Source organism: Myxococcus sp. CA005 (genome assembly GCF_006518205.1).
Lineage (GTDB): Bacteria > Myxococcota > Myxococcia > Myxococcales > Myxococcaceae > Myxococcus > Myxococcus xanthus.
In genome coordinates this window covers 1-53,927 of the sequence record NZ_SRLV01000056.1, presented here as the reverse complement: position 1 = coordinate 53,927, position 53,927 = coordinate 1, and the positions used below count along the sequence as shown (strand labels likewise).

The 53,927-nt window shown below is 69.4% G+C and carries 46 protein-coding genes and 1 pseudogene; 30 read left to right on the top strand and 17 right to left on the bottom strand.

Annotated features, from left to right (window positions below):
* A partial coding sequence (locus tag FMQ63_RS23680) for a hypothetical protein (protein ID WP_228556480.1) occupies positions 1-584 on the top strand: 584 nt, incomplete at its 5' end.
* A gap of 26 nt (positions 585-610) precedes the next feature.
* Here the strand turns inward: FMQ63_RS23680 and FMQ63_RS23675 are convergent.
* Positions 611-964 (bottom strand): hypothetical protein, encoded by a 354-nt coding sequence (locus FMQ63_RS23675; RefSeq protein ID WP_020478641.1) that lies wholly within the window; start codon positions 962-964, stop codon positions 611-613.
* A 198-nt stretch (positions 965-1,162) separates the two neighbouring features.
* Here FMQ63_RS23675 and FMQ63_RS23670 point away from each other — a divergent pair, with 198 nt between their 5' ends.
* The 4 genes from FMQ63_RS23670 (at position 1,163) to FMQ63_RS23655 (ending at position 4,752) form a co-directional block, all read left to right on the top strand.
* Positions 1,163-2,062: an ABC transporter ATP-binding protein gene (locus tag FMQ63_RS23670; RefSeq protein ID WP_026113906.1), complete on the top strand. Its 900-nt coding sequence runs from the start codon at positions 1,163-1,165 to the stop codon at positions 2,060-2,062.
* A 9-nt stretch (positions 2,063-2,071) separates the two neighbouring features.
* Positions 2,072-2,833, top strand: coding sequence for an ABC transporter permease (locus FMQ63_RS23665; RefSeq protein WP_011550185.1), 762 nt, complete (start codon positions 2,072-2,074; stop codon positions 2,831-2,833).
* A 79-nt stretch (positions 2,834-2,912) separates the two neighbouring features.
* Entirely contained in the window at positions 2,913-3,923 is a 1,011-nt protein-coding gene (locus FMQ63_RS23660; RefSeq protein WP_011550184.1) for an ABC transporter substrate-binding protein, read from the top strand.
* A gap of 58 nt (positions 3,924-3,981) precedes the next feature.
* Positions 3,982-4,752 (top strand): HAD family phosphatase, encoded by a 771-nt coding sequence (locus FMQ63_RS23655; RefSeq protein ID WP_011550183.1) that lies wholly within the window; start codon positions 3,982-3,984, stop codon positions 4,750-4,752.
* Positions 4,753-4,758: 6 nt separating this feature from the next.
* Here FMQ63_RS23655 and FMQ63_RS23650 read toward each other — a convergent pair whose 3' ends face one another.
* The 3 genes from FMQ63_RS23650 to FMQ63_RS23640 all read right to left on the bottom strand — a co-directional run bounded on the left by FMQ63_RS23650 (position 4,759) and on the right by FMQ63_RS23640 (position 6,604).
* The gene (locus tag FMQ63_RS23650) at positions 4,759-5,250 is read right to left on the bottom strand and encodes a hypothetical protein (RefSeq protein WP_011550182.1); all 492 of its coding nucleotides are present in this window, start codon (positions 5,248-5,250) and stop codon (positions 4,759-4,761) included.
* Between the two features lie 197 nt (positions 5,251-5,447).
* Entirely contained in the window at positions 5,448-6,020 is a 573-nt protein-coding gene (locus FMQ63_RS23645) for a M48 family metallopeptidase (protein ID WP_225909668.1), read from the bottom strand.
* A 14-nt stretch (positions 6,021-6,034) separates the two neighbouring features.
* Positions 6,035-6,604 carry a hypothetical protein gene (locus FMQ63_RS23640; RefSeq protein ID WP_011550180.1) on the bottom strand — a complete coding sequence of 190 codons (570 nt, stop codon included), beginning with the start codon at positions 6,602-6,604 and terminating at the stop codon, positions 6,035-6,037.
* A 318-nt stretch (positions 6,605-6,922) separates the two neighbouring features.
* Between FMQ63_RS23640 and FMQ63_RS23635 the strand changes: the two genes are divergently transcribed.
* Complete coding sequence (locus tag FMQ63_RS23635) at positions 6,923-7,885, top strand: NYN domain-containing protein (RefSeq protein ID WP_011550179.1); 963 nt, start codon at positions 6,923-6,925, stop codon at positions 7,883-7,885.
* Between the two features lie 16 nt (positions 7,886-7,901).
* On the opposite strand, the gene FMQ63_RS23630 is transcribed toward FMQ63_RS23635, so the two are convergent.
* Positions 7,902-9,941, bottom strand: a complete 2,040-nt coding sequence (locus FMQ63_RS23630; RefSeq protein ID WP_171452271.1) for a PilZ domain-containing protein — start codon at positions 9,939-9,941, stop codon at positions 7,902-7,904.
* Between the two features lie 317 nt (positions 9,942-10,258).
* Here FMQ63_RS23630 and FMQ63_RS23625 point away from each other — a divergent pair, with 317 nt between their 5' ends.
* Positions 10,259-10,753: a YkgJ family cysteine cluster protein gene (locus tag FMQ63_RS23625; protein ID WP_020478639.1), complete on the top strand. Its 495-nt coding sequence runs from the start codon at positions 10,259-10,261 to the stop codon at positions 10,751-10,753.
* A gap of 109 nt (positions 10,754-10,862) precedes the next feature.
* Complete coding sequence (locus FMQ63_RS23620) at positions 10,863-11,591, top strand: hypothetical protein (protein WP_225909667.1); 729 nt, start codon at positions 10,863-10,865, stop codon at positions 11,589-11,591.
* A 10-nt stretch (positions 11,592-11,601) separates the two neighbouring features.
* Here FMQ63_RS23620 and FMQ63_RS23615 read toward each other — a convergent pair whose 3' ends face one another.
* From FMQ63_RS23615 to FMQ63_RS23605, 3 genes are all read right to left on the bottom strand, one after another.
* Positions 11,602-12,021 (bottom strand): hypothetical protein, encoded by a 420-nt coding sequence (locus tag FMQ63_RS23615; protein WP_011550175.1) that lies wholly within the window; start codon positions 12,019-12,021, stop codon positions 11,602-11,604.
* A 9-nt stretch (positions 12,022-12,030) separates the two neighbouring features.
* Complete coding sequence (locus FMQ63_RS23610; protein WP_228556478.1) at positions 12,031-12,507, bottom strand: hypothetical protein; 477 nt, start codon at positions 12,505-12,507, stop codon at positions 12,031-12,033.
* 178 nt (positions 12,508-12,685) lie between these two features.
* Entirely contained in the window at positions 12,686-14,581 is a 1,896-nt protein-coding gene (locus FMQ63_RS23605) for a ribonuclease R family protein (protein WP_011550173.1), read from the bottom strand.
* Positions 14,582-14,900: 319 nt separating this feature from the next.
* Between FMQ63_RS23605 and FMQ63_RS23600 the strand changes: the two genes are divergently transcribed.
* The 4 genes from FMQ63_RS23600 to FMQ63_RS23585 all read left to right on the top strand — a co-directional run bounded on the left by FMQ63_RS23600 (position 14,901) and on the right by FMQ63_RS23585 (position 21,306).
* Entirely contained in the window at positions 14,901-17,708 is a 2,808-nt protein-coding gene (locus tag FMQ63_RS23600) for a serine/threonine-protein kinase (protein ID WP_011550172.1), read from the top strand.
* Positions 17,709-17,797: 89 nt separating this feature from the next.
* The gene (locus tag FMQ63_RS23595) at positions 17,798-18,532 is read left to right on the top strand and encodes a head GIN domain-containing protein (protein ID WP_216608954.1); all 735 of its coding nucleotides are present in this window, start codon (positions 17,798-17,800) and stop codon (positions 18,530-18,532) included.
* 154 nt (positions 18,533-18,686) lie between these two features.
* Positions 18,687-20,150 (top strand): hypothetical protein, encoded by a 1,464-nt coding sequence (locus FMQ63_RS23590; protein WP_020478637.1) that lies wholly within the window; start codon positions 18,687-18,689, stop codon positions 20,148-20,150.
* A gap of 424 nt (positions 20,151-20,574) precedes the next feature.
* A complete protein-coding gene (locus FMQ63_RS23585; protein WP_011550169.1) occupies positions 20,575-21,306 on the top strand; it encodes a DUF429 domain-containing protein in 732 nt (243 codons plus the stop codon).
* On the opposite strand, the gene FMQ63_RS23580 is transcribed toward FMQ63_RS23585, so the two are convergent.
* Positions 21,300-23,501 (bottom strand): EB domain-containing protein, encoded by a 2,202-nt coding sequence (locus tag FMQ63_RS23580; protein WP_011550168.1) that lies wholly within the window; start codon positions 23,499-23,501, stop codon positions 21,300-21,302. The two genes, FMQ63_RS23585 and FMQ63_RS23580, sit on opposite strands and share 7 nt — an antisense overlap.
* A gap of 204 nt (positions 23,502-23,705) precedes the next feature.
* Here FMQ63_RS23580 and FMQ63_RS23575 point away from each other — a divergent pair, with 204 nt between their 5' ends.
* The 5 genes from FMQ63_RS23575 (at position 23,706) to FMQ63_RS23555 (ending at position 29,560) form a co-directional block, all read left to right on the top strand.
* On the top strand, positions 23,706-24,002 hold the full coding sequence (locus tag FMQ63_RS23575) for a hypothetical protein (protein ID WP_020478636.1): 297 nt from the start codon (positions 23,706-23,708) through the stop codon (positions 24,000-24,002).
* Positions 23,999-24,328 carry a hypothetical protein gene (locus FMQ63_RS23570; RefSeq protein WP_225909665.1) on the top strand — a complete coding sequence of 110 codons (330 nt, stop codon included), beginning with the start codon at positions 23,999-24,001 and terminating at the stop codon, positions 24,326-24,328. The genes FMQ63_RS23575 and FMQ63_RS23570 overlap by 4 nt, the downstream gene beginning before the upstream one ends.
* Before the next feature lie 375 nt (positions 24,329-24,703).
* Positions 24,704-26,398 carry a serine/threonine-protein kinase gene (locus tag FMQ63_RS23565; RefSeq protein ID WP_020478634.1) on the top strand — a complete coding sequence of 565 codons (1,695 nt, stop codon included), beginning with the start codon at positions 24,704-24,706 and terminating at the stop codon, positions 26,396-26,398.
* Between the two features lie 79 nt (positions 26,399-26,477).
* Positions 26,478-27,446, top strand: coding sequence for a glutathione synthase (gene gshB / locus FMQ63_RS23560; RefSeq protein ID WP_011550166.1), 969 nt, complete (start codon positions 26,478-26,480; stop codon positions 27,444-27,446).
* A gap of 218 nt (positions 27,447-27,664) precedes the next feature.
* On the top strand, positions 27,665-29,560 hold the full coding sequence (locus tag FMQ63_RS23555) for a PHB depolymerase family esterase (RefSeq protein WP_011550165.1): 1,896 nt from the start codon (positions 27,665-27,667) through the stop codon (positions 29,558-29,560).
* 21 nt (positions 29,561-29,581) lie between these two features.
* Here FMQ63_RS23555 and yjjJ read toward each other — a convergent pair whose 3' ends face one another.
* Positions 29,582-30,892, bottom strand: coding sequence for a type II toxin-antitoxin system HipA family toxin YjjJ (yjjJ, locus tag FMQ63_RS23550; protein WP_011550164.1), 1,311 nt, complete (start codon positions 30,890-30,892; stop codon positions 29,582-29,584).
* Positions 30,893-31,126: 234 nt separating this feature from the next.
* Between yjjJ and FMQ63_RS23545 the strand changes: the two genes are divergently transcribed.
* Positions 31,127-31,906 carry a tRNA1(Val) (adenine(37)-N6)-methyltransferase gene (locus tag FMQ63_RS23545; RefSeq protein ID WP_011550163.1) on the top strand — a complete coding sequence of 260 codons (780 nt, stop codon included), beginning with the start codon at positions 31,127-31,129 and terminating at the stop codon, positions 31,904-31,906.
* A gap of 16 nt (positions 31,907-31,922) precedes the next feature.
* Here the strand turns inward: FMQ63_RS23545 and FMQ63_RS23540 are convergent, their stop codons facing one another.
* A complete protein-coding gene (locus tag FMQ63_RS23540; protein WP_225909664.1) occupies positions 31,923-32,843 on the bottom strand; it encodes a hypothetical protein in 921 nt (306 codons plus the stop codon).
* 213 nt (positions 32,844-33,056) lie between these two features.
* Here FMQ63_RS23540 and FMQ63_RS23535 point away from each other — a divergent pair, with 213 nt between their 5' ends.
* The 4 genes from FMQ63_RS23535 (at position 33,057) to FMQ63_RS23520 (ending at position 37,305) form a co-directional block, all read left to right on the top strand.
* Positions 33,057-33,563, top strand: a complete 507-nt coding sequence (locus FMQ63_RS23535) for a DoxX family protein (RefSeq protein WP_026113905.1) — start codon at positions 33,057-33,059, stop codon at positions 33,561-33,563.
* A 132-nt stretch (positions 33,564-33,695) separates the two neighbouring features.
* Positions 33,696-35,312 (top strand): CapA family protein, encoded by a 1,617-nt coding sequence (locus FMQ63_RS23530; protein WP_011550160.1) that lies wholly within the window; start codon positions 33,696-33,698, stop codon positions 35,310-35,312.
* A 163-nt stretch (positions 35,313-35,475) separates the two neighbouring features.
* The gene (locus tag FMQ63_RS23525) at positions 35,476-36,711 is read left to right on the top strand and encodes an MFS transporter (protein ID WP_011550159.1); all 1,236 of its coding nucleotides are present in this window, start codon (positions 35,476-35,478) and stop codon (positions 36,709-36,711) included.
* 285 nt (positions 36,712-36,996) lie between these two features.
* Positions 36,997-37,305: a hypothetical protein gene (locus tag FMQ63_RS23520; RefSeq protein WP_011550158.1), complete on the top strand. Its 309-nt coding sequence runs from the start codon at positions 36,997-36,999 to the stop codon at positions 37,303-37,305.
* Between the two features lie 105 nt (positions 37,306-37,410).
* Here the strand turns inward: FMQ63_RS23520 and FMQ63_RS23515 are convergent, their stop codons facing one another.
* Complete coding sequence (locus FMQ63_RS23515) at positions 37,411-38,928, bottom strand: pitrilysin family protein (RefSeq protein ID WP_020478633.1); 1,518 nt, start codon at positions 38,926-38,928, stop codon at positions 37,411-37,413.
* Complete coding sequence (locus FMQ63_RS23510; RefSeq protein ID WP_020478632.1) at positions 38,928-40,340, bottom strand: pitrilysin family protein; 1,413 nt, start codon at positions 40,338-40,340, stop codon at positions 38,928-38,930. Before FMQ63_RS23510 ends, FMQ63_RS23515 begins: the two co-directional genes overlap by 1 nt.
* Positions 40,341-40,486: 146 nt before the next feature.
* Between FMQ63_RS23510 and FMQ63_RS23505 the strand changes: the two genes are divergently transcribed.
* The 3 genes from FMQ63_RS23505 (at position 40,487) to FMQ63_RS23495 (ending at position 42,419) form a co-directional block, all read left to right on the top strand.
* A complete protein-coding gene (locus FMQ63_RS23505) occupies positions 40,487-41,338 on the top strand; it encodes a hypothetical protein (RefSeq protein ID WP_011550157.1) in 852 nt (283 codons plus the stop codon).
* 142 nt (positions 41,339-41,480) lie between these two features.
* Positions 41,481-41,963, top strand: a complete 483-nt coding sequence (locus FMQ63_RS23500; protein WP_026113904.1) for a DUF2267 domain-containing protein — start codon at positions 41,481-41,483, stop codon at positions 41,961-41,963.
* Positions 41,964-41,984: 21 nt separating this feature from the next.
* A complete protein-coding gene (locus tag FMQ63_RS23495; RefSeq protein ID WP_216608955.1) occupies positions 41,985-42,419 on the top strand; it encodes a CBS domain-containing protein in 435 nt (144 codons plus the stop codon).
* Between the two features lie 132 nt (positions 42,420-42,551).
* Here FMQ63_RS23495 and FMQ63_RS23490 read toward each other — a convergent pair whose 3' ends face one another.
* The 4 genes from FMQ63_RS23490 to FMQ63_RS23475 all read right to left on the bottom strand — a co-directional run bounded on the left by FMQ63_RS23490 (position 42,552) and on the right by FMQ63_RS23475 (position 50,408).
* Positions 42,552-44,252: a HEAT repeat domain-containing protein gene (locus tag FMQ63_RS23490; RefSeq protein WP_228556477.1), complete on the bottom strand. Its 1,701-nt coding sequence runs from the start codon at positions 44,250-44,252 to the stop codon at positions 42,552-42,554.
* Between the two features lie 280 nt (positions 44,253-44,532).
* Positions 44,533-45,885, bottom strand: a complete 1,353-nt coding sequence (gene dnaA, locus FMQ63_RS23485) for a chromosomal replication initiator protein DnaA (RefSeq protein ID WP_011550153.1) — start codon at positions 45,883-45,885, stop codon at positions 44,533-44,535.
* 247 nt (positions 45,886-46,132) lie between these two features.
* The gene (locus tag FMQ63_RS23480) at positions 46,133-48,001 is read right to left on the bottom strand and encodes a HEAT repeat domain-containing protein (protein WP_011557415.1); all 1,869 of its coding nucleotides are present in this window, start codon (positions 47,999-48,001) and stop codon (positions 46,133-46,135) included.
* Between the two features lie 25 nt (positions 48,002-48,026).
* Entirely contained in the window at positions 48,027-50,408 is a 2,382-nt protein-coding gene (locus tag FMQ63_RS23475; RefSeq protein ID WP_228556476.1) for a hypothetical protein, read from the bottom strand.
* A 478-nt stretch (positions 50,409-50,886) separates the two neighbouring features.
* On the opposite strand from FMQ63_RS23475, the gene rpmH reads away from it, so the two are divergent.
* The 5 genes and pseudogenes from rpmH to FMQ63_RS23450 all read left to right on the top strand — a co-directional run.
* Entirely contained in the window at positions 50,887-51,039 is a 153-nt protein-coding gene (rpmH, locus tag FMQ63_RS23470; RefSeq protein ID WP_002637840.1) for a 50S ribosomal protein L34, read from the top strand.
* A gap of 12 nt (positions 51,040-51,051) precedes the next feature.
* The gene (gene rnpA, locus FMQ63_RS23465) at positions 51,052-51,474 is read left to right on the top strand and encodes a ribonuclease P protein component (RefSeq protein ID WP_011557413.1); all 423 of its coding nucleotides are present in this window, start codon (positions 51,052-51,054) and stop codon (positions 51,472-51,474) included.
* Entirely contained in the window at positions 51,471-51,689 is a 219-nt protein-coding gene (gene yidD / locus FMQ63_RS23460; protein WP_011557412.1) for a membrane protein insertion efficiency factor YidD, read from the top strand. Before rnpA ends, yidD begins: the two co-directional genes overlap by 4 nt.
* Positions 51,690-51,738: 49 nt before the next feature.
* Positions 51,739-53,550, top strand: a complete 1,812-nt coding sequence (yidC, locus tag FMQ63_RS23455) for a membrane protein insertase YidC (protein ID WP_011557411.1) — start codon at positions 51,739-51,741, stop codon at positions 53,548-53,550.
* Positions 53,547-53,927, top strand: a pseudogene (locus FMQ63_RS23450) (hypothetical protein); the annotation flags it as partial. The gene yidC and the pseudogene FMQ63_RS23450, both read left to right, overlap by 4 nt.

Sequence of the window (53,927 nt, the reverse complement as noted above, 5' to 3'; positions counted from 1 at the left end):
GGTCTATGAGGAGAGGTGTGAGCGAGCCCCAGTCCTCCTACTCCAATGGCGAGCCGCGCCGCAGCCGCACCACGGCCATTGCCGCGGCGGCGTGCGTGCTGCTCGCCCTGCCCTTCCTCGTGCTGGGCCCCTACCTGCTCAACGCCCAGGCCCGCGTGGAGCTGCGGTGCCAGCCCGGCGGCGTGTGCCTGCTGTTCCATTCCAGCTGGCTCACCCGCGACGAAGTGGCCAGCTTCGCGATGAAGGATGTGCAGGGCGTCAAGGTGGACCGGACCCGCGCCGCCCGCCGCAACCGCGTGCCCATCTTCCGGCCCACGCTGGTGACGGTGCACGGCGAGTACCCCCTCTTCTTCCAGTGGGCCACCGAGGAAGCGGAAGCCACGCGCGTGAAGGCGCAGTTGGAGGCGGCCTTCGCGAACCCCGGCGGAAAGACGGTGGAGTTCGTCCGGGATGACCGCAACGCCTCCCTGCGCGTGGGCGGCGCCTTCAGCGGCGTGGGCATGCTGCTGCTCGTCTTCGCTACGTGGCTGGGCTTGCGAACCCGGACGCACCTGCGCACCGAAGGGGCGAGCCGCGCCGCCTGAGCCCCCCGGGACGAAGGGCCTTCGCCTCAGCCCCCGGCGAGCAGCGGGACGCCGACGAAGCGGGCCAGCACGAAGCCCGTCGTGACGCAGAAGGCCGCGCCGAAGCGCTCCAGGTCGAACCGGAACTTCCAGTCCCACAGCTTCACCTTCTGGAAGCCGGCCACGACGGCGCCCACGACGAAGGGGGCCAGCAATCCCACGGGCCACGCCAGCCACTCGTCGTCGATGAGGGGCTCGGCGGAGAGGGCCAGGCTGCCCGCCCCCAGCAGCACGCCCAGGCCCAGCAGGAGCATCAGCCCGGCGGCGCCGAAGCGGCTCTTGTCCGAGTAGGTCGCCAGAACGCCCCGCATCAGCTTGATAATCCCGTCGTCCTCCAGCATGCCCCCATGTCTAAGACAGACGGGCAGGCGATGAAAACACGCGTCTGAAGCGTCACCAGGTTCTACTGGGTGGGACAAAGGCCGCGGGCCACGAGCCCCTCTCCGCGCGCAAAGCAGGCGAGCAGGCCATGAAGCCCTCAACGGGCCCTTTGCCTGCTCCCCCTTCCCACTTGCACCTACGTGCCTAGTTTGTGGTGGATGCTGCGCGCCCTCCTAGGCCGATGGAGAAGTTCCCTGCGCCTGCTCCAGCCGGCGCATGTCGGTGCGGAGCGCGCGAAAATCAGTGTTGCCCGGTTGGACCACGAGTACGCCAACAAGGTGGTCGCCTTGCAGAACGTGGACCTCAACGTCCGCTCGGGCGAATTCGTGTGCCTGCTGGGCCCGTCCGGCTGCGGCAAGTCCACGCTGCTCTACGCGCTGGCGGGGCACGTGGTGCCCACGGGGGGCTCGGTGTCCATCGACCGGCATCCCATCCACGGGCCCGGGCCGGACCGGCTGCTGATGTTCCAGGAGGCCGCCCTGTTCCCGTGGCTCACCGTGCGCGGCAACATCACCTTCGCGCTGGCCGCCCGGGGCGTGCCCCGCGCCGAGCGCCGCGAGCGGGCGGACACCTATATCCGGCGCGTGCAGTTGGGCGGCTTCGAGGACGCGCTGCCCCACCAACTCTCCGGCGGCATGAAGATGCGGGCCTCGCTCGCCCGGGCGCTGGCGGTGGACCCGGCCGTGCTGCTGATGGACGAGCCCTTCGGTTCGCTGGACGCGCAGACGCGCATCCACATGCAGGAGCTCCTCCAGTCCATCTGGGTGCGCACAGGCAAGACGGTGGTGTTCGTCACCCATGACGTCCATGAAGCGCTGATGCTGGGCACCCGCGTGGTGCTGATGGCGCCCCGGCCGGGACGCGTGGTGCGGGATTTGGAAGTCCACCTGCCCATGCCGCGCCAGCCGGAGGACGCGGCGCTCAATGAAATGGTGCGGCACGTCGGCGGCCTGCTGCGTGAGGTGGAGGGCCGCGCCCACACACGCTCGCTCCAGCCAGCGCCCACCCGGGCCCCCGCCCAGCCCGTGCTCCGTCCGCAGGTGATTCCCGGCCCGTAGAGGTGCGTCATGAAACACCATGCCCAGAAGCTGCTGGTGATTGCGTTGCTGATTGGCCTCTGGGAGCTGGTGGCCCGGATGGGCATCTGGTCTCCCCACCTCCTGCCCCGGCCCCTGACGGTGGCCCAGAGCCTGGTGGCCATGGTCACCGACGGGCGACTGGTGGGCGCGGCGGGGCGCTCCCTGGGGCGGCTGCTGCGCGCCTACCTGATGTCAGTGGCCCTGGGTGTCCCCCTGGGCCTGCTGATTTCCCGCATCCCCTTCTTCCGCAACGCGGTGAAGCCGGTGGTGATGGGGCTCCAGGCGCTGCCGTCCATCTGCTGGCTGCCGCTGGCGCTGCTGTGGTTCGGGCTGACGGACGGCGCCATCCTCTTCGTCGTCGTCATGGGCAGCGTGCTGGGTATCGCCATCGCCACCGAGGACAGCGTCAACGGCGTGGACCCGCAGCTCACCCGCGTGGCCAGCACCCTGGGCGTGCGAGGCCTGCGCTTCCAGTTCGGCGTGCTGCTACCCGCGGCCCTGCCCGGCATCGTCACCGGCCTGAAGCTGGGATGGAGCTTCGCCTGGCGCGCGCTGCTGGCCGGTGAGCTGCTCTTCGTCTCCGGCGGCCTGGGGCAGTTGCTCACGGTGGGCCGCGAGTTGATGGACGTGCCCCAGGTCATGGCCGTCATGGTGGCCATCGTCATCATCGGCACCGCGGTGGACCGTGTCCTCTTCCAGACGGTGGAGGTGCGGCTGCGGCGGCGGTGGGGGCTGACGGCGACGACGTGAGGCCCACGGCCGTGTGGCGCCTGACGCTTGGATTCGGCGGGCGTTGAAATCCCGCCGCCGCGTCACACCTTCAGCGGCCATGCGTGTCTTCCACTCCCTGTTGCCTGTCGTGGTCGCTGGACTGGCGGTGCTCGGCGCGGGCTGCAAGCGCGAGTCCGCCGCGCGCGGCCCGGACGCGCCGCTGCGCCTGGGCTTCTTCCCCAACATCACCCACGCCCAGGCCCTGGTGGGCAACGCGGAGGGCACGTTCGCCTCGCAGCCGGGTGTGGGCCGCCTGGAGGTGATGCAGTTCAACGCGGGCCCCGCCGCCATGGAGGCGCTGGTGGCCGGTTCACTGGACGTGTCCTACGTGGGCAGCGGTCCGGCCATCAACACGTTCCTCAAGGCCGGGCGCGAGCTGCGCGTCATCGCAGGCGCGGTGAACAACGGCGCGGTGCTGGTGGTGCGCACGGTGAAGACGCCCGCGGAGCTCAAGGGCAAGAAGCTGGCGTCGCCGCAGCTGGGCAACACGCAGGACATCGCCCTGCGCTACTGGCTCAAGCAGCAAGGGCTGACGACGCACCTGGACGGCACCGGGGACGTGCAGATCTTCCCGCTGAGCAACCCGGACATCCTGGGCCAGTTCCTGCGCGGCGGCATTGAGGGCGCCTGGGTGCCGGAGCCCTGGGGCGCGCGCCTGGTGGCCGAGGGCAAGGGCCGCATCCTGGTGAATGAGAAGGACTTGTGGCCCGGTGGGCGCTTTCCCACCACGGTGCTGGTGACGACACGACAGGTGCTGGAGACGCAGCGCCCGCGCGTGGTCGCCCTGCTGCGCGCGCACGTGCGACTCACCGAGCGCTGGCAGGAGGACCCGGCCGGCTTCACCACCGCGGCCAACGTCGCCTTCGGCCGCCTCACGAGCAAGCCCCTGCCCGCCGGCATCCTCCAGCAGGCCTTCTCCCGGCTGGAGCCCAGCCTGGACCCGGTGCCGCAGGCGCTCGCCACCGCGGCCGAGCACGCGAAGACGCTGGGCTTCATCACCGACGCCAACATCGACGGGCTGGTGGACCTGAGCCTCCTGGACGAGGCACAGGCGGGCGCCGCGAAGTGATGACGATGGAACACAGCTCGGGTGACGTGGGCTCGAGGCCGGGGGAGGATGCGCACCCATGAAGATGGAGCGTGTAGAGGAGACGCTGGAGCGCATCCGGTTGGAGGCCGAGCGTGCCCCCGGCGGGGTGCTGGCCTTCGACGGCGATGGCACGCTGTGGAGCGGAGACGTCGGAGACGACCTGTTCCTGGCCCTGCTGGAGCACGGCGACATCCGCCCGGAAGCGCACGCCGCCCTGGAGCGGCTGGCCACCGCACATGGCTTCGAGAAAAGCCTGCCCGCGCGCGAGCTGGCACACCAGCTCTTCGCCGCCTTCGAGGCGGGGCGGATTCCGGAGAAGGACATCTACGAGATGGTGGCGTGGCTCTTCGCCGGTTGGCGCGTGGACGCGGTGCGCGCCTTCGCGAAGGACGTGGTGGCCCGCCACGCAGTCAAACAGCGCATCCACCCGGAGAGCCGCCGCGTCGTCGAGTGGGCCCGCGGCCAGGGCATCCCCTGCTACGTGGTCAGCGCCTCGCCGCTCGCCGTCGTGGAGGCCGCCGTTCATGAAGTGGGGCTGGACCCCTTGAATGTGCTGGCCTGCACGCCGCGCACGGAGGATGGGACGGTGCTGGCCGGCATCATCGAGCCCATTCCCTACGCGGCCGGGAAGGTGCATTGCCTGCGCTCGCGCACGTCCCAGCCGCTCTACGCCGCCTTCGGGGACAACGTGTTCGACCTGGAGTTGCTGGCGGCCTCCCGCGTGCCGGTAGCCATCCGGCCCAAGCCGCGGCTCCGGGCGAGGGCAGCGGAACTGCCCTCGCTCGTCCAACTCCACCCGGAGGACTGAAGCGCGTCAGTCCTTCGGCTGCACCTCGCCGGCGAGCGCCAGCGCCACGTTCTCCGTGGTGTTCTCCACCTGGTAGACGGCCACCACATGCTGGCCCTTCTCCGGCTGCTTGCGGATGCGCAGCGCGCTCAGGTCCAGGGGCACCACGGCGCCGGGCTCCGTCTCCAGGTAGAGCATCTGCCCGTTGAGCTTCAGCACCTTGCCGGACAGGCGCTTCATCTCCTCCTGGTCCGGCGTCACCTCGCGGATGGGCATGCCCACGCCATTGGCCTGAGGGCCCACGCGCAGGTTGCGCTGACTGCCACTGCTGGAGCGATCAATGGACATGGTCGCGCCGAAGTTGGTGAAGTTCCGGTCCCGGCCCTCCTGTCTGGGCACATTGCCAGCGCCGGAGCCGTCATTCGGGATGTTGACGGGTTCACGGGCCAGGACAGCCACCGGTACCATCAGCGCCGCCACGGCGGCGGCCCTCCAGTTCCCAGCGTGCATTCGTTTCATGGGTCCTCCTCCTGGAGGGGCCGTGAGCCCCCCGTTGCCGACAAGCTAGGCCCTGACCCGAGGCCCCAGCCCTGTGGACTGAACGTTCCGTTGCACCAAGGGCCGTGCGCCATGCGGCGCGCCGGGCCCACGAGCGGACCTGCTGGCCAGGTCCGAAGCCGACGCGCGGGTTCCAGGCAGGCGGACGGGCCAGGCCCTCAACCGTCGGCCCGCCCCTTGAGACTCAAGGCGCGAAGGCGGGTGTTCGCCTCCCGCCGGCTCTCAAGGGAGAGCGCCGGGCGCTGCAGGATTCGCAGGTAGACCTGGTAGCGGCGCCGGGCCGCGGCCCTCGCGCCCGCCCGTTCCTCCAGCTGGCCCAACCGGAAGTTCGCATCCGCGATGAGGCCCCGTGCCCACCGGACGCCTTCACCACACTCGCGAGTGCCCATCACCTCCGGCTTCTGCCGGGCCAGGGACAGGAAGAGCTTCCGGGCGTCGTCCGCGTTCCCGCGCGCCATGAGCGCGTTCGCCAGCCCCCACCGCCCCAGCGGGCAACGCGGCACGCTTTCGAGCACTTTCAGGTAGAGGCGTGACGCCTTGGAGTACTTCCTCTGCTCGTACCAGGCATCCGCCTGACGGACGTGCAGCCAGTGGTCGTCGGAAGTGCCTTGCAGGGACTCGGAGATGAGTTGATCCAACTCACTCCACTGCTGCGCGGAGAAGAGCGCGTCGATTCGCTTGCTGATACGGCGTTTTTCAGCGTCACTGAGCGTGTCTTGTCTTTTCTTCACGAGGCCCCCCTGACTCATTTCTTCGCGGACTCTTTCTTCCGCCGGTCCTCTTCCCTCTTGATCCGCTCCTCCTCCTTCTTCAGCCGCGCTTCTTCTTTCTGTCGCTTCTCTTCCTCCTTCTTCCGCTTCGCTTCTTCCTTCTTCTCCTTGTTGCTGTCGTCCGCGCCGTGGCTGAAGCGCATGCGGTCGTCCTTCTTCTCCTTGCCGCCCGAGCGCGTCTTCGTGTGCTTGTCCCAGGTGGACGACCGCTTCCCCTTCGTGTGCTCCGCGGCCAGCATCCAACGGGCCCCCGGCAGCATCGTGGGGCTCAGGGACAGGACTGACCGGGGGACTTCGGAGCAGGCGGCAGGAGACGCCTCGCAGTAGGCACCGGCAGCCAGGGTCGTCGTCCCCACCACGGCGCTGACCGTGGCGCCCACGGGAGCTCCGACGACGGCGTCCGTCATGGCGCCCGCCGCCCACCTGCCTCCATTCCCCCAACGGACCGTGGACGTCGCGTCCCCAGAGGAGGCTTGCGTGCAGCCCCCCAGTGCACCCAGCAACACCAGACAGGTGATGCGCATCACGTTTTTCGTATCGAGCATGGTGTGTCTTTGAAGCCTGAAGTGACGTTGACGACGCGGCTTCCCCCTGGTCCATACAAGCGCCTGGTTTCAACCCTGCCCAATTCACTATCATTGCGTCAAGCTTTATCCCTGAGTAACATTCAATGACACATCGGCATCCCTTGCGCCGTCGTGGTCCGCGCGGGAGGGGCCCGGTCCTCCAGGGAGGACCGTCCAATATTCAGCCGGTCCTCACCGGGTGCATCCTCTCTCCTGGAGCGATTCAGGTTAGGGTGCGCCGTCCTGCACGGACCCCTTTCCCGCCGCCCTCATGGCGGCAACACGCAGAGGCCGCACGTGAACGGTCGCAACGCTGAGCACCGCATCGCCCTCTTCATCGATTTCGAGAACCTCGTCACCAACACGGGCATCAGCTCCGCGAGCTTCGACCTGCAGCCCTCGCTCGACCGGCTGCTGGAGAAGGGCAAGGTCGTCTTCCGCCGCGCCTACTGCGACTGGTCCCGCTTCGCCGAGGCCAAAATCCGGCTGCACGAGTTCGGCGTGGAGCTCATCGACGTGCCGCCCTCCACGCGCGCCGGCAAGAATGGCGCGGACATGCGCCTGGTCATCGACGCGCTGGAGCTGTGCTACGCGCGCGAGAGCATCGATACCTTCGTCATCGGCTCCGGGGACAGCGACTTCTGCCCGCTGGCCTACAAGCTGCGTGAGAACGGGCGCACCGTCATCGGGCTCGCAGTGAAGGAGTCCACGTCGCCGCTCTTCGTGAAGGCCTGCGACGAATTCATCTACCTGCGCCCGCGCCAGTCACGCTCCGACAAGGGCGACAAGGAGAAGGGCCGGCAGAGCGTGTCCGCCGAGGAGGCGGGACACGGCAAGCGTGGCGGCCGCCAGGGGCGCGACGAGAAGGGCCGGGGAGACAAGGAGAAGACACCGCAGGGTGGCGGCAAGTCCCAGCCGAAGACGGAGGTGCCGGACATCGCCCGCGAGGTGGTGCAGAGCATGCTGGCGCGCGCCACCGGGCCGGTGAACCCGTCGCTCATCAAGGAAGCCATCGTCCGCAAGGAGCCCGACTTCGACGAGCGCGAGCACGGCTTCTCCACCTTCGCCCGGCTGCTGGCCGCGCTGGAGCAGCAAGGGCTGCTGCGCCGCATCCAGCAGGGCCGCCAGTGGTACGTGGTGGCGGCGGACTTCGACGTCGGCGGGGGCGACACCAAGGGCAAGAAGCGCGGCCCCGCGCACGCCGCCGAGGAAGACGACGAGCTGGAGTCCTACCCGGACCCGGACGAAGACGAGGGCTGAGCCCCCGTCCCCGCGACTACGCCCCCGCCGGGGGCGTGGTGGCCTCGTGGAGGTGCTCGAGAAACTCGGGCAGCAGGCTGGCGGAGATGACCCACAGCTTGCCTTCGCCCAGGTCCGCGAGCGACGCGCGCTCCACGTACTCCACGCAGGCCGCTTCCACGTAGTGGATGAACACCTTGCGCTCGCGCGCGCGGTACCAGTCCGCCGCGTGGGCCAGCAGCGCCACCATGGCGTCCTGGGCCTCCTTCGTCGCGTCGTCCACCAGCGGCACCAGCCGCACGCCGTCCAGCACGTTGAAGAGGTTGAGGCCCGGCTGCGCCGTCTCCAGCACCGCCAGGACGACGGGGCGGCCCTCGTGCCGCGCGACCACCAGCTCGCGCTCGCGCCCCATCCCCGCCTCGCCCCAGCGCTCCTTGGCGCGCTTGAGGTCGAAGCGCTCCGGCACCAGGTCCAGCGCCTCGCGGTAGGCCAGCGGGCGCGTGCGCTCCACCTGCTGGAAGAAGGCCGCGCGCTCGGCCTCGGTGGGCGTGCCCACCTCGATGCCCGCGGGGATTTCCCAGGCCCCGTCCACCTCCGCCTCCATCAGCTGGAAGGGCACCAGGCACGTCTGGCCCGTGTGCTCGTACCAGGTGGCGAAGTCGAACTTGGTGAAGCGCACCCAGCGCACGCGCGCCTCGCAGAAGGCGAAGAACCACTTCACCTCCGGGTCCACCTGCGTGGGCTCGTAGCCGCGCAGGTAGATGTCACGCAGCGCCTCGCGCGCCGACGTGCGGCTGCCCTTCACCGGCTGACGCGCCAGTTGGTGCGCCATCCAGCTGCCTTCGTACGGCTTCACCACCGACAGCGTGGCGCCCACGGACTGCCCCTCCGGGTGCACGACCCGGTAGCCCAGCCGCGTCCGGCCCTCCAGCCGCGCCAGCGTGGCGTCGAAGCTGGGGTGCGCGTCCTCGAAGTCCTCCGGCGACTTGCCCGGCAGCCGGAAGTAACCCGAGCCGTCGAAGAGCTTCCAGGTGGCATCACCCCAGTCACCCTCCACCTGGGTGGCCGGGTGCATCTGCGCCTCCACCAGCGCGCGCCAGGCCTGCGCGCCCGCCGCATCCAGGGGACGCACGGACATGCCGCAGCGGCGGCCCGCCGCGGTGCTGGAGATGTTGCGCACCTCGGCGCGCAGCCGCACCGGCGCCATTCCTTCCGTCGCGACCTCCAGCACCGGCTGGCGCAGGCCCGGGTACAGCAGGTCCTCGCCGGGCTCCGTCAGGAAGGCGATGCCCTCATAGGACAGGTCCAACACCTGACGCCGCACGTGCACCTGCGGCCACAGCGGATGGTCGAAGGACAGCGTGCAGGCACGGCTCGGCGGCGCGCGCCGCAGCCAGCGGTGGCGGTAACGAACGAGCTCCCGGGGCACCGGCATCAGCACCAGGCCGGACTCCTCGCGCGCCTCGCTGACCTCCAGGTGCACCACGCTGCTGTAGCCGAAAGCCTCCAGGGTGAAGGGCTGCGCGGGCAGTCCACCCTCGAAGCGCCAGCCCATGCGGCCTTCGTGCGGGTCGAAGTACGCGGCCGTCACCGGCACCTTGCGCCCGTCCGCGGTCCGCGCCATGCCGCGCGCCTGCCTGCCCACCAGCGCGTCGCAGATGCGCCGCACGCGGTCGGGGTGCTCGATGCGCTCCTTCCACACCGGCCGCGTCTCCGGCGGGAGCAGCAGGCCGTTGTCACGCAGCGCCTCCAGCACGGAGACGATGCGGCGGCCCGCGTCCAGGGGCGGCGCCAGGAAGCGCATGCTCACCTCCGGCGCGCCGCGCACGTCCATGACCTCCACGTCCAGCGCCGTGGCCCATCGCTCGCCATGGCCCAACACCACGGAGGCGGTATCGCCCGGCTTCGGCGCCGCCTGCGTACCGAGGTTCAGCGTCAGGTGCTCCAACGACAGCTGCACCAGCCGACACGGCGCCTGGAGGTTTCCGAACGACGCCACCGCCGTCAGTTCCGTCCCCATCCGGTAACCGAGCATCGACGCCCGGCCGCTCAACCCTTCCAGCGTGTCCGCCTGCATGACAGCTCCGTTGTCTGAAGGACGCCGATTGTACGGCTTCACAGGTGCGAGACTTGAGAATTCTCACTGGAAGCGTGAGCACGAACGAGCCGCGCGTAACCTGTTCTCCAGGACAGGACTGGATGTCTGATTTTTCAAGTGTCACACGGACGGTCGTTTCCCTCTCAGACGGGATGTGTGCCCGCATCCCATCGGGTCCGTGTGCACCCAGGTTTTTTGGGGGTGAGGTGGTGTGGCATGGCCACCGGGGGGGTGAGCGCTCGTACGCCTGCTCGCTGAGGTGGAACCAGTTCCGTCAGCGGGTTAGGGGAAGGACCATGCCGCGCAACACCCTCTGCCTTCGTTGCGGCATGTGCTGTGACGGAACGCTTTTCACGCACGTGTCGCTCCAGCTGGAGGAAGCCCTGGCGCTCCAGCGGCGGGGATTGCCCGTGGGCTCACGCACGGATGGAAGTCTCGCCTTGATGCAACACTGCTCGGCCCTGGATGAGCGCACATGCACCATCTACGAGGACCGCCCTGCGAGCTGCAGGCGTTATCACTGTCAGCTGTCCTCCGCGCTGGCTGAGAAGGAAGTCTCGCTGGACGAAGCGCTCGAGGTGGTGGACGAGGCCCATGCGCGAGTGGCCGCCGTGGCGCGCACGCTGGCGCCTGCTTCGGAAGGGGCGCCGCGCTCGGTGCTGCAACGTGCCCGGCGCGCGAACCTGCTCGATCACGGTGGCCCGCTGTCCGCGACGGACCTGGCCACCTACGAGCATGCGGAGGCCTATCTGGATACACACTTCCGGGGGCGCTTCGGACGGCAGGATTGAGTGCGGCGACGCGGTGAATCCCAGCCGCCTCGCACACCCGTGTGGCTACGATGCGGGCGCGATAATCCGGGCCGTGCTTCCACGGCGCCGCGTGACACCGAGGACTTCGATGAAGACGAACGCGTCCGTGCTGGCGGTGATGACGTGCTCCCTGCTGACGGCGCCGCTGGCCATCGCGGATAACACGGCCCCTGTGAAGTCCGCCTCGGTGGATTTGAACGGTGATGGCACGCCGGAAGCCGTGTCCATCCAGTTCGACGAACCGAAGAACGAGTTCATCCTCAAGGCGGGCAGCGCCACCATCCGGGGCCCTGGTGATGACAATGAGCCCGCGGGCGTGTTCATCGTGGACCTGGACAGCCGGGACAAGCGCAAGGAGCTCGTGGTGCGCACCGGGCAGACGGACTACGACCAGCGCTCGTACATCTACGGCTTCGACGGCAAGGCGCTGAAGCTGCTGGGCACCGTGCCCGCGCTCACCGAGGCCAAGGGCAACGGCATCATCCTGTCCGACTCATGGCAGGGCTTCTGGAACCGGCGCGACAAGTACGTCGTGGATGCGAAGACGGGCAAGGTGTCCGAGGTGCCGCAGGACCTGTACGCCGTTGGCGTCGAGGCCACGGTGAAGCAGTCGTTCCCGCTGGCGCGCAGCCGCACGGACAAGAGCGCCGTCGCGACGTTGGCCCAGGGCTCGAAGATTCAGGTCCTCGCCGCCGCGCCCCCGGGCCGCAAGGGTGAGGGCTACCTCTACCTGGTGAAGTCCTCCACGGGGCTGCTCGGGTGGGCCACCGCGAAGGATTTGACGTGGAAGACGGACGGCCTGCCGATCGCGGGTTGAGGGCCGGTGGCTAGCGCTGGACGGCGAGAATGCGCCAGCCCCGTATGTCGATGGCGTAGGTGGCTGCTTCGGTCGCGGTGGCTCCTTCGCTGCGACATGCGCCTTCCTTCACCAGGAATCTGACGAGCACGACTTCATCGTTCAGTGGAGCCGCCTCGACATCGTAGGAGTCGCGACGATGGAGGCACACGTCATCCGGCGTGGCGTCCCGAGGCGGCTTCACATCCCGAGGAAGCATGTCGTCCATCGCGAGTTGGATGGCAGCGGACATGTTCGCCGGCACCCGCACACGTCCTTCCGATGGGAGCCACAAGGGGTAAGGCAGCTTCGCCGCCTCCTCCTTGGAGGCATGCTCCGGGCGAAAGGGCCGCTGGAAGAGAGCACAACCGGGGAGCATCACCAACGCCAGCAACAAGGCTCGACACTTCATGACCCGCTCCTAGTCGCCCACATCCGTGACGATGCCGAATGGCTTGTGCTCCGGCTTGATGATGCCAATGAGTTCCCAGGCCCTCCCCATGCGAAGATAGACCTCACCGGGCTGAGGCTCATTCGCATGGGGAACCAGCTTCATCACATGACAGTCCGTATCGAACTGGATTCGGATGAGCCATCGCTGGTTCTTCTCCCATCTGTCTTCCGGTGTCAGTGGCGACGGTGCCCAGGGATGGCTGTGGTAGTCGGCGATGCCGACCGCACGTCCACGCTCATCCCGCACATAGCGCGGTGAAGTACATGACTTGCGCTTGTTGGGACCGATTCGCTGCATCTCACCGAGGGGCGAGGGATAGCTCGCGTAGAAGACGCCGTCTCCGAGCGAGTAGAGGACGCCGCAGTATTCCTGGCCGTAGTCCTTCTCTCGCGCTCCATCCATCTCCATGATGATGGGACAGAGCTGGTCGATGACGTCATCCACGTTCCTGGAGGGTTGGATGGCAGGCCATGGGCCTCGAACCCATACCTGACCGCCATCAGGCCCGAAGTAGACGTCCCTCCCAGCGTACCGATAGCCCGCCCCGCCGCAGGCCGTCAGCAACATGGCAACCTTGGCCCAACGAAGGCTCATCCGGGCGTCCCTCCCATACCTGCGCCGGTTACTCGACCAGTGACAGCTCAATGCGTCCAAGCTGCTCGTCGGTGGAGGTCACCTTCACCGTCACCGGCATGCCCACGGTGAAGGTCCGCTCCTTGCCCACCAGGGACAGTTCGCGCGCGTCCGGCCGGAAGGGGCCTCCGGACAGGGCATCCGCGGGCACCACACCTTCCACCAACATGCCGTCCAACTGCACCACCAGGCCGAAGGGCCGCACCCGCGTCACACGCGCCTGGAACTGCTTGCCCACGTGCCCCGCCATCCACCGCGCCTCCAACTCGCGGTGCCGGTCGTTCTCCGCCCGCGTCGACGCGCGCGCCTTCGCGTTGATGTGCACCGCGAGCGCCTCCATCCCCGGGTCTTCATCCACGAAGTCCCGGCGCCCACGCAGGTACCCCTTCAACGTCCGGTGCACCGCCAGGTCCGCGTACCGGCGAATCGGTGACGTGAAGTGCAGGTACAGCGGCGCTGCCAGGCCGAAGTGCGGCCCCGGCTTCACCGTGTAGCGCGACGGGCCCAGTGAGCGCCGCAGCACCGAACGCAGCGCCGGCTCCGCCACCGCGCCCGCGATCTGCCGGTCGAACGCCGCCAGCGCGAGCGGCGTCAGCTCCCGTCCGAAGCCCGCCGCGAAACCAGACGTCTCCGCGAAGGCATTCAGGTCCGCCACCCGCAACGGGTCCGGCTGCTCGTGCACGCGGTACACCCCGGGCAGGCCGCGCGCCAGCAGCCACCCGGCGATGGCCTCGTTCGCCGCCACCATGAAGCGCTCAATCATCGCGTGCGCCGACGTCGGCTTCTCACTCACCAGCCCGGACAGCTCGCCCGTCGCCTGGTCGAAGGTGAAGCGCGCCTCGTCCCGCGCGAACTCCATGCCGCCTCGCGCGGCCCGCGCCACCGCCAGCCGGGCCGCCGCCAGCCGGAACCACGGCATCACCTCGCGCACCGGCTCCATGGGCGCCGACACCTCACCCCGGTCCAGGAAGGCGGCCACCTCGTCGTAGTTCAGCCGCGCCCACGAGCGGATGACACTCTCGTACACGTCCGCCGCCGTCACCCGGCCCTGCGGGTCGATGCGCAGCTCTACCGTGAGGCACAGCCGCTCCTCGCCCGGCATCAGGCTCAGCCAGTGCGAAGACAACGCTTCCGGCAACATCGGCAGCACGCGCCCCGCCAGGTACACGCTGGTGGCCCGCTCACGTGCCTCGGCGTCCAGCGCCGAGCCCTGCTTCACGTACTCACCCACGTCCGCGATGGACACCAGAAGCCGCAGCGCCCCGTCCGGCCCCGCCGGCAGCACCGAAATCGCGTCGTCGATGTCCCGCGTGGACGGCGCATCCACCGTCACCGTGGGCACGTCCCGCAAGTCCCTCCGCGCGCCCACCGCATGCGGCACCGCGCGCGCCCCCCGCGCTTCCTCGACGACTTCCGCGGAGAAGTCCTTTCGCAGCCCGTGCCGGGCGATGACGCGCTCCAGGGAGCGGTCCTCCCCTTCCTCCACCCGGTAGAGCAGCACCACCTTGCCTTCGTCGATGCGCGCCACCACCGCGTCACCGGCCTGCACCTGCGTCCCCGCGGCGTCGAGCACCCAGTCCGCGTTGGCCACCTCGCGGTCCACGTGGAGCAGGGTCACGCCCTTGCGCAGCACCACCTCGCCGTAGACCTGCGTGCGAGGCCGCTCCACCAACGACAACTGGCTGGCCGACCAGCGCCCATCCGCGCCCGCCGTCACCGTGGCCGTGACGACGTCCCCGGCGAAGTACGGATTGAGGTCGGGCGGAGGGACGAAGGCCGACAGCACCTCGGGCGAGCCGGGCGTCTGAACGGTGAGGAAGCCGAAGCCTCGAGGGTGGACGTCGAGACGGCCGGTGACGGTGCGGGGCGAAACAGAAGTATCCATGGAACCTTGGGCGCGTGTTTAGCCCACTCCCATCCTGGGAAAGCAGGGCTCGCGCGGGAAAATATCAGCCCCCGGGAGCACGGCCCATGGAGGGCCTGCGTCTCACCGGGAAAGCCATCGCCAGGAATTGGCGACCTGCCGCAGGGGACGCAGCCGGGCCCGCGCCCCTGACATCCTCCGTCCGGGCCGCCCACGATTCCCCACCTGAATCCGGCTTCAATTCCGCCCTACCCGGGAAGTCATCAGGTCCGGTAACGAACCCGTGAGGGACGGGGCTTTCGCGTCCATCCGGCTCGCGGTGTACATTCGGCGCCATTCAATGAGTGGGAACACGCTGCCGCTCGCGCCGGAAGCGCGCTCGCTGGGCAAGTACGAGGTGCTCTGCCGCCTGTCGACGGGCGGGATGGCGGAGATTTTCCTCGCGTCCCAGCGTGGCCTGGCGGGTTTCCACAAGCTGGTGGTGCTGAAGCAAATCCTCCCCGACATCCGCGGCGAGGAGGAATTCGTCCGGATGTTCCTGGACGAGGCCAAGGTGACGGCCGCGTTCAACCACCCGCACATCGCCCAGGTGTACGACCTGGACATCGCGGACGGAGAGCTCTTCCTCTCCATGGAGTTCGTCCCGGGCGCCACGCTGGTGGAGGTGGCCCGCGCGTGCCGGCAGGCCAACACCCCCATCCCCATGGGCTACAGCCTGATGGCGGTGCGCGATACCGCCGTGGCGCTGCACTACGCACACACCTTCACGGATCCGCTGGGCCGCCCCTCTCCCGTCATCCACCGGGACGTAGCGGAGAAGAACATCATGGTGACGTACGAGGGCGTCACCAAGCTGCTCGACTTCGGCATCGCCAAGAGCCTGGCCCGCGCCAGCCGCACCGCGGTGGGCATGGTGAAGGGCACCAGCGGATACATGTCGCCCGAGCAGATCATGGGCGAGCCGCTGGATGCGCGCAGCGACCTGTTCAGCCTCGGCGTGGTGCTGCACGAGTGCCTCACCGGCATGCGGCTGTTCTACGCCAAGCAGGCCGAGGCGATGATGAACGCGGTGCTGCGCTGCGAGGTGACGCCGCCCTCGCGCACCAACAAGCACGTGCCGCCGGAGCTGGACGCCATCGTCATGCGCGCGCTGTCCAAGCGCCGCGAGGACCGGTACGCCTCCACGCTGGAGTTCGCCCGCGCCATCGAGCGCGCCGTGGGGCCGCTCATCTGGCATCCCGAGCAGAGCAGCGAGCTGATGCTGCGCCTCTTCTCCGACCGGCGCGAGCAGACGCGGCAACTCCTGATGAGCGGGCAGAACGACACGGGGGACACCACCGGCGTGGTGAACCTGGCCAAGGTGATGGCCATGGGGGTCGAGCCGTCCGAGCTGCCCACCGGCGGCGTCACCTTGCCGCCGGCGCCTCGGGCTTCGGGAACGCCTCGGAACGCCGCGCCGTCCCCCGCGCCCCGGCGTCCCACCACGGGCGCTCCCGCCGCGTCCCCTGAAGCCGGCACCGTTCGCAAGGCCGTGCTTCAGGCGCCTCCGGGCAAGCGGCTGGCCTCGCGCGCGTCTCCCGCTGACGCACACGCTCCGCCGCCTCCTCCCGCCGAGGCGACGACGCTCCCTCCGTCCGGGGGGCAGCACGTGCGCACCCAGCCGGGGATGCCGGCCCACTCTCCGGAGCACACGGTCCGCACGCAGTTGCCGGGCACCGGCCGGGACGCGGGCGCCTCTGCGTCCACGCCGGGTGAGGCCTCCTCACGCCAGGGCTCGCGGGCCTCGGCGGCCGATGCCCAGGCCGCTGATCGGGAACAGACCCAGGTCCGCGGGGTGCGTTCCCCGGAGTCACCCGCTCCGCCAGCACCCGGGGACTCTCGCGCCCGACCGATTCGCACGCCGGATACGCTCCCTGCCGCGGATGATGCGCATCGGGCACGCTCGTCTCGCGCGACTGAGCCGACGCCTGCTGGCGATGACGCGCCTCGGACCCGTTCATCCCGCGCACATGAGCCGGCTCCCACCTCGGATGACGCTCCGCGGGCCCGTTCATCTCGCACGCCCGAGCCTTCCCCGTCCGTGAATGAGCCCCCGCGTGCCGAGGCACGGTCCCGCGCGTCCCGGACGCAGGACGGCCTGCGCGCCTCCGTGCCCACGCCGCCCCCCGCCGAGCGCGACCTGCAGACGGCGATGATTCGCATGCCGGTGCTGCCCCCCGAGCGTGGTGGGGACACGGCTCCGGTGACGCCCTCGCCGCGCCGCCCCATTCCTCCTCGCCGCAGGCAGGGTGGCTCTTCGACCGAGCCCACCACCCAGCCCGTCCGCGTCCAAGACATGCCCATGGAGGAGGACGAAGAAGAATCCACGGTGCAAGGCCGGGGGAGCGACACAACAGGCCCCAGGCGCGCACGGGCCCCCCAGTTCCAGCCACAACCCGCTCGGCGAAGCCGGGCCTGGATGGCTGTCACGGCGGTGGTGGGCGTGCTGGCGCTGGGCGTCGCGGTGGTGATGCTGGGGCTGGACGGTGGCGTCGTGTCCTCCCGGCTGAAACCCCTGCTCGGCCAGGGTGCTGCCCCATCGCCCTCCCAGCAAACCGCCGGGACACGCCCTCCGGTGAACGCGGACAAGGACCTGGCGGCGGCGACAGCGACGCCCGTGGCCCCACCGGTGAACGATGGGCCGAAGGACACGGGTGATTCGGCCCTGGTCATCGCGGATGTGGACCCCGCCACCCTGACGGATCAGGTCCCCGTGCCGGATGAGAGCGCCCCGGACTCGGACTCCGCCACCGAGGACGACGCCCCGCTCAAGGAGCCCCGGACCTTCAAGCGCGTCCGCAACGGGACGCAGCGGAGCAAGGCGGTCGCCACGGCACCCCGCAAGGCACCGGCCACGCCGCCCGCCTCGGAGAGCGTACCGGCGGGCGAGCCCGGCTTCCTCACCCTGGTCACCGAGCCCAAGGCCCAGGTGTTCCTCGGCGGCCAGGACCTGGGCAAGACGCCGCTCTTCAAGGTGAAGCTGCCCGCGGGCCAGCACAACCTGAAGCTGGTGGATGCCACCACCAAGGCGCACCAGGTCCCCGTGGACATCAAGCCCGGGGAGACGACCTCCGTCCGCGGCCCGTTGAGCCTGCTTTCGGACCCCTGAACGGCGGGGCAGGCAATCAATGCGGGGACCGTGCGTACCTTGAGCACGCCGGGCCCGTGTCGTGGCCCCTTTTCCATTGGAGCGTGCCCATGTCCCCCGCCCGCGTCTCAATCGTCGCCGCCTTCCTCCTCTTCGGTGCCTGTGCCCATGCCCAGGATTCTCAAGCCGGTGCGTCCGCTTCCGCACAACAGCAGCGAGGCGATGTCCGAGAGGTGCCCGACTTCGATGAGGTATCGGTGAGCCACGGCATCCGGGCCGAGGTGAAGGTGGGCCCCAAGTCCGTGCGCCTGGAGGGACCGGCCGAACTCGTGTCCCGAATCGAAATGGATGTGCATGACGGGACGCTGCGCACCCGCGTGGACAAGAAGCTCTTCAGCGGATTCAAAGGCGGCAGCGTCCGCCTGTACGTCTCCAGCCCGCGCGTCGAAGGCATCCACGCCAGCGGCGGCAGCCACGTGGACGCGGACGCCACGCGCACGGACGAGTTCGACGTCGAGGCCAGCGGCGGCGCCATCGTCAACGTCCGCGGCGTGGATGCACGCCAGGTGGAGGCCGAGGCCAGTGGTGGCTCGAAGGTGACGCTGGCGGGACGGGCAACGGACTTCGACGTCGAGGCCAGCGGGGGCTCCATCGTGCGTGCCCTGGACGTGAAGGGCGTCAAGACGCTGGACGCGGAAGCGAGCGGCGGCTCGCGCGTGGAGGTGGATGCATCCGACCGCGTCAGCGGCGAGGCCTCCGGGGGCAGCGTCCTCCAGCTCGTGTCCCGCCCGAGCCAGAGCGACGTGCGCGCCAGCGGCGGCTCCAAGGTCGTCTACAAGGACTGACGCGCCCGCCTCCGAGGGAGGCGTACCGCGTCAATGACATCACACGGGTGGGGTGAACCGGACAGCCCCCGGGGTGGCGGGTGGACCGGCTTGCTCCACGAGGGCCGGGGCGGCTGGAATGCGCGTCCCCACCCCTCGCGGAGATGCCCGCCCGATGACGCCTCCCCTCCCTTCCTCCGATAACGCCCCGACGCCTCGGCGACGCGGCAAGCTCCTGTGGGGAGGCGCGGGCGTTGGCGTGGCGGTGTTGGCCGGAGGGCTCTTCCTGTGGAGCCCACGGCCTCCATCGCCCGGTTCCACCCCGCGGGACACGCACGACGCGCATGGCGCGTCCCACGCGGACCACACGCACGAGGCGCCCAAAGCAAAGTCCCAGGCCCCCATGGAGGTGCTGGTCCAGACGGACCGCGCCGCTCGGGCCGCCGCGACGGGACAGCGGGCCCAGGCGCATGAGGCACTGGCGGCCGCGCTGAAGCTGGCGCCCCAACATGCTCCGGCGCTCCTCGTGAAGGCCTGTCTCGCGCTGGAGGAAGGCCAGGACACCGAGGCCAGCGACGCGCTCCGCCGGCTGGAGGCCGCCGCCCCGGGCGCTCCGGAAGCCAAGCTGCTGGCGCGGCTGAGCGAGCTGCGGCGCACGCCCGGCATGGACTGGCAACAGGCGTTCCGCCAGGCCTGGGTGGACCTGGGCCAGCCCGACCTTCAGCAGAGCGAGCTGCTTCCCGGAGCCGCACCGCTGCCGCCCGACCCGGCCATTGCCGCCGCGGCGAAGGCCGCCTGGGAGCGTGCCGCGTCGGATGACGTGAGGCTGATGCTGGCCCTGGGCAGCCCGCGACTGGACGCGGACAAGGCGCTCTTCCTGCTGCGGCAGGTGCCTCGGCTGGAGGACCCGTCCCTCTTCGTGGCGGTGATGGACGTGCTCCGGGGCGAGGCCTTGCCGCAGTCCTCCCACGACGAAGCGCGCACGGTGTTCCGCCAGAAGCTGGAGGCGCTGGCGGCCGCTAACCCACGCGCCATGCAGATTCAGTTGCTGCTGCTCCTGGGAGACACGGAGCCGGGCTCGGAGATGAGCGCGGCGGAGATTGACCGCCTGGAGCAGGTGGCCGCCCTCCCCGTGTGGCGCGAGGGCGTCTTCACCCGCACGTACGAGGAAGCCCGGAAGCTGCTGGAGGGCTCGGGGGTGCCGGATGTCAGCGCCACGGCGATGGCGGTGGCGGCCCACAGCGTGACGGACCGGGGCTCATGGGTGCTGCGCACGCGCAACGTGGGCACGCGCGGCTCGCTGTCCCCCGAGGGCCGGAAGCGGCTGGGCCGCATCACCCGCGACATCGGCACGCGCATGGCCGAACAACCCACCATGGTGGAGCGCGTGGTGGGCCTGCAGCTCGTCCGCGGCGGCGCCCAGGAGATGGGCGACGAGGCCGGGCGTGAACAGGCGCTGGCGCGAATCGAGGCGCTGGAGGGCGCGGTGACCCTCTTCCGCAAGGCGTCCATGGACCGCTGGCCCCTGCATGCGCTGACGGAAGCGTTGATACAGGCGAGCACGCGAGACGAGCCCGCCTACCTGCTGTCCTTCACGCGCGTGGAAGCGAATCAGGCGGCGGAGACACAACAACCCTAGCGGCGACTGAACGAGGTCTCTCGGGCCCCGGGAGACTTCCACCCGGGGCCCGAGCGGGCCCCCCACGATGCCACGAAGCCGCCGCACGCCGGACCTCCAAGGTCGTCCGGGCAACCGCACTCCTTCCACGCGAGCGCCGGGAACAAGGGGGTTGCTTCCCGAGCGGCCTGCACGTGGGCACCGTGGAATACCGTCCACGAACGCCAACGCTACGGTGGGCGAAGAATATCGGCTGCGCGGGGCCTGTCCACCCGTCGGGTTCTGACTCCCGCAAGCACCGTGACAGGCCGGATGTGGTGAGGACCCATAGCAGTTGCGCATTCACGATGAGTGTGAGCAGGCGCGGTGGAGACTGAATTCCTTTCAGGGCGCGTCATGAAGCAGCGCGATATGTGGGAAACCGCTACGCCGGCTTGAGCTCACCATGCGCTTCCTGGGCTGGGATTTGACGGACCCGTACGCACGCATTCCCCGGCCAGTGGACGTGGCGGAGGTGGATGCCCGGGGGCAGGTGCGCTTCTCCGAGCTCCGGTGGCCTGTCCCCTCGAAGGCGCTCGGCTTCACCCCGGAGCTGCTGCGCGCGTCATTTCCTTTGAACCCGGAGGATGTGCTCGTCATCGATGGCCCCCAGGCGCTGGCCCGGCCGGGAGCCTCCGTGCGCGAAGCGGAGCGATGCCTGCGCGCGCCGGGACGCACGCCCGACGTGCTGCCCGAGCCTGGACGTCCCTTCGCCGGCTTCGTCCGGGGCGGGGTGCTGCTGTTCGCGGCGCTGCATGCGCGGGGTGGGCATCCCCTGTTGGACGTGGACACGGACTCGCTGGAGGAGGCCCGCCTCTTCGAGGCCTTCCCCGGCGCGACATGGCGCGCGCTGTCTGTGGAGAAGTTGGGGAAGAAGACGTCTCACGCGGGACGGACGCGAAGACAGGCGGTGCTGGAGGCGCGGGGCCTGCGCTTCCCGCCGGGCCTGCTTCCCACCCATGACCAGTTGGACGCGGCGCTGTGCGCGTGGCTCGGGTGGCTCACGCGCAAGGCCCCTACGCACGTCACCGCCGTGGGCGCACCGCTCACCGTGGATAACCAGGGCTGGCTGCGCGAGGGGCGCATCCTCTCAAGCGCCCACAAGTTCTCCACAGTGAAGGGCCTCGCCGCTCAGTGAGCCGCGTTCTCATGGTGCCCATGCCCCGGTCCTCCGAAAGTCCCGGGCCAGGGCGCGTTCGCGGGCAGCAACCCCGGCATGGGGAAGCGCATGAAGCGCGGCTGGCTGTTGGCGAAGGGCGGATCGCACTCGCCACAACTGAGGGCCCCATCCATCAGGTAGAGGGCACCGGGCCCCAGCTCCATCAACTGCGGCACCGTGCGCGGCGCGTAGTCGAGCGGGCACTGGAAGGCCTCCGCCCCATCCCGCGCGCGCACGCCCACCAGCAACCGCTGGTTGTCGGCCGCCACCGCGTGCGTCAACACCAGCGTCTCGGGCGGAAGCCCCGCGCCCCTGGGCCAGGTGGCCAGCCGGAGCTCCTTGCTCGTCAGGTGCTGGCCTTCCTTCAGCGAGTACAGCCACGCCGGCTCCAGGTCCGGGAGCCGGAAGCCCTTCAGCTGCGTGGCGGCCGGCGTGAAACTCAGGCTGTCCACATCCGCGTTCACCGTGGTGCCCGACGCGCTGGGCACCACCACGTCCCGGGTGGCCACCGCGCGGCCCAGTTGCTGGGCGAGGTGCTCCCCCACCGGTGTTCCGTCCCGGGTGCTCAACGCCTGGAAGCCCCATTCGGGCAGCAGCAGCCCGTTCACCACCGCGAGCTCGCCCGCGCGCAGGGGCTCCGTCCTCCGCCAGCGCGGCACCCCGTCCGAGGAGAAGGCCATCAGCAACGAGGGCGTCCCCGACGCCAGCGGCGCGCCCGTGTTCAGCGTGGGCGCGAAGGCAACGTAGAGGTCCCCCACCGCGTCCGAGGCGAGGCCATACGGGTGCGGGTGGTTGCACTCGGCGAGCATCGGGTCCGTCAACTCGCGCGCGGACACCATGTGGCCGAAGGCATCCAGCACCACCAGGAAGTACATGCGGCACGCCGTGTCGCGCCGCTGGTCCGTGGGGTAGGCCTCGAAGAGGGCCGCCAGCCGGTCCGGCGCCATCACCGCCAGCCGCGCCAGGAAGAGCGTCTGCGTCCTGTCCCGGAAGTCCGGCCGCGCGTCGGCCAGGGTGAAGGTCCACCGCGGTGTCCCCGTGTCGCGCTCCAGCAGCGACACCGTCCCGTCCATCGGCATGTCCATGCACAGGATCCGGTCGTTCCACAGCATGCAGCGGCGCGCCGGTTTGGAGGCCCGCACCAGAGGCCCCTTGCCCGCCGCGTCCAGCACGGGCGTGCCGTAGAAGCCCGACAGCGTCACGTCCCCTTCCGGCCCCACCAGCAGGTCCTGAAGCTGCTCTTCTCCCGCCCGGGCGTCGTGCTCCCAATCCACCTTCAGGGGTTGCGCCGCGGGCCGCGCACACACGCCGCCGCGGCAGTGCCCCGACACCTGGCACGGGCTGGCCGCTTCACACAGGAAGCCCTCCGGCAGGTCGCGCTTCACACAGGCCCCATCCAGGCACACGTCCGCGTCCTCGCAGGTGCCTTGGGCCGCGCCGCAGAGGGTGCCGTCCGGCGCGGGGGCCGTGGCGCATCCCATCCGCGGGTCGCACGTCCCCACCTGACACGGCCCGGCCGCGGGACAGGGCGGCGCCGGCACGGACTGGCACCCGTCCAGCACGTGGCACACGTCCGTGGTGCAGGCGTTGCCGTCGTCACAGGCGCGCTCCTCGCCCCGGCAGCGCCCCGCCTGGCAGGTGGCGCCGGTGATGCAGGCATTGCCCGGCTCACACGCGGTGCCGTCCGGCAGCACCGACTCCACGCACCGCTCCGTCACCAGGTCGAAGGTGGCCGCCGCGCACGTCACGGGCGTGAAGCACTCCGGCACCGGCTTCGCCTCGCCCGCCAGCACCAACTGCACCTGGCCGCCGTCCGACGCGGTGCCGGTGAGGATGACCTCGTAGGTCCCTTCGGCTTCGGGCGCGAAGCGCAGACGCACCGGCACCTCTCCCGCCAGCACCCGGACCGGCAGCGCCGCCTCCAACGAGAAGGGTGCCGTCACGTCCGTCCACGTGACATCCAGCGGGGCCCGGCCGCCATTCACCACGCGGACCTCGGCCTCCCGCCGGGTGCCCGGGTAGGCATGCGGGAAGTCCACACGCCGCGCCGACAACCGCAACCGCCCCTCCGCCCCCGACAGGGACGGTGTGTCCCGACAAGCCGCCGCTCCCCACCCCAGCATCAGCGCCAAGACAATGCCGCTGTACCGGGACGCCTGCGTTGCGTGCGCCATGGCGTTCCCCCCCGTGCCTTCTGGCTATACCCACGCCAGAAGGCACCGCGGACGCCCCGCCCCCTCGATGTCCCACCTCCCAACACTTCAGGGTCGGCGGGGAGGGGGGCAGTGTTTTTTACAGGCCGTTCCACTGCTACAGGCTGCAACCACGCGAAATGGTTGGATGCCGGAAGGGTATGGTTCTGGCACCCGGGGTACGCCATGACCTCTGTCGCATCCTCCTCATGCGCCCCTTCGTCATCGCAGGCCTTCACCGTGCTCATCCCACGCGGCCTTCAGGCGGCCGTGGAGGGGCTCGCGGCGGAGACCCGCCAGGAGCTGCTGGCCGAGCTGTTCCGCCTGGCCGCGCTGGCCCGGCAGGAGGAAAGTCAGCTACTCCCCGAGTTCCCGTACACGCTGCGGCTGGACGTCGCCGGCTGCCAGGTCAGCGTGGAGCTGGACCCGTCCCGCTCGCGCCTCACCCTAGTGGGCCTGCTGCGGCCCCAGCCGCTGGAGTGAGCCCGGCGACCCGCCTGGGCTGGGGTGAGATGTCGCGCCGTGCTGGATACGCAGAATCCTGGGACCTCACGTACCTGGTGGAGCAGCTCCGGGAGCTGATTGGGCACGACCTGCGCCTGGGCTCGGCCCTCAGCGATGAGCTGGAGGACGTCCTGGGCAGCCTGGTGCAGCGCAATCAGCGCCTGAGGGTCCTGCAGCGCATGGTGACCGCGGAACGCGCCCCAGAGGACCTGGCGGCCCTTCGCGGGGCATTGGAGGAGATGGACCGGGAGCTGATGACCCGGCTGCCTGCGTTGCTCGAACAGCTGCGCCTGGCGCTGGCTTGAGGTGGGGCACCGGCCCTGGGTTTCCACAGGCACTTCATCCCCAGCGCCGACTGCTTCTTCTAAAGGTTCATAAGAGGTATTGATCTATTGGTAGTGGCAGTAGGCAGCTCGGACTTGGGGACAAGTCAGCAAGCTCCCGGGAACACTCACGAATTCGGGATGTGCTACATGTGGGTAAAGTGACGGTTATCCCCGGGAACCCACAGGTGTTGATCCACACCGAGGTTTCTCCACAGCCCCTCCCCCACTGTCCACAGGCCATCCACAGCTTCCGAGTGGATGCGGGAACCACCCCAGGTGGAGGCCCGTTCTCACCACACGTCCGCCCCGCACATGCCTGTTATCGTCTGGCGCGGGATGTGCCCCGACAGCGGGGTGCCGGCGGAGGGTTTCCCCATCGACTTCTATCGGGGCGAGCGCATCGGGAAGTACGAGGTCGTCACGCAGCTCTCCGTGGGCGGAATGGCGGAGCTGTTCCTGGGCTTCACTTCGGGTCCGGGTGGCTTCCGCAAGTACGTGGTCATCAAGCGGGTGCTGCCGGACGCGCGGGACAATGCGCAGTTCGAACGCATGTTCCTGGACGAGGCGCGCATCACCGCGGCCTTCAACCACCCGAACATCGCGCAGGTGTTCGACCTGGGGCGCGAGGATGACGGGCTCTACCTGGCCATGGAGTTCATCGCCGGGCAGAACCTGAACCAGATTACCGGCGCGTGCCTGCGCCGCCAGGAGCAGCTCCCGCTGGGCTTCACGCTGTCGGTGGCGCGCGACGTCTGCATGGCGCTGCACTACGCGCACACCTATACGGCGCCCTCCGGCGCGCCCAGCCCCGTCATCCACCGCGACGTCGCCCAGAAGAACATCATGGTGACGTACGACGGCGTGGTGAAGCTGCTCGACTTCGGCATCGCCAAGGCGAAGGACAGCTTGGAGCGCACCAACGTCGGCACGGTGAAGGGCACCACCGGGTACATGTCCCCGGAGCAGGTGCGGGGCGATACACTGGATGGCCGCAGTGACTTGTTCTCCGTCGGGGTGATGATGCACGAGCTCATCACCGGCGCGCGCCTGTTCGCGGGCAAGAATGAGCGCGACGAGATGATGAAGATCCTGGAGGCGCCCGTCCCCTGGCCCTCGCACGTCGCGCCGCACGTGCCCGAAGAGGTGTCCAAGGTGGTGATGCGGGCGCTGGAGCGCAGCCGCGAGAAGCGCTTCGCCAACGGCCGGGACATGGCCCGGGCGATTGAAGCGGCGGCGGGCAAGTTGCTGCTGGACGCGCATGACCGGGCCGCGCTGATGCAGGACTGGTTCGCCGAGCGCATGTCCGCCACGCGCGTCATGCTGGAGTCCGCGGACGGCACCACCAACGGCGTCATGCTGGACTCCGCGAAGCGGGCCCTGCGCAGTGATGACGGACCCTACCTCCCCGAGCGCAAGGACATCCCGACGCCGTCGAACGGCGTGGCCGGCATGCCGCGCAAGCCCTCGCGCAAGGTGCCCGCTGCTGCGGCGCCCCGGAAGGCTTCGGCGGCCGTGGAGGGCACGCCGCAGCCGCCGGAGAGCAAGGCCTCCAATGTGCTGTGGGGGCTGGTGCTGATGGGCATCCTGGTGGGCGGTGGCTATGCCGCCTGGCACCTGTCGAAGGTGCTGAACGAGACGGTGGATGAAAAGGACGCGAGCGCGCTGCGCACCCTCCCCCAACACGACCCGAACCTGCCCGTCTACCTGGGACCAGGCTCGGGCCCGCCCACGGATGCCGGCAACACGGAGACTCCAGCGAAGGTGTCGGGCGGCGAGGACGCGGAGGGCTCCCGTTCCAAGGAGGCGGCGAGCGCCCGTCCGGTGAAGGGCCGGGGCAAGCTGACCTTGCTGGTGCTGCCGGAGGCGGAGGTCTTCCGAGGCAAGAAGCGGGTGGGCCGCACGCCGATGTTCAACGTGGCGATGCCCGCGGGGGAGCACGACCTGACCATCGTGGGCCCGGACGGCAAGAAGCGCATGCTGTCGGTGCCGATCAGCGCCGGGGAGACGACCCAGTTCCGGCTGAAGCTGGCGGAAATCCCCGAGCGCTGAAACACAGAACCGGGATTGAGGGGCACGTCCCGGGGCACTTGGTTATCTTCGCGCCCCTCTCCCTCTGATTCCGGACTGTATGGCCCCTCTGACCATTGGCTTCCTGATGGACCCGCTCGAGACGGTGCGGGTGGACCACGACTCCACGTTCGCGTTGATGCTCGAAGCGCAGAAGCGCGGCCATCAGGTGCGCTACTTCGAACAGGGCTGGTTGCGCTTCAACGGCACGTGCGCGGAGGCGCGCATGCGCCACGTCACCGTGCGCCGCGAACTGGGGCGGCACTTCGATATCCTCGACGAGGCCCCTCGCCCGGTGTCCTCGCTGGACGTGCTCTTCATGCGCAAGGACCCGCCAGTGGACGCGGAGTTCCTGCACGCCACCCAGTTGGTGGAGCTGTGCGGCACGGGCCGGCCCCCTGTCTTCATCAACGAGCCGGCGGGCCTCCGCGACGCGAACGAGAAGCTCTTCTCCCTGCGCTACCCGGACCTGATGCCGGACACGCGCGTCACCAGCGAGCTGCCGGTGCTGCTGGACTTCATTGCGCGCAACGCGGCGGGCACCATCCTCAAGCCAGTGGATGGCTTCGCGGGCAAGGGCATCCTCTTCCTGTCCGCCACGGACCGGAACGCGCGCTCCGCGGTGGACATGCTCACCCGGGGCGGCCGCGAGGCCGTCATGGCGCAGGCGTACATCCCGGAGAGCCGCCAGGGCGACAAGCGCATCCTCCTGGTGGACGGCGAGCCGGTGGGCGGCGTGCTGCGCGTCCCGTCCGACGACGACCACCGCGGCAACATGGCCGCCGGCGGCGTGCCCCAGAAGGCCGTGCTCACCCCGCGGGATTTGGAGATTTGCGAGCGCCTGAAGCCGGAGCTGGTGAAGCGCGGACTGCGGCTGGTGGGCATCGACGTGCTGGGCACCTACCTCACCGAGGTCAACGTGACGAGCCCCACCGGCCTGGTGGAGGCGAACCAGCTGGACGACGTGTGCGTGGAGGCCAAGGTGCTGGACGTGGCGGAGCGGCTCGTCGCCGAGCGCGCCGCGCGCTGAGCCCCGCCGGAGGACGCCGGGCGGCCCGGCGCCCGGTGTCTTCCCTGAGCTGAGGGCTGACTCATGTTTCAGCGCACCACACGACGCGGTGCGTGATTTGAATCCTGGTTCATGTTTCAGCGCGATGCGACGCGACGCGCCTTGAATCAGTGACTCCCGGAAGAGTCAGGTTTCGCCCCGCGGCCGCCCTTTTCCCTCGTGGCCGCCAGGGAGACACCATGCTCAAGCAGCGTCGCAGCCGTTCCTGGCCGTGGTCGTGGTCCGCCGGGGTGCCTCTTGCCGCGTGGCTGTTCGCGGGCCTCGCGGGCTGTGGCGCTCCCGTCGGGGACGCGCCGGAGGTGGAGCCCGAGGTGACGGAGCAGCAGCAGCCCCTGCTGACGCAGGTGACAAGCTTCGGTAGCAACCCCGGCAACCTGCAGATGTTCCGCCACGTACCGTCCGGCATGCCGGCCAACGCTCCGCTGGTGGTGGTGATGCACGGGTGTACGCAGCGGGCCGCGGGGATGGAGGGCGCCGGCTGGTCCGCGGCGGCGGACGTCTACAAGTTCTACGTCGTCTATCCGCAGCAGCAGGGTGGCAACAACATGACCAGTTGCTTCAACTGGTTCGAGCCCGGTGACTTCTCACGAGACCGGGGCGAGGCGCTGTCCATCAAGCAGATGGTGGACACGATGAAGGCCACGTACTCCATCGACCCGTCACGGGTGTTCGTGGCGGGGTTCTCGGCGGGGGGATACATGACGCCCGCGTTGCTGGCCGCCTATCCGGATGTCTTCTCCGCCGGGGCCATCCACTCCGGTGGCCCCTACCGGTGCGCGGAGTCGATGAATGCGGGCTTCAGTTGCATGAGCCCGGGTGTGAATCGCACGCCCGCCGCGTGGGGAGACGTGGTCCGCAGCGCGTACCCGGGCTACGCGGGTCCGCGTCCGCGCGTCACCATCTGGCACGGCACCAGTGACTACACGGTGAACGTGATGAACCTCACCGAGGCGATGGAGCAGTGGACGAACGTGCACGGCATCGACCAGACACCGGACACGGTGGAGACGGTGTCCGGCTTCCCGCACAAGGTGTACCGGGACGGCGCAGGCAACGCGCTGGTGGAGACGTGGGAACTCACCGGCATGGGCCACGCGGTGGCCATGGATGCGCAGTTCCCGTTTCCAGGCGGCACGGGCAGCGCGGCCTGTGGCTCGGTGGGGGCGTACCTGAGCGATGTGAATCTCTGCTCCGTCTACCACCAGGTGAAGTTCTTCGGGATGACGGGAGGCGGAGGTGAGCCCACGGGGGATACCACGCCGCCCACCGTCAACGTGACGGCGCCGGCGAGCGGGGCCACGGTGAGTGGCACGGTGAATGTCACCGCGGATGCGGCGGACGCGGTGGGCGTCACCCGGGTGGAGTTCCTGGTGAATGGCGAGGTGGTGTCCACGGACACGCAGGCGCCGTATGCCTTCGCTTGGAACAGCACGGCCGTGTCCAACGGGCAGTACACGCTGGGGGCCCGTGCGTTTGACGCCGCGGGCAATCAGGCGACGGACAACGACACGGTGGTGACGGTGAGCAACTCAGGCTCCCCGGCGCCGGTGACGGTGCAGTTCGCCAGCATCGCGGCGGATGATGGCTACCTGAAGGCGGACGCGGATGGCAGCGGGGCGGCGCTGGGATTCATGACGAACCTGGCGCTCGGCCGGGGGACGGATGGGAAGTACAACCGGTCGTTCCTCTCCTTCGACACGTCGAGCCTTCCGGACGGGGCCACCGTCACGCGGGCGTTCCTGACGGTGAGCTACTCGTCGGGCTCGGGAGACCCGTGGTCGACGCCCGCGGGGAACACGCTGGTCATCGACGCGAAGACGGGGACGTTCAACGCGGCGAACACGGAGGTGACGGACTGGGCGGCGGCGGCCACGGCGAGCAGCGTCGCGGGCATCGACCGGTTCAGCGCGGGAACGAAGAGCTCCGGGGACTTCAGCGCGGATGGACTCTCCGCCATCAGCAAGACGGGGAAGACGCAGCTCCGGCTGCGCTTCACCCAGGCGCAGACGGCCACGCAGTACCTGTTCATCCGGGATGGGGCGAACGCGGTGCTGACAGTCGCCTATACGCCGTAGGAAGACGGAGCGGACGCCGGCTCAGACCGGCGTCCGCTGCATCAGCGCGGCAAGTGAGTCCCTGCATCGTGCGCAGTGGCCGCGGAACGTGTCGCTGAGTTCGGGGGTCTGCTCCAGCCGGCTCCAGTAGGCCAGTGCGTGTTGTGCGGCATCGGCCCAGACATCGAGCGTCTCCGAGGTGGGCGGCCGGGGCTCGAAGGTGCGATCGATGATGCTCGTGCCCACGGGGGCGAACATCATCGGGAGCATGTCGTAGGCAGGGGCGAGCCGGAACCGCTTGGGTCCGTCCTCGAAGAAGGAGAGGTTGCCGAAGTGCCGGTCGGTGTTGCCGGTGAGCTGCCCGAAGGTGTCGAGCCAGCGAATGCGCCTGACGTCCTCTTCGCTGATGTACTGGCTCTGGAGGAGGTAGCGGGCCGCGCTGGTCCAGGTGCTCCCCTTCCCTTCGTGGCCGAGGTACTCGTTGTCGATGGCCTTGAGTGAGAGCAGCGCCTTGCGGCCTCTTTCACCCACCCGGTCGAAGCGCTCGACCTCGAGGAACTGGTAGCCCTCGACGCGGATGGAGCGCGAAGCCGCGGCCGGAATCCCGGCGTTGCGGACCACTTCGAGCGCGAGGCCTTCGCAGACGAGCAGCTCTCTCCAACGTTGGGCGGCGGCGCCGTCATCGTTGGCCGCGAACTTCACCAGGACGTGGCGTCGCTCGGCATAGGCAGTGAACTTGGGTTGATCGCCACCGGCGAAGGAGCCTGCCTCGCTCGACATCGATGAGCGGGCGAGCTCCGGGTACTGGGCCTCGGTGACGGGCCGAAGCGGGCTTGCGAGAAACCGGTCCAGGGAGGCCGCGCCGATGATGTGGTTTCCGACGCAGTCATCGCCTCGCAACGCCAGTGCGATGAGCTGGTGGTCCTCCGTCCAGTCCGTGATGCGAGGGGGGAGTCCCAACTCGAGGTGACGGCTCGTGAAGCCTCGGCCCAGGTAGCCCTGAGGGCTCATGTCGGCGGCGAAAGGCGGCAGCCCGGCGAACCGTTCACCTACCCCGTCCTCTCGCGCAATCCAGCAGCCCCCGTTCCACAGCGGGTGCAGGACGCCTGCCTCGTGGGGACGGCCGGTCTCGTCGACGCGGTACATCCGTACCTGTTCGCCCAAGGGGGCAATCGAGCGGGTCCGCGCATAGCGTGTGGCGGGCCCCTGCCCCATTCGGCAGACGCTCGGGCCTGCGGAGGCCAGCAACCGCGACACTGTCGGGCGTGACACCCGGAGCTGGGTAGCCAGCTCGCTCCCCTTCACCTCGACCTGACGTCCGAGTACGGCGAGCAGTTGTTCCAGGGTTGCCATGAACAGATTCCTGAAAGGATCCGTGAAGAGATATCGGCGTGCAACTCATCGATATCACTAAGAAATACCAGCCGCGCAGGCTCGATCTATTGAAGCTCTGGCCCCTCTAGAGCCAATAGATTGAAGAAGTGGCGGCCCTTCATCGATGCAGCGCCTGCCTGACAGGCCGCCGGGGGCCTTGCCCTGGACAGTTGTCTTCTTGTCTGGGAGACGACAGTCCCGCACGGAAAGCCCATGCCTGAACCCACCCTGCCCGAGCCCGGCCCGGACGAAACGCTCGACTCCATTGGCACGGCGGGGGTGCGGGTGCTCCAGCGGCGGACGGGTTACCGCTTCACGTTGGACGCGGTGCTGCTGGCCCACTTCGCGGCCACCGAACGTGTCGACGAGTCCGGGCGGATGTTGGAGCTGGGCGCGGGCAGCGGCGTGGTGTCCTTCCTGCTGGTGAAGCAGTTCGGCCGGGGGCCCGTGGATGCCCTGGAGTTCCAGCCCGCCGTTCATGCCCGGCTGATGCGCGCCGTGGCGCTCAACGCGTGCGAGGCCCACGTCACCCCGCTGCTCGGGGACCTGCGACGGATCCGCGAACACGTCTCCGGCGGCCAGTACGCCCACGTCGTGTCCAACCCGCCCTTCCGCCTGGCCGACGCGGGGGTTCGCAGCCCGGATGACGAACGGGCCGTGTCCAAGTCAGAGGTGGCGTGTGACGCACCATCCGTCGTCGCCGCGGCACGGTATGCGTTGATGCCCGGCGGCGGCGTGAGCCTCGTGTACCCGGCCGCGCGTGTGGCCGAGGTATTGGGCCTGCTGACCCAGGCGAAGCTCCACCCCACCGTGCTGCGCTTCGTCCACGCGCGGGTGGGAGCCCCGGCCACGCGCTTCCTGGTGCATGCCCTGCGAGACAGGGACCGGGGCCTCGCCGTGCGCCCACCCCTCATCGTTCATGGCGAAGGGCCCGGGGGCTACTCCGCGGAGGTGGCGGCGTTGATGGATCCGCCCCTCGCGGAGAGTCGCTGACAACCGCGCCGCCGCTCTACGGCGTGCCCGTGAGCGGCTTGGTGTTCGTCACCTGGACACCGTGCTCTTCGGACGCGGTGACGAACAGCTCATGGCTCGCGGGCACCGCCAGCGTCGAGCGCCGCAGCTTCCCGCCCACCGTGAAGTCCACCTCCAGCGCATGTTCCCCGGGCGGCACGTCGCGGAGGCTCAGGTTCGTCGCGTTGCTCGTGCCCCGGCGCTGCCCGTCCATCATCACGGTGCACGGCTTGGTGCAGCGCACGTGGACCAAGGAGGTCGGCGCCGCGCGCGTTTCAGGCTGCTTCGCCGCCTCCAGGTCCTTCTGCTCCGTGAGCGTCACGCGGCCCTTGGAGTCCCCCTGGATGGTGACCTCCGAGCCACCCGGCACCTCCACGTAGCCCACGAACTGCCGCCGGTTGAAGACGCCACCGCTGCCTTCCACGCGCCGCTGGCCGGGCGCCACGTCGCGGAACTCCCAGGTCCGGTTGTCCCGGCGGAGACCTTGCTTCCCATCGAGCAGCACCGTGCAGTCGTCCTGGCACTTCACGGTGGCCACGCTCGGTGCCGTCGACGTGGAGGCCGGCGTGGGAGGTTTCGGCTCGGCCCAGTCCGGTGTGCCGGGCATGGTGGAGCTGCCGGGCTCGATGATGATGCGCTTGTTGCTGGCCAGGAAGACGTCCGCCGTCGCCACGTCCGGGATGACCACGAAGCTGCCGGCGAGCGGACGGCTCAGCACGCCCGTGGCATCGATGCGCAGGGAGCCCGGCGTGATGCCCTTGAACTCCCAGGTGGTGTCATTCACCCGGAACCCGTTCTTTCCATCCAGCATCACCGTGCACTTCTCCGTGCAGCGGACCCGGACGGCGACGCCGTCGACCGCGAGCGCTGGAGCAGACACCAACAACGACAGGGACAGGAGCGGCCAGCGGAGGGACATGACGGGGTGACTGCCTCGTACCAGTGGGTATTCACGCGGGGCCGCCCCAGGGATGCGGGTCCACTCCCGCCTCATGAGGCAGGCCCCTTGGGGCCGGCAGTATGCCTACCGGGCAAGGGAGGCGGAATCACCGCGGCGTGCCATGCGCCCATGCCGGACCCAACCTACCCAGGTTTCCGTCAACGGCCCCGGCCCATCCAAGGAGTGGCAGGTATGAACGTGGCGACCCTGACCGAGCAACCGAGCATCCTGAAGGCAGCGGCCCTGCTGCCCCCGCGCCTGTCGCTCGGGTCGACGATGGTGGTGCATGGCGTGTCCAAGCTCCGCGCCGAGGGCACCGCGCAACACGCGGACCTCTTCGAGCAACTGGGCTTCAAGCCAGGCAAGCCCTGGGTCATCGCCACGGGGGTGGTGGAGCTGCTCTCAGGCGTGAGCTCCATCCTGGGCATCGCCACGCGCCCCGCCGCGCTGGCTATCCTCGTCACGCAAGCCATCGCCGTGGCCAAGGTCCATGGCTCCAAGGGCTTCGACATCACGAAGGGCGGCTTCGAGTTCAACCTGGCGCTGGGAGCCATCGCGCTCGGCCTGCTGCTGCGAGGCCCGGGACCGCTCTCCGTCCACAGCGCCATCGAGCGCCGGGTGAAGCGCAAGGAGCTGCGGCGGCTGCGGTTCCTGCCGCGCCAGCGCCGTCGTTCGGTGCTGCTCGACGTGCTGGGGTGAACCCGGGCCGCGCCGCGACACACATCCCATCACCCTGACCGATGAGGTGTGTGTCGCCTGTCTGGCTGCTGGGCAGGGTGAGGTCATCTCCCCTGTCACAGAATCCCAGGAGGGCCTCTAGAATGGCGGGACATGCCCTCGTCCGTCTTCCTCTTGATGGCGCTCGCCACCACGCCGGGTGCTGCTTCGGCGCGTGAGTCCGCCCCCGCCCAGCACGTCTCTCCATCGCAAGGCCCCAGCGCCGATTCGAGCTCGACCCGAGGCCCAGATTCCCAGGGCACTGCGCCCGCGCCAGAGACTGTCATCACGGACCTCAACGCCTACCCTCGTGCCGGTGACTCCGGCGCGGTGCTGGACCTGGGCCGTGCCGCCGCGGAGGCCGGCGCCGCCGCCCTGCGCGCCGCGGCCCTGGCCATGGGCAAGAGCGCCACCCCGCGTGGCCCGCTGGCCGACCCGGACACGAGCTACGCCCGAGGCATGGAGGCCCTCCAGGCGAAGGACGCACCCACGGCCATCACCCAACTGTCCGCCTGCGTGGAGGCCGCGCCCTCGCGCGTGGATTGCCGCTGGGAGCTGGGCTGGGCGCACTCGCTGGAGAACCAGTGGGCGGAGGCCTACACGCAGTGGTCCGAGGTACAGAAGCTCCAGCCGGACCACCCGGACCTCGAGGGCGCGCTGGCCCAGGCCCGTGGGCAGGCCATGCTCCAGGCGAAGCTGTCGCAGGGGCCTCAGCTCATCAACCGCCCTCCCCCGCCGGCCAACGCGAAGGTGCGCATCCGCGCGGTGGGTGACGTCATGCTGGGCACCACCGTGCCCGAAGGCCACCTGCCTCCCGATGGCGCCGGCAGCGTGATTGCCGGCGTACGCCCGTTGCTGGAGGACGCGGACCTCACCTTCATCAACCTGGAAGGGCCGCTGTGCGACACGGGCGAGACGAAGAAGTGCCGCTCGTCGAAAAACTGCTACGCGTTCCGCTCGCCCACCGAATACGGCCAGTACCTGAAGGAGTCCGGGGTGGACCTGGCGTCCACGGCCAACAACCACTCGGGTGACTTCGGCGAGGAGTGCCGCCGCGCGACGGAGTCCACGCTCGACGCGCTGGGCATCGCGTGGAGCGGCGCGCCGGGCACGGTGGCCACGGTGGAGCGCAACGGCCTGCTCATCGGCATGGTGGCGTTCCACACGTCGCCGTCCTGCAACCACCTCAACAACCTGACCACGGCGACGGGGCTGGTGCGCGTGGCCGCGGCCGAGCACGACATCGTCATCGTGTCGTTCCACGGCGGCGCGGAGGGCAGCAAGGCGCTGCACGTGCCCAAGGGCCGGGAGAAGTTCCACGGCGAGGACCGGGGTGATTTGCGGGCCTTCTCGCGCGCGGTGGTGGACGCGGGCGCGCACCTGGTCATCGGCCATGGCCCGCACGTGGTGCGCGGCATGGAGTTCTACAAGGGCCGGCTCATCGCCTACTCGCTGGGCAACTTCGCCACCTATGGCCGGTTCAACCTGCGCGGTCCGCAGGGCCTGGGCATGGTGCTGGAGGTCGAGCTGAACCGCGACGGCGACTTCACGGCGGGCCGCATCCTCCCCACGAAGCAGGTGGACAGGGGCATCGCCGTGCCGGACCCGAAGGGCGCCGTCATCAAGGCGGTCCGCGACCTCACCGCGGATGACTTCCCGGAGACGGGCGCGCGCATCTCCGACGACGGCACCGTGAAGGTCCGCGGCAAGGGCCCTGTCTCCATGCGCTGACACGGCGTCTCATGCGCACGGCGGCGTGTGGGTGCTTCACGGACCTGGAGCCCGGGCTGAAGCGCGGCTGCTGGATGTGTCCCAGCTTCCGTCATAGCGGCTCAAAGCAACTGCCGGCCCCTACAGGCATGTCGCACGGCTCCGGGATACAAAGGTCCCTGCCGTGCGCACCCTTCGACTGCCACGTCTCTCCTCGCTTCGCGCCTTCGACCACCCCGGCTACTTCGCGGTCTGGGTGGGAGCCCTGATCTCCACCATCGGCACCTGGATGGAGACGGTGGCCATGGGTGTGTACGTCACCGAGGCCACGGGCCGCGCCGAGTGGACGGGTGGCATCGTCGCCCTCACCTTCCTCCCCGCGGTGGTGCTGTCGCCGGTGGGCGGCGCGCTCGCGGACCGGTTCGACCGTCGCGCCTACGTCGCGCTGGGCACGGTGGTGCAGTTGGTGCTCGCGGGCGTGTTGACGCTGCTGGCCTTCACGCACCGGCTCAGCGTCCCCGTGGTGGCCGTCATCTCCTTCGTCCACGGCTGCGCCAGCACGCTCATCAATCCCGCCTTCGCGGCGATGCTCGCGGAGCTCGTGCCACCCCGGGACTTGCACAGCGCCATGAGCCTCAACTCGGCGCAGTTCAACCTGGGGCGCATCATCGGTCCGGCGCTGGCCGCGCTGGTGCTGAGCATGGGCGGGACGTCCTGGGCGCTGCTCATCAACACACTGTCCTTCGTCGCGGTGTTGGTGGCGCTGTCGCAGGTGAAGACGCTGACGCGCAAGGTGACGGAGGGCGGTCAGGGCCTGTGGAAGCAGATTGCCCATGGCTTCACCGTGGCGCGGGGGGACCCGGAAATCTCGCTGATGCTGTGGGGCACGTTCCTCGTCGCGGGCCTGGTGGCGCCCTTCATCGGCCTGGTGCCGGTGTTCGCCATCCGCGTCTTCGGCCAGGGCGCGGCAGCCACGTCCTTGCTCGTCACCTGCCAGGGCGCGGGCGCGGTGACGGCGGCGCTGCTGGTGGGCACGCTGGTGGACCGGTGGGGCCAGCGGAAGCTGCTGGGCATCGTGGCGACGTCCATCGGCGTCGTGTCCACGCTCTATTGGCTGTCGCCCACGCTGCAGATGGCGGCCGTTGTCATCTTCGTGCTCGGCGCCAACTACATGATGCTGATGAGCGGGATGCACGCGTACTGCCAGTCGCGCGTGCCCCGTGAGCTGCAAGCGCGGATGAGCAGCCTGTACAGCATGGTACTGGGCGGCGCGTACGCGTCCGGCGTCTGGGGCCTGGGCGCGCTGGCGGACCGGCTGGGCATCCGCTTCGTCACCGTGAGCGCCAGTGTGTTGTTCATCGCGTTGGTGCTGACGCTGCGCCTGTTGCGTCCGCAGCGCTTCGACGGCGCTGTCGCGTAGACGCGTCTTCCGGACCCGCGCCCGCGACTCCTTCGCGCTACAGGCGTCTCTCCACCCCGAGGGGCCGGAGCAGTTCCACGCGGCGTTGCTCGGCTTCCTCGGGAAGTGACGCGGCGATGGGTGGCCCACCTGTGGGCAACTTGGGGATGCCTCCGGGCGTCCCCATCTTCCTCGTGAGCCGGGCGGCCGGGCGTGCCCCCAGTCCTCCGCGGGGACCTTGGTGCGCCGCGAGCGCGCTCCGACATTCAGCTTCGGAGCGGTACCCACTTCGACGAGGAGCGCGCCATGCCGAACAGGAAGTACGACCCGTACACGGGAGGCAAGGAGGCGGCCACCAAGCCCCCCTATGCGCCGGACCGCGTGGAGCGGGGACTGGAAGCCGACGACACCCTGCCGCTGTACTCCGCGGACTCCATCCGCGACACCCGCGAGGAGAAGTTCGCCCTGGACAGTGACTCCGAGGTGGGCGGCTACGTCCCCGACATCCGCAGCCCCATCGACGAGGCGGACGAGCTGGAGCGCGAGCGCCGGGGCCGCGAGCGAGCCGAGGAGCGGCAGGTCTCCGACGAGGAAGACGAGGCGCGCAACCGCTGAGCCGCAGGGGAGGCCCGGACCTTCGGACCTCGTACCCCGTGAAACACCGGGCCGTGGCTCGCGAGCAAGGTCTCGCCACCACGGCCCGGGAGGACTGCCTGCGTGCTACTTCGCCGCGCGCGGCACCGGTGCTTCATCCGGCTCGATGGGCACCAGCTTGCCCAGGCCGAGCGGCGTCACCTGCTCCTGGATGGTCGCCGGGTCACCCACGAGGACAATCTGCATCGAGGCCGGGTCCAGGTACTGCTCGGCCATGCGCTGCACGTCCGCGGCGCTGGCGTCGCGCAGGCCCTCCACGGTGCGGTTGAACTCGTCCAGCGGGCGGCGGGTGATGAAGAGCGCCGCGGCGCTGGCGCCCAGGCCCTCCACGGACTCGAAGGCGCCCGGGAAGGCGCGGATGAGGCCCTCGCGCGCGGCCTCCAGCTCCTCGGCGGTGATGGGCCGGTTCTTCAGGCCCGTCAGCTCGTTCATCACTTCGTTCAAGGCCGGGCCCGTCACGTCCTGGCGCACGGAGCTGTACGCGGTGAGTGGCCCCACGCCCAGGCGCGGAGAGAGGCTGGCGCCCGCGCCGTAGCTGTAGCCCTTGTTCTCGCGCAGGTTCATGTTGAGGCGGCTGCCGAAGAAGCCACCGAACACGGTGGTGGCCAGCTCCAGCGGGTACTCGTCCGGGTTCCCCGCGGCGATGCCAGCGCGGCCCACCAGCAGCAGCGTCTGGTCCAGGCCCGGCTTGGGCACCACGTACACCTGCTGACGCGGCGGGGCCTTCGTGGCCGGCGGCGGAGGCGGCGGCGTGGCCTTGTTCTTCGACCAGGTGAAGTGCTTCTTCGCCAGGGCCACCCCTTCTTCCAGGCTGATGTCACCGGTGAGGATGACTGCCTGGGCCTTGGGGCCGGTGTGCTTCCGGTAGAAGCCCATGACGTCCGCCAGGGTGAGCGTCTGCACGGACGCGGGCGTGCCGTCGGGGAGGTGCCCGTAGGGGTGGTTCAGCCCGAACACGGCCTCCAGGTAGGCCAGTTGCGCCAGCACACCGGGCTGCCCCATCGCGCGCGCCAGGTCCGCGAGCTGCTGCTTCTTGCGGCGCTCGAAGGCGTCGAGGTTGAAAGCGGGTCGCAGCGCCACGTCCGACAGCAGGGCCATGGCCGCGTCCAGGTTGCGCGTCAGCACGCGCACGCCCACCTGCGCGCCGTCCGCCTGCACGTCCATGGCGGGAGTCACACCCAGGTCCGCGAAGGCGTTGTCCAGCGTCACCGTGTCCCGCTTGCCCGCGCCTTCAAGCAGCATGCGGTACGTCAGCTCGGCGAGCCCTTCCTTGCCCTTGGGGTCCTGCGCGCTGCCCGCGGCGAAGGCCACACCCGCGAACACGAGCGGCAGCTCCCGCCGCGTGCTCACAATCACGGTGATGCCGTTGTCCAGCTTCGCGCTCTGGAAGGTGGGCAGCACCAGGTCCGGCGCCTTGCCGGGCTGGGGCGGCGTGGCGCGGAAGGACTCGGCGTCAGCCGTGGCTTCGGCCGGAGCCGCCTTCTCTCCCAGCGCGGGCGAGTCCGGATTGGCCGGCGCGGGCTTCGGGTTGCTGGCGCAGGCGGCCAGCGTGGTGACGAGCAGGGCGGAGAAGAGGCGGCGCATCAGTGGCGCTCCTTCGAGTCGAGGGGCGCCTGCCGGCGTGCGGGCGGCACCGCGTGGAGGATGACGCGCGCGCCGGGGCGCAGCGTGTCCTGGGCGAACTGCTTCACGGCTTCGGGCGTCACCGACTCGTAGCGAGCCAGGTCCTGGGCCACGTAGTTGGGCTCGCCGACGAAGTGGTTGTAGCTCTGGAGGACGTCCGCCTTGCCGCCGAAGCCGCCGACGGACTGGAGGCCGGCCAGCGTGCGCGTGTCGTAGCGCGTGCGGGCGCGGGCAATCTCCGCCGGGGTGATGCCCTGCTGGCGGACCTCGTCCAGCACCGCGTCCACCTCATGGAGCAGCGTGTCCGTGGACACGCCGGGCCGCGCCACCACGTCCACCGAGAAGACGGACTGCGCGCCCTGGCTCTGCTGGGTGGCGCTGACGCTCTGGGCCAGCTCCTTGTCCAGCACCAGCCGGCGGTAGAGGCGGCTGGCCTTGCCGGTGGACAGCGCGGTGGCCAGCACGTCCGCGGTGGCGTCCCCTTCTTCCAGGTACGCGGGCGTGAGCCACTGGATGGACAAGAGCGGCAGCCGGGCCACGCGCTCCTCCTCGCGCAGCACCACGGGCGCGGTGAGGTTCACCGGCGCGACCTCCGGCCGCTGCGGCCGGGCGTGGCTGGGCAGCGTGCCGAAGTACTTCTCCACCAGCGCCTTCGTCTTCGCCACGTCGAAGTCACCGACGATGGCCAGCGTGGCGTTGGACGGCGCGTACCACTTGCGGAAGAAGTCCTTCACGTCGTCCACGTTGGCCGCGTTCAGGTCCTTCATCGAGCCGATGACATCCCCGTGGTACGGGTGCGGCAGCGGGAAGAGCGCGTGCCACGCCTTCTCGCGGGCGGCGCCGTACGGCGCGGTTTCAATGGATTCGCGCCGCTCGTTCTTCACCACCTCGCGCTGGGTCTCCAGCTTCTCCGGTGTGATGGCGTCGAGCAGGAAGCCCATGCGGTCGCTCTCCAGCCACAGCGCCGTCTCCAGGTGGTTGCTGGGGACGGTCTCGAAGTAGTTGGTGCGGTCGAAGCTGGTGGTGCCGTTGAGGTCGGTGGCGCCCAACTGCTCCAGCCGGGAGATGTGGACGTCGTCGGCCACGTTGCGCGAGCCCTGGAACATCATGTGCTCGAACAGGTGCGCGAAGCCGGTGCGGCCGGGTTGCTCGTGATATGCGCCGACGTGGTACCAGACGTTGACGGCCACCACTGGCAGCTTCCGGTCCACGGAGAGGATGACCTCCAGGCCGTTGGGCAGCGCGTATTTCTCATACGAGATGGCGAGCGCCTCGCGGCCGGGCTCCAGTGGCTTCGCCTCCTGGGGTGTCGGTGTCTGGGCAAGCGCCGGCGGCCCGCTGAACACGAGGGCTGCGGCGACGAGGGCCTTCATTCGGAACAAGGTGCCTCCGGGTCTCGATGCCAATGACTCACGTGACGCGCTTAGCACGCACGTCCGGTACCGTGGGTAGGGAATGGTGGCGGGAAAGGACCGTGCCCCGGGATGTTGGTTCCTGGTCAGCATGAGAGACTGAAATCATGTCCGCCGAAGTCCCATCCGGGGCCCTGCCCCGCTGCGCCCTCCATCCGGATGCGCTCGCGGGCGCCACCTGCCAGCGCTGTGGCAGCTTCGTCTGCACCGAGTGCACGACGTGGGTGATGGGCCGCATGTACTGCCCTGCCTGCGCGGTGCGTCCGGAGGTGAACTACCTGGAGGCCTTCCGGCTCAAGCTCTGGGGACGGAGGGACGCGAGCGCCTGGCTGGTGGTCGGTGTCACGGTGGTGCTCGTCGGGCTGGCGCTGGTGGCGCTGATGGCCGGGGACGTCGGCACCACGCTGGCGTGCCTGGGCAGCTCGGGCGTGGGCGTGGCGTTCTTCCTGGGCATGCGGTGGGCGCGCATGGGCCTGCTCGCCGTGCCGCTGCTGGCGATGCTGCTCACCGCGCAGTCCCTGGGCGCGCCCGCGTTGCTTTTCTTCATTCCCCTCATGGTCGCGGTGAACGTCTTTCGCGACACACGCAGCCGGCTCTTCTTCCGCCTGGATGTCCCCGAGCGCGAGCTACGCCAGCTATGGGACCTGCGGGTCAACAACCCCCTTGCTCGGCATGCGCTGTCGCTGAGCGTGGGGTCGCTGTTCCTGCCCGTGTTCGCGCCGCTGCTCTCCTACTTCGGGGTGTGGAGCGCGCTGACATTCGTCTTCGCGGGGTTGTCCATGCTCGCCCTCATCCTGGGCCTGGTGGCGCTGCGGCGGGTGGACCCGGAGGCACGGCCGCCCATTGGCCGGCGGTGGGAGGCGCTCGGCGCGGTGTGTCTGGCGTTGGTCGCGCTGGCGCTCTGGGGCGTGTTGCACCGGACTCGGATGGTGGAGCTGCTCGGCGGCGCGGTGGACTGACGGCGGCGAGACGGTGCCGCCGGTGCTTGGCTCGCTTCCCGCCCTGGCGTCCCGGCGCGCGGGGGGCGGCCGGTGCCTGGGGAACGTGGGGTGCCCACGCTCAGGGAAGAGACCCAAGCCCGACACCGGGGAGGCCACCGTCATGGCGAACATACGTGAGGAGCAGGGAGAGGCAGCGGAGGGCCGGAGCGCTACGCCCAGCCTCAAGGAGCAGCGCAGTGAGTCGCACGCGGCGCAGACCTATATGGCCTTCTTGAAGGACCTCGAAGCGAACGCGGGCGTCGTTCGTGGCCTGGCGGAGAAGGCCGCGCAGTCCGTGCTGTGTCTGCTGGAGCAACGCCTCATGGACACCGAGGCGAAGCACCTGGAGGCCCAGCTTCCGCGGAAGGTGAGGGACATGCTGAAGCGGTGTCCTCGGCACGAGGGCAAGGTCGCCCGGAAGTACAAGCTGGAGCAGTTCCTCGCCATGGTGGCCGAGGAGCTCGACACCACGCCCAACGAGGCCGAACGCCTGGCCCGGGCCGTGTTCGTCACGGTGCGAAATCACATCAGCGAGGGCGAGGCCGACGACGTCATGGGCCAGCTCCCCGCAGACCTGCGCTCGTTGTGGGTGCCCGAGGCCTGAACCCAAGGAAGGAGCCGTGTGATGCGGAAGGTACAAGACGTGATGACGAAGGACGTCACGGTCATCAACGCGAAGGATTCATTGAAGGACGCCGCGTTGAAGATGCGCGAGCTGAGCGTGGGCCCGCTGCCCGTGTGTGATGGTGACCGGCTGATGGGCATCATCACCGACCGCGACATCGTGGTGCGTGCGGTGTCCCAGGGAAAGGACCCCAACAGCACGACGGTGGCGGAGGCGATGACGGGGCAGCTCGAATACGCCTTCGATGACGAGGACATCTCCGTGGTGGCGGAGAAGATGAAGGAGAAGAAGGTCCGCCGCATCCTCGCGCTCGACCGGGACAAGAAGCTGGTGGGGATTGTCGCGATGGGCGACTTGCTGGAGGCGCTGGCGGAGGAGGACGTCGGCGAGACCCTGGAGAGCATCTCCGAGGCCCCTCCCCCCGCTGCGCACTGAGCGTGCCTTCCGCACTGCTTCCGTGAATGCTCGCGGGACTGATGCGGGTCGTCATGGGCCGTCGCCGCAAGGACGCGTAGCGCTTCGAAGTGGAACGGATGCCAGGTGAACTCATCCGCCCGGCACCCCGCCCTATTCGCCGAGCAGTGACGCCGCCAGCGCGCGTACGTTCGCGGACCCATCGTTCGCGGCCACATCGCGAAGCAGGGCCGCAGCGGGAGCCTCCACGGCTTGCAGGTGGCCCAGCAGCCGCACCACTTCGATGCGGACGCGCTCACTCCGCTCGGAGCGCAGCACCCGGGCCAGTACTTCCAAGTGGGCGCCAGTGACCCGTTGAGAGACAGCCTTCACCGCGAGCGCACGAACCCGCGGGCTCGGGTCGTCGAGCATCACCTGGTCCAACAATGCATCCACCGCCGCGCCAGGAATGGCACTCAGTGCCTTCGTCGCCGCGCCCCGAACATCCGCCTCCGGATGCACGAGCGCCGACTTCACGTAGGCCAATCCCACCGGAGCACCTGCCCGGGCCAGGGCATCCAGACAGACCTCGGGCTCCAAAGCACCCGTGCGGCAGCGCCTCACGATTCCCTCCACCAGCGCCTGGCTCCGGCCCGGCTCCGCCACCTCCAACGTCTTCGACAGCGCCCCCATCGACAGCGCCGCCGCGTTCCTCACCCCCGCGTCCCGCGTCCCATCCATCACGCGCTCCAGTGCATCACCGAGCAGCAGCGAAGGCCGTTCCATCCGTCCCGCTGCCCGTGCCGCGTGGGCCCGGGTCTTCGGCCGGACCCGTTCTCCCTCCAACACGGACACCAGCGCCCGCTGCGCCTCTGGCGTCCCCGCGCTGGCCAGCGCCTCCAGTATCTGCTCGGAGCGCACCGCGTCCGCGGAGCCCTGACGAATCAGCGCCACGGCTCGTTCCACTTCCGCCAGATTCTGTCGGAACAAGGCCGTCAGTCGCAGCCGCGCGGTGTCCAGGTCCTCGCGCTTCGCCAGTGCCCGCAGCAAGTCATCCAGCTTCACCCCCTTCACGAGCTGCCTGTCCCGCGCCTCCAGCGAAGCCCCCTCCATGTCGGCCGAATCCGTGAGCCGCTCCGACCGCAACGTCGTCCGCGTGGCCTCAAACGGCCTCAGCGACGAAAGCCGGTAGTCCACGCCCACGTTGGTCAACGCGACCCTCGCCTCCTCGCGGATGCGAGGGAGCCCCGTGCTGCCTCCGCCCAACTCCACCACGTCCGAGCCCGTCGCTTCCTTCACGTGCCCATCCGCGAACAGGGTGAAGTCCAGGTGCCCTTGCAGCCGTGGAAGCACCGCCGAGCCAGCGCGCAGGTAGCGCCGCTTCGTCTTCACGTAGGTGTTCGCGCTGCCACCCGCGCGGTACACGGCTTCGAGGTCACCGCGCGAGTCCGGCTCCTCGGTGCTCCAGCGGGGGCCGTCCTCCGCCACGAACTGCGTCGACGCGAGCAGCAGGCGCACGAGCCGCCGCGCCGTCGCGTCCTGCGCCGCATCGAAGTGCACGGCCATCACCCGGCCCCGCACGTCCTGGCCCACGTACACCGGCCGCTCGAACATGCCCCGGAGCGCCTGCATCGCTGCGTCACCGGGCGCCAGCGTCTCACCGGATTCCACGGCCACCCGCGTGGGCACGAGGTGGCCGGAGAACAGGTGCTGTTCACCCTCCGCGCCCAGGTAGGTGAGCTCGAACAGGCCGCTCCATCCGGTGTGCAGGGACTCGCGCGCGCCGGCCCGATTCTCCGTGTGGGTCCGGAGGTCCAGGTCGAACGTGTAACGAAGCCGGTGGCCCACGACGAGCACCCGCTCCCGCCCCTTCACGCCTGGAAGGTTTTCCTCGGGAGCCGGTGTGAGGGCTTCATCATCCAAGGACGGTGAGACAGCCGGCGGTGTCTCAGGAGAAGCCGGCGTCTGTGTCTCCTGGCCCGCACGCCACAGCGCGGCTGCCGTGAGCACGGCGAGCAGAAGGACCAGGCTCTTCAGGCGCGGGCTCACTCCCCCGCATACGCGCCCGAGCGTCAATCCTGGTTGCGCGTCAGCCGGACACGGCCCGTTTCACGCGGGCGCGTGTCGTCCGACATGAAACAAAGGTACGGCTGTTTCAGGGATTGCCGAGCTTCAATTCCAGCTCCGCCAACTCACGCTGCACGGTGGCATCCGTCACGCGGAGGCCTTCCACCTTGCGAACCGCGGAGATGACGGTGGAGTGGTCCTTGCTGAAGCGCGCGGCGATTTCCGGGAAGGAGCTCTTCGTCAGCTTGCGGCTGAGGTACATGGCCACCTGGCGCGCATGGGCCAGGGCCTTGTGCCGGCGGTCTTCCTTCAGCGACTCCACCGTGACTTTGTAGAAGCGGGCCACCTCGCGCTGGATGGCCTCCACGTCCACCGCGCTGTGGGCGGGGAGGATGTCGCGCAGCACCTGGGACGCGAAGTCCTCCGTCACGGGCTGGCGCGTCAGGCTGTGCACCGCGGACAGCTTCACCAGCGCGCCTTCCAACTCGCGCACGTTCTTCTGGATGTGCTTGGCGATGAAGTGCGCCACCGAGTCCGGCAGGTCCAGACCTTCGGCCACGGCCTTCTTCTGGAGGATGGCCACCCGCGTCTCGTAGGTGGGCTCGCGGATGTCCGTCATCAGCCCCATGGCGAAGCGGCTGCGCAGCCGGTCCTCCAGGCCCGGAATCTCCGCGGGCACGGTGTCGCTGGTGAGGACGATGGCCTTGTTCATCTCGTAGAGCGTGTTGAAGGTGTAGAAGAACTCCTTCTGCGTCTCCTCACGCTTGCCGAGGAACTGGATGTCGTCGAGGAGGAGCACGTCGCACTCCTCACGGAACTTCCGGCGGAAGTCCCCCATGCGGTGCTCGCGGACGCTCTCCACGTACTCGTTGGTGAACTGCTCGCTGGAGAGGAACACCACGCGCTGGGATGGATCTCGCTCCCAGATGAGGTTGCCCACTGCCTGGAGCAGGTGCGTCTTGCCCAGACCCGTGCCGCCGTAGATGTAGAGCGGGTTGTAGTGGTGGCCCGGCTTGTCGGCCACGGCCTGCGCCGCGGCGGCCGGGAGCTGGTTGCTGTCCGCCACCACGAAGGTGTCGAAGGTGAAGCGCGCGTTCAGCCGGCCCGGACGCGTGGCGCTCGCCTTGACTGAGGGTGTGGGTGGAAAATGCGGGTCCGGCTCCAGGCCCTCCACTACCTCATAGGCGATGGAGGTCAGGCCCTCCCCCATCCGTGCGAGCTGGACATCCAGCATGGGGCGGTAGTGGTCATCCACCCAGTCGCGGAAGAAGCGGTCCGGAACGCCCATCACCAGGGCACCGTCACGCACCTCCAGCGGGCGCATCCGCTCCAGCCATCTCAGCGCGTAGTCGAACTTCTCCTGGCGGATGGCATCCAGCATCCGAGCCCAGAGAATTCCAGCACTTGGGAGGGGGGTAGCGGCTTGGGCGAGGGCGTTCACGCGGGACTCAAACGTGCAGGAGCAGGGGGAAAACGAGGCGTTCGGCGGTGCTAACAGACGGTTCCTGGTGGATCAAGCAACCGGCCAAAACCGCCGTAGCCTCAAGGGTTTTTCCCAACACGGATGATCCGCAACGGACGTGCCAGCCCGGCCCGGTTGTGGATCATCCCCTCCCCTACCCCAAGGACTGGGGGACACCATCAGGTTGTTCACTCGCAGTGAATGGCCCGGTGGTTTCCTGCCCTGGTCACGTCCCGAGCAGGCCTCGGATGCGCGTGTGGAGCTGGGCGTCAGGCACGTCCTGGGTGAGCAGGTGCTGGAGGAGCTGGCGCACCTCGGGTGCTCGCTGGAGGTAGGGCTCCACCACCGTCACCAGGGTGTGGTGGTTTTCCACGGGCACGCGGCCGGAGAGGGCCAGGTCGCGCAGTTGGCGCAGGGCCGATTCGTCCAGGTCCCGGCGGCCCAGCGCCGTCAGCGCGGAGGACTGCACGGGCGCGTCGGTGTCCTCGGTCATGGAGAGGAGCGTGCGCATGGCCTGGGGCGTCTGAATCTTCCGCAGCGCGCGGGCCGAGGCCCGGCGCACCTGTGCGTCCGCGTCCTGGGCGTAGTGGGCGATGACGTCCACCTGCTCCTCCAGGCCCGCGTTGCCCAGCGCGAGCAGCAGGTGGGCCTTGTCCTCGGGCGTGCGCGCGGCGCGCAGCTCGGCCCCGAGCTGCTGGACGGCGGCCAGGGACTCCGCGTCCTGCTGCTGCCGGTAGAGGGCGCCGGCGGTGGCGCCCAGGGCGTAGGCGGTGGCCACGCGGGTGTCGTCACGGGCCGTGCGGTGGGTGCGTTCGATGAAGCGCACCGTGTCGGGGGTGGGGCTGGTCAGCAGCGACAGGCGGCTGAGCAACATGCCGTAGCCGGGCTCGGCCAGCGCCTGGGGGCTGGACAGGGCGCGCACCAGCGCCGTCTGCGCCTCCGGCGTGCCCGTGCCCGCCAGCAGGTCCAGCACCAGCGCCCGGCCCCGCGGCTTCAGGGTGGACTGCTGGAAGAAGTCGGCCAGCCGCGCACACAGCTCGGGCTGCTGCTCTAGCAGGCCCGTGGCTTGGAGGAGGAAGTGGTTGTGTTCCGGGAAGGTGCCGCCGTTGGCGTACTTCTCCATCAGCTCGAAGAAGCGCTCCGGGGTGAGCCCATCCACCTGCTGCTCCAGCATCCGCTCCCGCGCGTGGGCGTCCGTCACCAGTTCGCCCGGCGCGAGCTTTTGGAGCGGCGCGGCGGGCGCGGCGGAGGCCTGCGCCACCACGAACCGGTCCCGCTTGCCGGGCTCCAGGCGGAGCTGGATGTGCGAGGTGGCGGTGGGTTCGCCGCCACCGGTCGGGCGGCGGAGCACCCGCTCTTCACCGGAGAGCCGCTCCAGGACGCCGTCCGCGTCCAGCGTCATCTCGAAGCGCGAGTCCACCTCCACGGCGCCGCTGCCCGTGCCCATGCCGCGGGGCTCCGGGTAGGCCAGGCGCCGCTTGAGGATGCGCGCGGGCAGGGCGCCTTCGTCCAGCCGCGCGTACTCCGTGAGGGCCGTGCCTCGCGACGTCAGCTCCTCCACCTGCCAGGTGGCGCCGTCGCGCAGCACCCACTGGAGCTCGCCGGCCAGCGTCTGCACGGTGTTCTTGAAGAGGGAGGGGTCTTCCTCCTGGAAGGAGACGGCGCGCAGGGTGCCGTCGGCGTCCAGGTCCAGCAGGGCCTCGCGGCCGGTGAAGGTGGCCGCGACGGCCGCGGCGTCTGGCAGCAGCGCGTGGCCAAACAGCTCGAGCGTGTGCTCGTGGAGGTTCTCCAGGCTCAGCCCCACGCGCAGGGCGGTGCCCTGCGCGGGGTGGCCGCGGAGGACCAGGTCTCCAACGAAGTGGGCCCGGCCCCCCATGGCGGTGGGTTTCTGTTGCGACCCGGCGAGGCGCACCTCGGTCCGGGCCGTGTAGTCCATGCGGTACGTCCGGCGCTCCCCCACGGGGAAGTGGACGCGGAGGGGCGTCGCCGCTGGAGGCGCCCCGGTGACGGGGGCCTGGGTGTGGAAGAGCCAGGCGGCTCCCAGGAGCAGCAGTGCCAGCAGTGCACCGCCAGTGATGACCTTGCGTGCGTTCATGGGGCGTCTCCAGCAGGTACGGGGATTACAGCAGGGAGCGGAGGTCGAGGAGGTCGACGTTGAACGAGTGGTCGAACAACTTCACGTTCTCGGTGATGCCGTTCCAGCTCACGAGCGTCTCCTCGAACTCCGTTTCGAAGGGCCAGATGCCCACTTCCACGTAGGCGGAGATGCTGCCGGACAGGAAGGTGAAGCGCAGGTCGGAGTTCCCCTCCATGCGCAGCTTCACCCTGCCTCCGACCGGCGACAGCCAGACGTTGGCGTTGAGCGGGACGGCGGCGTGGACCAGTTGGAGGCGCCCCTTCACGCCCGCCTCGATGACGAAGAGGTCGACGCTCGCGTACAGCTCACCGTCCACCTGCGCGTAGGGCTGCACGTGTCCGGTGATGCCCACGCTCGTCACGCTGCACGCCGTGGTGCCCGTCACCTTGTGATCCGCCGACAACCCGTATTCGAGCCCCACCACGCCGGCCACCTTGGCGCCGATCGTGACGGGGACCACCACGATGACGAAGGTGGCCTGCGCGCTCACCAGCGTGGCCTTCTTCTCCTGCTTGCCGGACACGATGTTGAACTGGCCCAGCGTCAGGTTCTTGTGGATGTCCACCAGCGGCACGGTGTTGTCGAGCACGTCCAGGTCGATGTCCGCGCGCTTCTGCGTCACATTCACCTGGGCGTTGATGAGGTTGGCGCTGATGCCCAGGGCGCTGCCGGTGGCGGTGAAGCTGCCCGTCACCTCCGGGGAGAGGCCGCAGTCGGGCGTGTTCTTCACGTTGTTGATGGCCACGGCCACCTGGTAGTTCGCGGTGGCGCCGAAGGTGTCATTGCCCAGGCTGTAGCTGTCACCGGACTCCCAGCGCAGGCGGGGCTGCGCCGTCTTCGGATCCAGCATGGGCCCCACCGTGGAGGACAGGGCGCGCATGTACTGGTCCCGTCGGGTGAAGTACGTCTCCAGGCGCGAGGGGCTCGTCGTGTAGTCCTGCGCGGGGTAGTTGACGGTGCCAATCTGCAGGGGCCTGGCCTTGAGGTCCGCGAAGTCGTCGCGGGTATAGGTCGAGCACTTCTGGAAGTCCTGCTCACGCGCGCCCTGGTAGAGGTTCATCACCCTGCGCGCGAAGCGCTTGGGCGACCAGTCGCAGGGAGCGGCGGCCTTGCCAATCTGGAAGTTGAGGCAGCCTTTCGCCTGGGCCTGCTGGAGCGCCGCTTCGATGACGGCATCCAGCGAGGCCAACTGGTAGAGCTGGGTGACGACCGGGTCCTGGGGCTCGTCGTCGTCCGTCAGGTTGCTGGACGTTTCCGGCTCGGCCTTCAGGAACCCTTGGATGGGCTGGTAGCGCCGGGCCAGCTCCACCTGGATGGAGCTGACCAGGTCCTTGCGCTGCTGGACGAGCGCGGCGAACTCCTCCTGGAGCCGGTCCAGTTCGTACATCCGCTCATCCAGGACGTTGGCGTTGCGAATGGTGCTCATGCTTCGGTGCCACGCCCAGCTCTCGTTGTAGTAGCTGGCGCCGTTCGCCAGGGTGGACAGCGTCGCCTCGGGCAGGATGGTGCCGTAGAGGTTCAGCGGACGGTCCAGGTCCTTGAGCTCGATGAAGGCCACGCCCCTCCCGCCTGGAACCACGACCACCCGGTCCACGTTGCTGGCGCTGATGGTGACCTTGCCCTGTACGGGAGGCGGCACGGTGAAGAACTCGTTCTTCGGCGCGCCGGCGGGGAACTGGATGGCGGGTTGGATAGGGGTGCCGTCCTTGCCGCGCTGCACCGGGTCCGCAATCGAGCGGGTGCCAATGGCGGAGGCGGGCACGCTGCCGCCGCTGGGCGCCTGGGCGTAGGCGATGTCGAAGATTTTGCGGTAGTCGGTGCCCGCGGAGGAGATGGCGTCCTCGAAGACGCTGTAGTCGTAGTACTTCTCGTGGACGTACTCGCGGCAGGAGTCGACGGTGTTGCCGGAGTTGTTCCACGCGTTTCGCTGGGAGAGGCGCGCGAAGCGCATGAGGGTGGCCGTCTTGGTCGACGCGGGGAAGTAGGTCCGGTCGCGGTGCGCGGTGCCCAGCATGAAGCTGGAGAGGCCGCTCATGTAGCGGGCGTTCGGGTTCTCCTCGACGAAGGCCACGCTCTTGGTGGCGGCGTCTGGCGCAATCTCCTGGCCGCTCGCGTTGCGGGTGATGGGCACCAGCACGGTGCGCTCGGGCAGGCTCGCCACGGCGTTCAGCGCGGCGTCGCGCACCAGGACGTTGCAGGCGGCGTTCGGGTTGGTCTTCGCCGCGCTCCGGGCCATGTTCGCGCAGAAGGTGACGGGGTTCTGGCACTCTTCGAGCGTGGGGACGTAGGAATTACAGAGGAGGATGGGGTTCAGCGGCGGGAGGACGGGGGGGAACGATTGGGCCAGGGCGGGCGCAGAGGACATGACAAGTCCGAGCACGACGACCTGAGGCCGCGTGAGCAACGACATGTGGACACCTTTGTGTGGGGTTTGCGGAAGAACGGGCCTTCAAAAGGTCCTTCGCAAAAAAATGATGGTGTCTCTGGATGGGTATCCGCGACCCCCAGCGCTCTCAGTTATTGCGAGTCTGAGGCCGTTGGGCGCCCGGGCTGGCAGGCACTCACTCGAAAGAAGCGCCAGGGAAACAGACGTCCACGCTGTTCGCGGTTAGACTCCCGCCGCCGTGCGTTGGGCGGTGGTCGGCACCGTCAGTAGCACCCAAGCCTTCATGGCCCTACCTCAGGCGGTCCGATCGGGCCTCCGGGCGTGGGTTCCCGGGTGGGCCAGGGTGATCCAACGTTGACTTACCCTGGAAATGGGGGTACGGACCCGCCCCTTTCCCTAGTTCAGGTCGCGCCGGAGCGGTAGGAGGCGCCGCCGTCATCACCAAGGAGTAAGAGCCGTGTCCAAGCGCACGTACCAGCCGTCGAAGGTCCGCCGCAATCGCGCCCACGGGTTCCGCAAGCGGAACGCCACGAAGGGCGGCCGGGATGTCCTCAAGCGCCGTCGTGCGAAGGGTCGCAAGCGGCTCGTCGTGTCCGCTCCCAAGAAGTAAGCGAGTTCGCGTGTGAGGGCCGAGGGTGCGACGCCGGGCCAGTCCCGCCCGGCAGACCAGCGCTTCCCCAAGGCCCTGCGCCTGCTTCAACGGCGCGAGTTCCTCGAGGTCCAGGAAGGCGGGCAGAAAGTCCCTTCGGACTGCCTCCTGGCCCTCGTGAAGCGCAATAGCCGACCGTACTCACGTGTTGGCCTGACCGTGTCGAGCAAGGTGGGCAACGCCGTCGTCCGAGCGCGCTTGAGGCGCGTCTTGCGGGAGCTTTTTCGGAAGCGCCGCATGCAATGGCCGTCAGGCCTGGACGTCGTCCTGGTGGCACGCTCCTCCGCGAAGGATGCTTCCTTTCCGGCGTTGTCGCGTGCCTTTGACGGTGTCACCCGTAAGCTGCAGCGACTGCCCCGCGCCGCGGAGACGAAGCCGAAGGAGCCGCCCAGATGAGCCCCCTGGCCTTCGTCATCTCGCTGCCCATCCGCTTCTACCGGAAGTTCCTCGGACCGCTGCTCCCCAAGGTGTGCCGGTTCCATCCCTCCTGCTCCACGTACGCCATGGAGGCGCTGGAGAAGCACGGCGGCCTCAAGGGGTCGTGGCTCACTCTCTGGCGGCTCGTGCGCTGCCAGCCCTTCCACCCCGGCGGTATCGACCCGGTGCCGTGACGAGGGGTTCCACCCATTGCCGCCCTCTCCCTCGTGGAGGGGGGAGTCTATGAACGATCCGCTCTCGCCCCAGTCGAACGATTCGCAGAAGCGACTGCTGGCGGCCCTGGCCCTCTCGTTCGCGGCCACTGCCGTCTACACCTTCTTCTTCGCGCCCACTCCGCCTCCGCCCGGCTCGGAAATCCCCGACGCGGGCGTGGTGGCCACGGCGCCCGCCGATGCCGGCACTCCCCCGGCCGTCCAGCCTCCCGAAGGCGGTACCGGGACGGGCGCCACCGCGGAGGCCCCGCCGCCTCCGGCGCGCAAGGTGGAGCTGCAGCGCGACGAGGCCACCTACGCCTTCTCCTCCGAGGGCGCCGGCCTCACCGCCGCCGTGCTCAAGGGCGCGAAGATGCGGGAGCAGCAGGAGCTCACCGTCACCCAGGGCTTCCAGAAGCTGTTCGGCAAGGAGATTCCCCCCGCGCCGCAGATGGACCTGGCGCGCCCCACCCCGGGCCAGCCGTTGCCCCTGGCCGTGTCCATCACCGGCGCCAGCCCGCTGCCCGCGGACCTGAACTACACCCTGGATGAAGGCGCCCCCGGCAACGCGGACGGCGTCACCTTCACCGGCCGCCGCGGACCGTGGGAGGTCGTGAAGACGGTCAAGTGGCCCATGGACGGGTTCGAGCTGAGCTACACCCTCCAGGTGCGCAACACCTCCGGCCAGCCGCAGAGCGGCGAGCTGCAGGTGCACCACAACCGCGCCATCGACCCCAACTTCGAGCACGCGCCGTCCTTCTTCGGCGGCGTGGGCAACCTGAGCCGCTCCGCCTGCTGGGTGGGTGACAAGCTCCAGAAGATGAGCCCGGGCGACGACCACCCGGACGCCGAGGACACCCGCGGCCAGATTCAGTTCTTCGGCATCGACCAGCAGTACTTCCTGTCCGCGCTCTACCCGCTGGAAGGGCCGCGCGCCGGCTCGTGCTCCTTCGAGGCCACGCCCACCCTGCGCAAGGTGACGGCGTCCTTCCCGATTACGGCCGCGCCGGGCGAGACGGTGACGCTGCGCTTCGGCGGTTACTTCGGCCCCAAGGATACGGACCTGCTGGCCCAGGTGCCCGGTGCCTCGCTGCGCGCGGCCACCGGCCAGACGGACGCGACGTTCCACCCGCCGCTGGCGGAGACGGTGGACTTCGGCATCTGGGCCGTCATCTGCAAGGTCCTGCTGTGGGTCATGAAGTTCTTCTACGGCGTCACCGGCAACTGGGGCGTGGCCATCATCCTGCTCACGGTGGTGGTGAAGCTCGTCCTGCTGCCCCTCACCTACCGCTCCATGGTCAGCATGGAAGAGGTGAAGAAGCTCCAGCCGCGCATGGAGGAGATCCGCAAGAAGCACGCGGACAACCGCGAGCAGCAGAACCTCGAAATCATGAAGCTGTACCAGGAGGCCAAGGTGAACCCGCTGGGCGGGTGTCTCCCCCTCCTCATCCAGATGCCGGTGTGGATTGCCCTGTTCACCGCGCTGCGCAACAGCTTCGACATCTACGGCGAGCCCTTCATCGGGCCCATCTGGCGTGACCTGACCTACAAGGACCCCACGTACCTGTTGCCGCTGGCACTGGGCGTGTCCATGGTCATCACCCAGAAGATGCAGCCGCAGATGATGGATGCGACCCAGGCGAAGATCATGACCTGGTTCCTGCCCATCATCTTCACGCTGACGCTGCTCCAGTACCCGGCCGGCCTGTCGCTCTACATCTTCACGAACAACATCCTCTCCATCGCGCAGCAGTACGGCCTGCGGAAGTGGCTGGACCGGAACAAGCCCCAGACGGGCGGTGGGACGCCGGCGGTGGCCGGTGCGGGAGGCAGACGCAAGTGAGCGAGCAGGTTCCCCAGCAGACGCCGTCCACCCCGGCCTCCGGCGATTCGGCCGGAGAGTTCCGGGGCCGTGTGGAGAAGCTCCTCGGGGACATCCTCGGGCTGATGGGCTTCCCGGCGCGGCTGGACATGAAGGACGCCGCCGACGGCAGCCTGTCGGTGGCGCTCCACTTCGAGCCCGCACCGCCTCCCGGTGTGGAGGTGGGACGGCGCAGTCAGGTGGTGGACTCGCTCCAGTTCCTGTTGAACAAGATGCTGCATCGCCCTGGCGCCGACCGGCGCTGGGTGATGCTGGGTGCGGGTGTGCACCCGGAGCCCCGGCCGCGCCGTGAGCCCCAGGCCGCGGCGGCTCAAGCCGCGGCTCCGGCCGCCCCCGCC

Excerpts from the sequence above, each read along its gene's own strand:
- FMQ63_RS23675 (WP_020478641.1), bottom strand. The coding sequence starts at position 964 with ATGCTGGAGGACGACGGGATTATCAAGCTGATGCGGGGCGTTCTGGCG.
- FMQ63_RS23670 (WP_026113906.1), top strand. The coding sequence starts at position 1,163 with ATGCTGCGCGCCCTCCTAGGCCGATGGAGAAGTTCCCTGCGCCTGCTC.
- FMQ63_RS23665 (WP_011550185.1), top strand. The coding sequence starts at position 2,072 with ATGAAACACCATGCCCAGAAGCTGCTGGTGATTGCGTTGCTGATTGGC.
- FMQ63_RS23660 (WP_011550184.1), top strand. The coding sequence starts at position 2,913 with ATGCGTGTCTTCCACTCCCTGTTGCCTGTCGTGGTCGCTGGACTGGCG.
- FMQ63_RS23655 (WP_011550183.1), top strand. The coding sequence starts at position 3,982 with ATGAAGATGGAGCGTGTAGAGGAGACGCTGGAGCGCATCCGGTTGGAG.
- FMQ63_RS23650 (WP_011550182.1), bottom strand. The coding sequence starts at position 5,250 with ATGAAACGAATGCACGCTGGGAACTGGAGGGCCGCCGCCGTGGCGGCG.
- FMQ63_RS23640 (WP_011550180.1), bottom strand. The coding sequence starts at position 6,604 with ATGCTCGATACGAAAAACGTGATGCGCATCACCTGTCTGGTGTTGCTG.
- FMQ63_RS23630 (WP_171452271.1), bottom strand. The coding sequence starts at position 9,941 with ATGCAGGCGGACACGCTGGAAGGGTTGAGCGGCCGGGCGTCGATGCTC.
- FMQ63_RS23625 (WP_020478639.1), top strand. The coding sequence starts at position 10,259 with ATGCCGCGCAACACCCTCTGCCTTCGTTGCGGCATGTGCTGTGACGGA.
- FMQ63_RS23620 (WP_225909667.1), top strand. The coding sequence starts at position 10,863 with ATGAAGACGAACGCGTCCGTGCTGGCGGTGATGACGTGCTCCCTGCTG.
- FMQ63_RS23615 (WP_011550175.1), bottom strand. The coding sequence starts at position 12,021 with ATGAAGTGTCGAGCCTTGTTGCTGGCGTTGGTGATGCTCCCCGGTTGT.
- FMQ63_RS23605 (WP_011550173.1), bottom strand. The coding sequence starts at position 14,581 with ATGGATACTTCTGTTTCGCCCCGCACCGTCACCGGCCGTCTCGACGTC.
- FMQ63_RS23600 (WP_011550172.1), top strand. The coding sequence starts at position 14,901 with ATGAGTGGGAACACGCTGCCGCTCGCGCCGGAAGCGCGCTCGCTGGGC.
- FMQ63_RS23595 (WP_216608954.1), top strand. The coding sequence starts at position 17,798 with ATGTCCCCCGCCCGCGTCTCAATCGTCGCCGCCTTCCTCCTCTTCGGT.
- FMQ63_RS23590 (WP_020478637.1), top strand. The coding sequence starts at position 18,687 with ATGACGCCTCCCCTCCCTTCCTCCGATAACGCCCCGACGCCTCGGCGA.
- FMQ63_RS23585 (WP_011550169.1), top strand. The coding sequence starts at position 20,575 with ATGCGCTTCCTGGGCTGGGATTTGACGGACCCGTACGCACGCATTCCC.
- FMQ63_RS23580 (WP_011550168.1), bottom strand. The coding sequence starts at position 23,501 with ATGGCGCACGCAACGCAGGCGTCCCGGTACAGCGGCATTGTCTTGGCG.
- FMQ63_RS23575 (WP_020478636.1), top strand. The coding sequence starts at position 23,706 with ATGACCTCTGTCGCATCCTCCTCATGCGCCCCTTCGTCATCGCAGGCC.
- gshB (WP_011550166.1), top strand. The coding sequence starts at position 26,478 with ATGGCCCCTCTGACCATTGGCTTCCTGATGGACCCGCTCGAGACGGTG.
- FMQ63_RS23555 (WP_011550165.1), top strand. The coding sequence starts at position 27,665 with ATGCTCAAGCAGCGTCGCAGCCGTTCCTGGCCGTGGTCGTGGTCCGCC.
- yjjJ (WP_011550164.1), bottom strand. The coding sequence starts at position 30,892 with ATGGCAACCCTGGAACAACTGCTCGCCGTACTCGGACGTCAGGTCGAG.
- FMQ63_RS23545 (WP_011550163.1), top strand. The coding sequence starts at position 31,127 with ATGCCTGAACCCACCCTGCCCGAGCCCGGCCCGGACGAAACGCTCGAC.
- FMQ63_RS23540 (WP_225909664.1), bottom strand. The coding sequence starts at position 32,843 with ATGTCCCTCCGCTGGCCGCTCCTGTCCCTGTCGTTGTTGGTGTCTGCT.
- FMQ63_RS23535 (WP_026113905.1), top strand. The coding sequence starts at position 33,057 with ATGAACGTGGCGACCCTGACCGAGCAACCGAGCATCCTGAAGGCAGCG.
- FMQ63_RS23530 (WP_011550160.1), top strand. The coding sequence starts at position 33,696 with ATGCCCTCGTCCGTCTTCCTCTTGATGGCGCTCGCCACCACGCCGGGT.
- FMQ63_RS23520 (WP_011550158.1), top strand. The coding sequence starts at position 36,997 with ATGCCGAACAGGAAGTACGACCCGTACACGGGAGGCAAGGAGGCGGCC.
- FMQ63_RS23515 (WP_020478633.1), bottom strand. The coding sequence starts at position 38,928 with ATGCGCCGCCTCTTCTCCGCCCTGCTCGTCACCACGCTGGCCGCCTGC.
- FMQ63_RS23510 (WP_020478632.1), bottom strand. The coding sequence starts at position 40,340 with ATGAAGGCCCTCGTCGCCGCAGCCCTCGTGTTCAGCGGGCCGCCGGCG.
- FMQ63_RS23505 (WP_011550157.1), top strand. The coding sequence starts at position 40,487 with ATGTCCGCCGAAGTCCCATCCGGGGCCCTGCCCCGCTGCGCCCTCCAT.
- FMQ63_RS23500 (WP_026113904.1), top strand. The coding sequence starts at position 41,481 with ATGGCGAACATACGTGAGGAGCAGGGAGAGGCAGCGGAGGGCCGGAGC.
- FMQ63_RS23495 (WP_216608955.1), top strand. The coding sequence starts at position 41,985 with ATGCGGAAGGTACAAGACGTGATGACGAAGGACGTCACGGTCATCAAC.
- FMQ63_RS23480 (WP_011557415.1), bottom strand. The coding sequence starts at position 48,001 with ATGAACGCACGCAAGGTCATCACTGGCGGTGCACTGCTGGCACTGCTG.
- FMQ63_RS23475 (WP_228556476.1), bottom strand. The coding sequence starts at position 50,408 with ATGTCCTCTGCGCCCGCCCTGGCCCAATCGTTCCCCCCCGTCCTCCCG.
- yidD (WP_011557412.1), top strand. The coding sequence starts at position 51,471 with ATGAGCCCCCTGGCCTTCGTCATCTCGCTGCCCATCCGCTTCTACCGG.
- yidC (WP_011557411.1), top strand. The coding sequence starts at position 51,739 with ATGAACGATCCGCTCTCGCCCCAGTCGAACGATTCGCAGAAGCGACTG.